The following is a 57,671-nucleotide window of genomic DNA, read 5'->3' as shown; positions in this document are numbered from 1 at the left end:
CCGATGGCGCCTACCAGACCTTCTCGCTGCACTACATGCAACAAATCCTGGCCGGCCTGCAGCGCGAAAAAGACGGCGTGCGCATCCCGGCAGTCGTGTTCACCAAGGGCGGCGGCATCTGGCTTGACCAGATGGCGGACATCGGCGCCGATGCGCTGGGGCTGGACTGGACCGTGAATCTGGGCACTGCCCGCGCGCTGGTCGGTGACCGTGTGGCGCTGCAGGGCAACCTCGACCCGGCGATCCTGTTTGCCGCGCCGGAGCAGATCGCAGCGGAAGTCGAGCGCTCGCTGACGGCCTATGGCACGCCATCGAACGGCCACGGCCACGTGTTCAATCTGGGCCATGGCATCTCGCAATTTACCCCGCCGGAATCGGTCACCGCGATGGTCGAAGCGGTGCACAGCTTCAGCCGCAAGCAGCGCGCCCAGTAATCCCGTCACGGCTTGCACTCGTTTCGCGAAAGCACGATTGCAAGCCGACACCATCACTTGTTCACAACTTCCGCAAATCCTGTAAAGCGACCTGTGGACATCTCGGCTTTTCGTGTTTTCACCTAAGCCAATGATTCATAAGTATTTTATTCTGCTGTTATGCGATCTGGCTGGTTTTCCGATGAACGTTGTTCAAGAGAATTCAGTGCGATTCGGGGCCTTGTTCACAAAGTTATCAACAGGCGCTGGCAGCGTGGGGAAAAGTACTTGGTTTACCGGGACTTAGCGTGAAACTTCATGTATTGCCTTAACTGTATGACGCAGCGCAGCGAGTTTTCCACGGAAAATTGCAGAGTTATGCACAAGCAGCCGAATGCGGTCAAGGTTGTTAACAGGTTTTTGGCCGGTTTTTCAAGTCATTGATTACAAAGACTAAAATTGTCTTGAATTGAGGAATTATCGTCCTGGACTTGATCTAACGTAAACCTTTGATGGGGTCAAGTCCCCGACTATTCACAAAGTTCTCCACAGATTTGCACAGGGCCTAGATTGTCAACCAGCAACCAAGCACCGGTCACACCGCACTGCTTCCTCGAAGTCGTGATCGATACGCCGCTCAACAGCAGTTTCGACTACCGCTGGCCCTGCCAGCCGGGTGACGAACCGCTGCCCGGCCAGCTGGCGCTGGTGTCGTTTGCGCGGCGCGAGGTGATGGCCCTGATCGTCGCGGTCAAGTCCACCAGCGATGTGCCGCCCGAAAAACTCAAGGATGCGCTGGCCGTGCGGGGCGAGCTGGCCCCGCTGTCCGGGCGCTGGCTGGCGCTGGCGCGGTTCGCCGCCGAGTACTACCAGCGCCCGCTCGGCGAAGTCGCGTTGCCCGGCCTGCCGAAGAACCTGCGGGTGCCCAAAACAGTGGCACTGGGGCGCGCGCTGAAAAAACTGGCAAAGCTCGACGCCGGGCAGGACGCGACCGCAGTGGGCATGCCCGTGCTGAACACGGCCCAGCAGGAGGCAGCCGACGCCATCGGTGGCGCCACCGGTTTCAAACCGTTCCTGTTATGGGGCGTGACTGGCAGCGGCAAGACCGAGGTCTATCTGCAAGCCTGCGCCCAGGTGCTGGCGCGCGACCCACAGGCGCAGATCCTGATCATGGTTCCCGAGATCAACCTCACGCCGCAGCTCGAAGGCAATATCCGGGCGCGCTTCCCGGGCATGATGCTCGCCACGCTGCACAGCAGCCTGTCCGAGGGCGAGCGCATGCTGCACTGGCTGGCCGCGCACCTGGGGCAAGCGCGCATCGTGCTCGGCACGCGGCTTTCGCTGCTGGCGTCGCTGCCGCACCTGCAACTGATCGTGATCGACGAAGAGCACGACCCGTCCTACAAGCAGCAGGAAGGCTTGCGCTATTCGGCGCGCGACCTGGCCGTCTGGCGCGCGCACCAGCTGGGCATTCCGATCGTGCTCGGCTCGGCCACGCCATCGCTCGAATCGTGGCACCACGCCCGCTCGGGACGTTATAAACGGCTCGACCTGCGCGAGCGCGCCGTGCAGGACGCGGTGCTGCCGCGCGTGCGCCTGATCGACATGGAGCGCGACCGCGGGCGCGATGGCCTGACCGCCGAGATGGTCGCTGCGCTGCGTCTGCGCCTGGAGCGCGGCGAGCAATCGCTGCTGTTTTTGAACCGGCGCGGCTACGCCCCCGTGATTTCGTGCGACGCCTGCGGCTGGATCAGCGATTGCACGCGCTGCACCGCCTTCATGGTGCTGCACAAGCCCGAGAACCGGCTGCGCTGCCACCACTGCAGCCTGGAACTGCGCATCCCGCGCTCGTGTCCCACCTGCGGCAACGTCGATATCCAGCCGTTGGGCCGGGGCACGCAGCGCGTCGAAGAGGGCTTGCGGGCGATGTTCCCCGAGGCGCGCATCCTGCGCATCGATGCCGACTCCACGCGCCTGAAGGGCAGCGCGCAGGCGGCGTTCGACAGCGTGCACCGGGGCGAGGTCGATATCCTGATCGGCACCCAGATGGTCGCCAAGGGCCACGACTTCAAGAAGCTCACGCTGGTGGGCATCCTGAACCCGGATACGGCCCTGTTTTCGCAGGACTACCGCGCCAGCGAGCGCCTGTTCGCGCAGCTGATGCAGGTGGCGGGGCGGGCGGGGCGCGCCGGGGCGCCGTCCGAGGTGCTGGTGCAGACGCGTTATGTGCAGCATCCGCTGTACGGCGCGGTGATGCGCCACGACTACGAGCGTTTCGCCGGCCAGTTGCTCGACGAACGGCGCGAAGCGGGTCTGCCGCCGTACATGTACCAGGCCTTGCTGCGGGCCGAAGCGCGCGAGCTGCCGATCGCGATCGCGTTTCTGGAAAGTGCGCGCGACTGCCTGGCGCACGACGGGATTTTGATCAACGACCCGATCCCGATGACGATGACGAGGGTGCACAATATGGACCGCGCCCAGCTGCTGGTGGAGTCCAGCTCGCGCCCGGCCCTGCAGGCGTTCCTGCGCGAGTGGATGGAAGCGCTGCGGGCCATGAAGGCCCGCGTGAAGTGGTCGCTCGAAGTCGATCCGCTTGATATCTGAGTCGGTTGCGCGTGAAATAGCGTATCGTTTTGCCTGTCAACAGCGAAAGAAACAGCGAAAGAGCACCATGAAACAATTGAATGTGGATGTCGCCGTCATCGGCACCGGCACCGCCGGCATGACCGCCTATCGCGCGGCAAAAGCGCAGGGCGCGCGCACCGTGGTGATCGAGGGGGCGCACTACGGCACCACCTGCGCCCGGGTCGGCTGCATGCCGAGCAAGCTCCTGATCGCCGCGGCCGACGCGGCGCACGCGCTGCACACGTCCGGTCCGTTTGGCGTGCACGCCGGTGAGGTGCGGATCGACGGCCCGGCCGTGATGGCGCGCGTGCAGCGCGAACGCGACCGCTTCGTCGGTTTCGTGCTCGAGGCCGTGGAAGCCATCCCCGCCCAGGACCGCCTGCAGGGCCACGCGCGCTTTACCGGCCCGTGCACGCTGCAGGTCGACGACCATACCGAGATCCACGCCGGGCGCGTCGTCATCGCCACCGGCTCGACGCCGCTGCGCCTGCCGCAACTCGAAAACGTCGGTCCCGGCATCGTCACCAGCGACGACGTGTTTTACTGGGACGACCTGCCGGCTTCGGTGGCCGTGATCGGCACCGGCGTGATCGGCCTCGAACTGGGCCAGGCCCTGAGCCGTCTCGGCGTACGCGTGCGTTTCTACGCGCGCGGCGGCTCCATCGCCAACATCAGTGACCCCGAAGTGCTGCGCTGCGCTGCACGCGTGCTGGGCGAGGAAGTCGACATCGCGTTCCAGAGCGAGATCGTGGGTGCGGTGCAGGATGGCGACGAGGTGGTGCTGCATGTGCGCGACGCGCTGGGCAAGGAAAGCAGCGAGCGCTTCCAGTACGTGCTGATGGCGGCCGGGCGCACGCCGAACGTGCATGACCTGGGCCTCGAACTGACCGGCCTGGAGCGGGGCGATGACGGCATCCCGACGTTTGATGCGCGCACGATGCAGTGCGGCGGCAGCCATATCTTCATTGCGGGCGACGCCAACAACGAGCGTCCGCTGCTGCACGATGCGGCCGACCACGGCAAGATCGCCGGCGACAATGCGGGTCGCTACCCCGACGTGCGCCCGGGCCTGCGCCGCACGCCGATCGCGGTGGCCTTCACCGAGCCGAATATCGCCACGCTGGGCAAGAGTTATCGGGCCCTGTCCGCGAGCGGCCAGCCCAAGTTCGCCGTGGGCAGCGTGTCGTTCGAGAACCAGGGCCGCAGCCGCGTCATGCTGCAGAACAAGGGAATGCTGCGGGTGTATGCCGAGTATGGCTCGCGCCTGTTCCTGGGCGCCGAGATGATCGCGCCGCGCGCCGAACACCTGGCCCACCTGCTGTCATGGGCGTGCCAGATGCGCATGACGGTCGACCAGATGCTGGAGATGCCGTTCTACCATCCGGTGATCGAAGAAGGCGTACGCACCGCGCTGCGCGACCTGGCCACCAATCTGTCGCAGGGCGAGAGCACCACCCACACGGGCGAGACCGAACCGGGTCTCTGAACCGTGCAGCTGATTCAGTTGATCAATCGATCAGTTGAGCAGCGTGGTGGCCAGCTTGCCCTGGCCGGCCAGCTGGCGCAGGATGCGTACGGTGTCGATGTCGGCTTCTTCGTACGCCGACTTCTTGAATTCGTCGTACATCGCATTGGCCTGATCGACGTGTTCGCCCATGCCGTCGTCGTAGCAGAAACGCACCAGCAGCATGGCGCTGGTCGGCGCCTCGATGACCATGCGCAGGGTCGAGGCGGCGATGTCGCCCTGGGCCGGCACGTCGTAATGCACTTCCTGCAGCGGGGTCAAGGTGACTTTGTCTTCGATCACCAGCGGACCGAAGGTCAGGCGGCGGCGCATGACGCCGGCGTCGCGCTCCAGAATCTCGCAGGCGTCCAGGTGCGGAATGAACAGTTTTGGCTGCTCGGCGCGCAGCACCAGGCCGTGCCACAGCTGCTCGCGGCTGAGCGTGTCCAGAAGCGGGTTCATCGGATCGTTGATTTCGACGAGATGTTCGAATTTCATGGGGCAGATTTCCAGAAAAATAGGGCGGCCGCGTCGCGCATGGCGTAGCGCGTGGCAAAGGTCGCATGGTACCCGATCCCCGGCTGACTCGCAGGAGCGTGCCGGTAAGCAAACCCTGGCAGCGGCTTGTTGCAATCCGGCGTGGCCTGCAACGCGACATCGCCCGCTGCGCCCGCCAGATTGTTACAATCGTTCTCTGTCCCACCGAAAACTTCCCCATGTCAAACGCACCAAAGTTCGGCCTTAACGGGCCGCAGAGCGAAGCCGCGCTGTATCTGGACGGCCCTTGCCTGGTGCTCGCTGGCGCCGGGTCCGGCAAGACGCGCGTGATCACGCAAAAGATCGCCTACATGATCGAGCACTGCGGCTACGATCCACGCACGATTGCTGCCCTGACCTTTACCAACAAGGCGGCGCTCGAGATGCAGGAGCGCATCGCCAAGCTGCTCAAGCAGCCGAAGCAGGCCAAGCAACTGACCGTGTCGACCTTCCACTCGCTGGGCGTGCGCATCCTGCGCCAGGAAGCGGCCGGGGTGGGGCTGAAGGACAAGTTTTCGATCATGGACAGCGACGACTGCTACACGATCGTGTCCGATCTGGCGCTGAGCACCGACAAACAGGAAATCCGCCGCATCCAGAACACGATTTCGCTGTGGAAGAACGGCCTGGTCGATCCGGAAGACGCGATCAAGGCCGCGCGCGATGAAGACGAGGCCCAGGCCGGGCGCGTCTACCGCAGCTATGTGGCCACGCTGCAGGCCTACCAGGCGGTCGACTTCGATGACCTGATCCGCTTGCCGGTGGAATTGTTCCGTAACAACGAGCCGATCCGCGACCGCTGGCAACGCCGCCTGCGCTACCTGTTGATGGACGAATACCAGGACACCAATACCTGCCAGTACGAGCTGGTCAAGCTCCTGGTGACGGGCCTGGGCAAGAAGCCGATGTTTACCGCCGTGGGCGACGATGACCAGGCGATCTACGCCTGGCGCGGCGCCTCGGTCGAGAACCTGAAAACGCTGCAGGTCGATTTCCCCGACCTGCGCGTGATCAAGCTCGAGCAGAACTACCGCTCCACCACCCGCATCCTGCAGGCGGCCAATGCCGTGATCGGCAACAACCCGAAAATCTTCGAGAAGTCGCTGTGGTCCGAGCACGGACTGGGCGAGCCGATCAAGGTGATGGGCATGCAGAACGACGACCAGGAAGCCGACCAGATCGCGATGCTGATTTCGTCCGAGCACTTTCAGCGCAAGAACAACTGGTCCGATTTCGCGATCCTGTACCGCGGCAACCACCAGGCGCGCGTGATGGAGCAGGCGCTGCGCAAGGAGCGTATCCCGTACACGATGTCGGGTGGACAGAGCTTTTTCGACAAGGCCGAGATCAAGGACATCATTGCCTACCTGCGCCTGATCGCCAACCAGGACGACGACCCGGCCTTCATCCGCGCCATCACGACGCCCAAACGCGGGGTCGGCATGGCCACGCTCGAAGTGCTGGGCGAATTTTCGAAGCAGTGGAATTGCTCGCTGTTCGAGGCAGCGCGCAAGGGCGGCATCGAAGCCAAGCTGGCCGAGCGGCAACTGGGATCGGTGCGCAACTTCTGCCATTTCATCAGCGAGCTGGAAGACCGCGCGACACGGCCCGGCCCGCTGGGCGCCGGCGACCATGCGGCCGAGGTGCTCGACGACATGATGAAGGAAATGAATTACGAGCATTACCTGTACGAAGGCTTCGACGACCGCGCGGCCCAGGCCAAGTGGCAGAACGTGCTCGAATTTACCAACTGGCTCAAGGACCGCGGCCGCGGCGGGCGCGACCGCGATGGCGAAGAAAAGAACTTGCTCGAACTGACGCAGATGGTGGCGCTGATGTCGATGCTCGAAGGTCAGGACGAAGAGCAGGACGCCGTGCGCATGTCGACGCTGCACGCCTCTAAAGGGCTGGAGTATCCGCACGTGTACCTGGTCGGCGTGGAGGAGGGCATCCTGCCGCACAAGGGCGACCCGGACGCCTCCATCGAAACGATCTCGGCCCGCATCCAGGAAGAACGGCGCCTGATGTACGTGGGCATCACGCGCGCCCAGCGCACCTTGCACGTGAGCTGGTGCAAGCGAAGAAAGCGCGCCGGCGAGCTGGTCAATTGCGACCCGTCGCGCTTCATCAAGGAAATGGCGCTGGACGTCGGTGAGGCCGCGCCGATGGAGTCGGAAATACTCACTCCGAAAGCAAGACTGGCCAGTTTGAAAGCCTTGCTGGCAACACCGAGGCCGGTTCCGGAGTAGACGGTTGCGGGGAGCCGGTATCGGGTTCCAACCTGCCATGGGCTGATCCACGGGCAAGCCTGTACTGCTGGCATAATGCCGGCTTTACCGGAGTGCGCCGTGGACCAGGAAGAACGTTTCGTCAATCTTGAAATCAAGCTCTCCCAGCAGGAAGACCTGCTCGATGAGCTGAACAAGACCATCTACCGCCAGGAGCGCCGTATCGACGAGCTCGAAGCCATGGTCGGCAAGCTGGCCGACCACCTGCGCTCCTTGCGCGACGCCGGCCAGGCACCACTCAACGAACGGCCCCCGCACTATTAAGTCACCCCATTCGCCAGGTGCTGCCCCAGGCGCTTGCCCAGGCACAGCAGGGTGAGTGTCGGCGGCAAGCCCCATGGCTGCGGGATCACCGACGCATCGCACACATAGACACCCGGCGCACGTGTGCGCAGATCGGCGTCGACTCCGGCGCCAATGCGTACGCTGCCGCCCGGGTGCGCGGCGAAATGCCAGCTCTTGAACACGTGCCGCGCGCCGGCCGCCTCCAGGATCGTGCGCGCCATTCGTTCGCCCTTCTGCAGGCGCGCGCGGTCGCCATCGCTCAGGCGCTTGTCGGCCCAGCGCGGTCCGACGCGTCCGCTGATATCGTCACGAATCTTGACCATGATGCTGAGGGTGCGCCGGTGCGCGAACAAGCGGTCCACGCGCCCGACCTGCGTCGCGAAGGCCTGGTACATCGGACGCGGCAAGGTAAGGTCGGCCAGCGCGATGCCGGCCTGGGGGTCATGCCAGCCGGCCGCCATCGGCACTTCGGCGCCGCCATCGATGTCGGCCACACTGCCCATCACGGCGACCACGGGATCGCTGAAGAACGGCGCATCGCGCGGCCCCAGGCTTGATGCATGCAGGATGCGCGGGCTGCCGATGCCGCCGCCACTCAGAATCACCAGCGGCGCGTGGATCGTCTGCAGCTGCCCGCCATGCTTTACCTCGACACCGCTGGCCCGGCCTTCCTCCAGCAGCACGCGCGTGACGCGGCTGCCTGTTTGCAGCACGGCGCCAAGCCCCACCGCCTGCTCGACGAAATCGCGGGCACTCCACTTGGCGCCGTACGGGCAGCCATAGGTGCAGCGCCAGCAGCCGCTGCGGCACAGCGCCGGCCGGATCATCTTGTCGAGTTTTTTCCAGTCGATGCCGGCCGCATGCGCCGCCGTCATGATGCGCGTGGCCATGGGGCCGACCAGCGTATCGGGCAGGGGCGCGAGCGGCAATTCCGCGCGCAGTTCGGCCAGGCTCGGGGCCAGGTCGATGCCGTACGCGGCAAAGTACGCCGCCGGTGGCGCGGCCGCAGTGGCGAAGTTGACCGCCGAGCTGCCGCCCAGCGTCGTGCCGCCCACCAGCAGCGACGCGTCGCGGTGCACAAAAGCGCCGCGCCCGGGCACGGCCGCCATCGACGCCATCTGCGTGACCGTGCCGGCGAGCGGCGCACCGCCGCCCTGTTCGAGCAGCAGGACCCGGCTGCCGGCACGCGCCAGTTCGCGCGCGACGCTGGCCCCGCCAGGGCCGGTGCCGACCACGATGGCGTCGAAGGAAGAGGAAGAAAGGGTCATGGAAAGGTGCCACAAAAGGACCCCGATGCTAGCACGGCGCGCCCCGTATGCACGTCAATACAGGGGCTGCGGATTGATACATTGCGGTACTTTTTAATTGTTACAAGCGCCATGCAAGCCTGCTATGATCTTCAGCGCACTGCTGTCGAGCCGTTGGCGACAGCGCCCTTCCTCAGTGTTAGCGAAAGACCTCATGATCCGTCCTCAACTGCTCATCGTGGCAGCCAGCGTCGCGCTGGCGTGTTCCGCCATCGCAGCACCTGCCGCACCCGCCCTCGACGCTTCCAACCCGTTCGCCAAGCCCAGCAGCCTGCCGCTGCAATACCCGGCGTTCGACAAGATCAAGGATGCGCACTACCTGCCTGCATTCGCTGCCGGCATGCGCGAAGAACTGCGCGAAGTCGAGGCCATCGCCAACGACAAGGCGGCGCCAACGTTCGACAACACGATCGTGGCGCTGGAAAAATCCGGCCAGTTGCTGGCGCGCGTGAACGCGACCTTCAGCAATCTGCACGGCGCCAACACCAACGACACGCTCGACTCGGTCGATCGCGAGATGTCGCCCAAGCTGGCGGCGCACACCGATGCGATCCACCTGAACGCGAAGCTGTTCGCGCGCGTCAAGGCGCTGCACGATAAGCGCGCGTCCTTGGGCCTGGACGCCGAATCGACGCACCTGCTCGAGCGCTATTACAAGGAATTCGTGCGCGCCGGCGCCAACCTGTCGGCGGCCAACCAGGCCAAGCTGAAGGCCTACAACGGCGAGATCGCCTCGCTGCAGTCCGACTTCCAGCAGCGCGTGCTCAAGGGCGCGAATGCCGCCGCCCTGATCGTCAACACCCGCGCCGAGCTGGCCGGGCTGTCTGACGCCGAGATCAATGCCGCTGCTCTTGAGGCCACCAAGCGAGGCCAGAAGGGCAAGTTCGCAATCCCGATCGTCAACACCTCGATCCAGCCTGGCCTGTCAGTGCTGACGCACCGCGCCACGCGCGAGCGCCTGATGAAAGCCTCGCTCGAGCGCGGCACCAAGGGCGGCGAATTCGACACCACCAAGCAGGTGCTGCGCCTGGCCAAGCTGCGCGCCGAACGCGCCGTGCTGCTGGGTTACCCGAACTTTGCGGCCTACTCGCAAGAGCTGGAAACCGCGCGCAATCCGGCCGCCGTCAACAAGCTGCTGGGCGACCTGGCCAAGCCGGCCGTCACCAACGCGAAGAAGGAAGCCGTCGAGATCCAGGCTGCAATCAACAAGGATGGCGGCAAATTCGAAGTGGCAAGCTGGGACTGGCCGCTGTACGCCGACAAGGTGCGCGCCGAGAAATTCAATTTCGACGACAGCCAGCTGCGCCCGTACTTTGAACTGAACCGCGTGCTGGTCGATGGCGTGTTCTTCGCCGCGACCAAGGAATACGGCGTCACGTTCAAGGAACGCAAGGACCTGCCAACCTACGACCCCGACGTGCGCACCTTCGACGTGTACGACGTCGACGGCAAGCTGCTGACGATCTTCATCTTCGACCCGTACGCACGCAGCAACAAGCAGGGCGGCGCCTGGATGAACGAGTACGTCTCGCAATCGCACCTGCTGGGTCAGAAACCCGTCATCGGCAACCACCTGAACATTCCGAAGCCGCCAAATGGCGAGCCGACGCTGCTGACGTACGATGAAGTGGTCACCGCGTTCCACGAGTTCGGCCACGCGCTGCATGGCATGTTCTCGGACGTGAAGTACCCGAAATTCTCGGGCACGAACGTGCCGCGCGACTTCGTCGAGTATCCGTCGCAGGTCAACGAAATGTGGGTGACCTGGCCTGAAGTGCTGGCCAACTACGCCAAGCATTACAAGACCGGCGCGCCGATGCCGAAGGACTTGCTGGACAAGGTCGTCGCATCGAAGAAGTTCGGCCAGGGCTATACCACCACGGCCTACCTGGCGGCGGCGCTGCTCGACCAGCGCTGGCACCAGATCACGCCAAACCAGGTGCCGACCGACGTGCTAAGCTTCGAAGCGAAGGCGCTGGCCGATGCGGGCGTCGCGTACGCTCCGGTGCCGCCGCGCTACCGCAGCGCGTACTTCTCGCACTCGATGGGCGGCGGCTATTCTGCCGGCTACTACGCCTACCTGTGGAGCGAGCGCCTGGACGCCGAGACGGTCAAGTGGTTCACCGAAAGCGGTGGCCTGACGCGCAAGAACGGCGACCATTTCCGCAAGACGCTGCTCTCGCGTGGCGGCACGCAAGAAGCGATGGACCTGTTCCGCAACTTCCGTGGCCGCGATCCGGTCATCGGCCCACTGCTGGAACGCCGCGGCCTGACCGCGACGCCATCGAACGACTGATGCCTGCGCGCCGCATGCGCCGTCACGAGCGGTGCCTGCGGCGCGCTGCGCCATTGAGGTACCCTTTTTCTCCCATCGCACAAGAGACTCCATGAACCGTCCAAAACTGCTGCTGATCGCAGCTGGCGTTGCCCTTGCCACCCTCGCGTTTTCCAAGTCGGCCAGCGCGGCCCTGCCAGCCTCGAATCCGTTCGCCAAGCCGAGCACCCTGCAGTACGGCTACCCGGCCTTCGACAAGATCAAGAACGAGCACTTCGCGCCGGCGTTCGACGAAGGCATGCGCGAGCAGGCCGCTGAAATCACCAAGATTGCCAACAACAAGGCGGCGCCGACGTTCGACAACACGATCGTGGCGATGGAGCGTTCGGGCCAGCTGCTGGGCCGCGTGCGCGCCGTGTTCTACACGCTGACCGGTTCGTACACCAACGACACGCTGCAGGCACTGGACAAGGACCTGGCGCCGAAATTCGCGGCCCACAGCGACGCGATCCGCCTGAACCCGGCCCTGTTCGCCCGCATCAAGACGCTGCACGACAAGCGCGCCACGCTCGGTCTGGACGCCGAATCGGCATTCCTGCTCGAACGCTACTACAAGGACTTCGTGCGCGCCGGCGCCAACCTGTCCGCGGCCGACAAGGTCAAGCTCAAGGATTACAACGGCAAGCTGGCCGCGCTGCAGACCCAGTTCAGCCAGAACGTGCTGAAGGAAGTGAACGCCTCGGCCTTCGTCGTCGACACCCGCGCCGAACTGGCCGGCCTGTCCGACAAAGCCATCGACGCTGCCGCCGCCGAAGCGACCAAGCGCGGCCTGGAAGGCAAGTTCGTCATCCCGGTCGTCAACACCACGCAGCAAGCGCCATTGGCCGTGCTGACCAACCGCGCCACGCGCGAAAAGCTGCTCACCACGTCGATGATCCGCGGCAGCCGCGGCGGCGAATTCGACAACCGCGACGTCGTGCTGCAACTGGCGAAATTGCGCGCCGAACGCGCCGAGCTGCTGGGCTATGAGAACTACGCCGCCTACTCGCTCGAAGACCAGACGGCGAAGAACACCACGTCGGTCAACAAGCTGCTGGGCGATTTGACCGCGCCAGCCGTGCGCAATGCGAAGAAAGAAGCGGCCGAGATCCAGGCCGTGATCGACGCGGAGAAGGGCGGCTTCCAGCTGGCCGCGCAGGACTGGGCGATCTACAGCGACAAGGTGCGCACCGCCAAGTACGCCTTTGACGCCAACCAGCTCAAGCCGTACTTTGAATTCGACAACGTGCTGGAAAAAGGCACGTTCTTCGCTGCGACCAAACTGTGGGGCATCACCTTCAAGCGCCGCACCGACCTGCCGACCTATGACGCCGACGTGCGCGTGTATGACGTGTTCGAAGAAAACGGCGCCCACCTGGCCATCTTCGTGGTCGACCCGTATGCGCGCCCGAACAAGCGCGGTGGCGCATGGATGAGTTCGCTGGTCGACCAGAGCTTCCTGCTCGACAAGAAGCCGGTCATCACCAACAACCTGAACCTGACCAAGCCGGCCGCAGGCGAGCCGACCCTGCTCACCTGGGACGAAGTGCGCACGACGTTCCACGAATTCGGCCACGCAACCCACGGCTGGTTCTCGAAGGTGAAATACCCGCGCTTCTCGGGCACCAGCGTGCCGCGCGACTACGTCGAGCTGCCATCGCAGGTCTACGAAATGTGGATGGCCTGGCCCGAGGTGATGGCCAGCTACGCCAAGCATTACCAGACCGGCGCCGTGATGCCGAAGGAACTGCTGGACAAGCTGCGCGCGTCGCAGAAGTTCAATGAAGGCTACCGCACCACCGAGTACTTGGCTGCTGCGGTGCTCGACCAGCGCTGGCACCAGCTGGGCTCCAAGGCCATCCCGACCGACGTGAAGACGTTCGAGCAGCAGGCACTGAAGGACGCGGGCCTGGACTTCGCACCGGTTCCGCCGCGCTACAGCAGCACGTACTTCTCGCACGCGATGGGCGGCGGTTATTCGGCCGGCTACTACAGCTACCTGTGGGCCGAGCGCCTCGACGCCGATGCCGGCGAGTGGTTCAAGGAAAACGGCGGCCTGCAGCGCAAGAACGGCGACCGCTTCCGCACCATGGTGCTGTCAAAGGGCGGCACCGTCGATGCGGTCGAGATGTACCGCGCCTTCCGTGGCCGCGATCCGGTCATCGAGCCGCTGCTCGAGCGCCGTGGCCTGAACTGATGCCGGGGCAGCCGGCCTGCGCCGGCTGCCAGCAGGTCCTTATCCTCATAGTGAAGAGCAAAAGAACATGAAACGTACCCATATCCTCCTGGCCGCCGCGGTCAGCGCCGCCGTCGCCAACTTCGCATTTGCCGCACCCGCACCAGCGACCGCCGCGCCCATGACCGCCGCGGCACCGTTCGACGCGAGCAACCCGTTCGCCAAAGAGAGCAGCCTGCAATACAACTACCCGGCCTGGGACAAGATCAAGGACGAGCACTTCGCGCCGGCCTACGCCGAAGCGATGCGCCAGCACGCGGCGGAGATCGAGAAGATCGCCAACAACAAGGCGGCGCCAACGTTCGAGAACACCATCGTGGCGATGGAGCGCTCGGGCCGCATGCTCAATCGCGTCAGCACCGCCTTCGGCACGCTGTCGGGTTCCTACACCAATGACACGCTGATCGCGCTGGGCCGCGACATCGCGCCGAAGCTGTCGCAGCACAGCGATGCGATCCGCCTGAACGGCAAGCTGTACGCCCGCATCAAGGCGCTGTACGACAAGCGCGCCAGCCTGAAGCTCGACAGCGAATCGGCCTATCTGCTGGACCGCTACAACAATGACTTCGAGCGCGCCGGCGCCAAGCTGTCGGACGCCGACAAGGAAAAGCTGAAGGCCTTCAACAGCCAGCTGGCCGCCCTGCAAACCAAGTTCGCACAAGACACGCTGAAAGAAGCCAACGCGTCGGCGCTGGTCGTCGATTCGCGCGCCGAACTGGCGGGCATGAGCGACAAGGCCATCGACGCCGCTGCCGCCGAAGCCAAGAAGCGCGGCATGGATGGCAAGTTCGTCCTGCCGGTCGTCAACACCACCCAGCAGGCATCGCTGTCGGTGCTGACCAACCGCGCCACCCGCGAAAAACTGCTGGCCGCATCGATGGCGCGCGGCAGCCGTGGCGGTGAATTCGACACCCGCAACACCGTGCTGCAGATCGCCAAGCTGCGCGCCGAACGCGCCGTGCTGCTGGGCTTCCCGAACCACGCCGCCTACAACCTGGAAGAGCAGACCGCCAAGACCACCGACGCCGTCAACAGCCTGCTGGCCGAACTGGCCACGCCTGCCGTGAACAACGCGAAGAAGGAAGCGGCCGATATCCAGAAGGTGATCGATGCGGAGAAGGGTGGTTTCAAGGCCGCTGCGTATGACTGGAGCTTCTACAGCGACAAGGTGCGCGCCGAGCGTTACTCGTTCGACGCCAGCCAGCTGCGCCCGTACTTCGAACTGAACCGCGTGCTGGTCGATGGCGTGTTCTTTGCCGCTACCAAGGAATTCGGCATCACCTTCAAGGAACGCAAGGACCTGCCGGGCTACAACGAAGACGTGCGTGTGTTCGACGTGTTCGACGTCGATGGTAAGCAACTGGCGATCTTCACGTTCGACCCGTACGCCCGCTCGAACAAGCGCGGCGGCGCCTGGGCCAACGCCTGGGTCGGCCAGAGCAAGCTGCTGGGCACGAAGCCCGTCATCGCCAACAACCTGAACATCCCGAAGCCAGCCGCCGGCGAGCCGACGCTCTTGACCTACGACGAAGTGCGCACCACGTTCCACGAATTCGGCCACGCGCTGCACGGCATGTTCTCGGACGTGCAGTACCCGCGCTTCTCGGGTTCGCGCGTGCCGCGTGACTACGTCGAGTTCCCGTCGCAGGTCAACGAGATGTGGATGGCCTGGCCGGAAGTGCTGGCCAACTATGCCAAGCATTACCAGACCGGCGAGCCGATGCCGAAAGCATTGCTCGACAAGGTGCAGGCGTCGTCGCAGTTCAACGAAGGCTTCCGTACCACCGAGTACCTGGCCGCCGCGCTGCTGGACCAGGCCTGGCACCAGCTGGCGCCGAACCAGATCCCGACTGACGTGCTGGCGTTCGAGGCGCAGGCACTGAAAAAGGCCGGGGTTGACTTCGCTCTGGTGCCGCCGCGCTATCGCAGCACGTACTTCTCGCACACGTTCTCGGGCGGCTACTCGGCCGGTTACTACGGTTACCTGTGGGCCGAGAAGCTCGACGCCGACACGGTCGAGTGGTTCAAGGCCAACGGCGGCCTGACGCGCAAGAACGGCGACCATTTCCGCAAGACGCTGCTGTCGCGTGGCGGCACGCTGGACGCGATGCAGATGTACCGTAATTTCCGCGGCAAGGATGCGGATATCAAGCCGCTGCTGGAGCGTCGTGGGTTGACGGGTAACTGATGGGCTTCTTGGTCGGTCGTTGGTGATTTGACCGGTAGCGATCACCGCGTGGACGGAGAATCCGTCCACCCTACGTAGGGTGGACGGCTCTGCCGTCCACGCGTTCATATATCTTCTGCGCCCTCGCACACCCGTGTTCTCTCCCACGCCCCCCATGCCTTACAATGAAATCGACCAATCCACGGAGACCACGATGCAACCCGAACACGATGCCGACCTGAAGGCACGCCTGAAAGCCCTGCACCGCGAACTGCAGGAAACCGGCGACACCGACGTCGAACTGGAAACGCTGCTGCGCCAGCTCGATGGCGATATCGAGAAAGTCCTCGAACGCCGCGCTGAGCAGGAGCTCGATGCGAATACCTATGGCCTGGGCTCGCGCACGCAGGAGCTGGCAGCCAGTTTTGCCGCCCGCCACCCGCGCGTCGAGCATGGCTTGCGCGAACTGGGCCAGATCCTGTCGAACATGGGCATTTGACCTGCGCTGCTGAAATAGTAGGCTAATAGCCACAAGTCATTGATTTTAAGCCATTTTTCGGGGCCTTCCATGCTCCGTAAATGGTTTTCCGGTACAATGCCGGGCAATGAACTCCCCTGCCAATCTCTTTGCGACGGTCGCCAAGCGCTCCAGCCGCGCCCCGACCGCACCCTTCCTCCCGATGTCCCGCGCCGAAATGGACGCATTGGGCTGGGATTCGTGCGACATCATCCTGATCACGGGTGACGCCTACATCGACCACCCGAGCTTCGGCATGGCGCTGGTCGGCCGGCTGCTCGAAGCGCAGGGGTACCGGGTCGGCATCATCAGCCAGCCTGACTGGACCTCGGTCGAGCCGTTCCGCGCACTGGGCAAACCCAATCTGTACTGGGGCGTTACCGCCGGCAATATGGATTCGATGGTCAACCGCTACACGGCCGACCGCAAGATCCGCTCCGACGACGCCTACACACCCGAAGGCGCGCCGAACAAGCGCCCCGACCGCGCCGTGACCGTGTATTGCCAGCGCGCCCGCGAAGCGTTCCCGGGCGTGCCGGTGATCGCCGGCAGCATCGAAGCCTCGCTGCGCCGCATCGCCCACTACGATTACTGGTCCGATAAGGTGCGCCGCTCGGTGCTGTTCGAATCGAAGGCCGACCTGCTCATCTTCGGCAACGCCGAGCGCGCGCTGGTCGACCTGACGCGCCGCATCGCCGCGGGCGAAAACATCAAGACGATCCGCGACCTGCGCGGCACGGCGTTCCTGGTGCCGCTGGGCTGGCTGCCGGACGAAGAGTGGAGCGTGCACAATTCCACCCGCGTGGACGTGCCGGGCCGCATCGACAAGCAGCCGAACCCGTACGCGATGGCGCTGGAAGACCCGACAGCCTGCGCGCTCGACAACGCCGCGCCCGAGCCCGAGGTCAAGCCGATCATGATCATGACGCGTGAGCAGCGCCAGGCCGCGGCCCGCGAAAAAGCGGCCAAGACCGTCGTGCGCCTGCCGAGCTTTGAAACGGTCAGCGTCGACCCAGTGATGTACGCGCACACGTCGCGCGTGTTCCACCTCGAATCGAACCCGGGCAATGCGCGTGCGCTGGTGCAGGCGCACGGCGACCGCGACGTCTGGCTGAACCCGCCACCGCTGCCGCTGGCGATGGACGAGATGGACAATGTCTACGACATGGCCTACGCCCGCGCGCCGCACCCGAGCTACGGCAAGGCGCACATCCCGGCCTGGGAAATGATCCGCTACTCGGTCAACATCATGCGCGGCTGCTTCGGCGGCTGCACCTTCTGCTCGATCACCGAGCACGAAGGCCGCATCATCCAGAGCCGCTCCGAGCCGTCGATCCTGCGCGAAATCGAACTGATCCGCGACACGACCAAGAACTTCGCCGGCACCATCACCGACCTCGGTGGCCCCACCGCGAATATGTACCGCCTGGCGTGCAAGGAAAAGACGATCGAGGAAAGCTGCCGCCGCCTGTCGTGCGTGTACCCGACCATCTGCAGCAACCTGGGTACCGACCACAGCAAGCTGATCTCGCTCTACCGCAAGGCGCGCGCGATCCCCGGCATCAAGAAGATCCTGATCGGTTCGGGCCTGCGCTACGACCTGGCCGTGCGCTCGCCCGAGTACGTCAAAGAGCTGGTCACCCACCACGTCGGCGGTCTGCTCAAAATCGCGCCTGAGCACACTGAAGCGGGCACCCTGTCGAAGATGATGAAGCCGGGCATCGGCGCGTATGACGAGTTCAAGCGCATGTTCGACAAGTACTCGCTCGAAGCCGGCAAGAAGCAGTACCTGATCCCGTACTTCATCGCGGCTCACCCGGGCTCGACCGACGAAGACATGCTGAACCTGGCGCTGTGGCTGAAGAAAAACAACTTCAAGCTCGACCAGGTGCAGACATTTACGCCGACGCCGATGGCGATGGCCACGACGATGTACCACTCGCGCCGCAACCCGCTGGCCAAGGTAACCGAGGATTCGGAAATCGTCGAAACGGCAAAGAGCGGCAAGACGCGCAAACTCCACAAGGCGTTCCTGCGCTATTACGACCCGGAGAACTGGCCGATCCTGCGCGAAGGCCTGTATCGCATGGGTCGTGGCGACCTGATCGGTAACAGCGACCGGCACCTGATTCCGGCGCCGGGTGGCGAGATGGCCAGCGGTTCGCTGCGCGAAGAGCGCCGCGGGCCGGGCATGGCGCCGAAAGGGCGGCCAGCCGATGGCGCACCGAAGCGCACGATGGGCGCCGGCGCACCGCGCGGCCGCACCGACCGCACGCCGGCCACCACGCCGTTCATGGCGCCGCCGTCGAAGGTCAAGCCGTCGATCTTGTCGACCATCAAGGCCAAGCCGAAGACCGTGCGCAAATAAACACGATCAAAGGGACAAAAAAAACCGGCGCCTGGGGCGCCGGTTTTTTTTGGGCAGTGCAATGTAGTCCGCTACGGTTTGGTCTTCAATTTCGCATTCGGCGTCGGCGCCCCGCGCCGTTCGCGCGCGATGTCCAGGTCCATGCTGGCCTGGCGCGTGCGCAGCGAGTTGGCATAGCGGTGCCGTGCCCGCAGGCGCGGGTGCGTGACCAGGACGCCCAGCGTCTCGCCGATCACCATCACCACGCCCAGCAGCGGCAGCACCAGCATCAGTCCCACCACGCCTGCCAGCATGCCGCCGACAAAGATCATCAGCACCGTGACCAGCGGATGGATGTGCAGGCTGCGTCCCAGCGTGGCCGGCATGAAGATGAAGTCGTCCAGCAGGCGCACCAGCACGAACACGCCAATCGCGCCGTAGGCCATCAGCGGGTTGCCCGGCGCATCGGTCGAGGCGACGATGACCACCAGCGCGCAGCCGGCGATCGAGCCGACGAACGGCACCCAGGCCAGCACCGCCGAGATCAGGCCCAGCAGCAGGGGCGAGGACACGCCGATGATCCACAGCCCCAGCGCCAGCACGATCGTGTCGAGCACCGTCAGCTTGAGCAGGCCTTCGAAGTAGCGGCGCGCCGTCTGGTCGACTTCGTGCAGCAGGTACAGCGCCGGCTCGAAGTAGGCGTTCGGCACCGCGCGCGCCAGGAACTTCTTGAAGCGCACACCGTCGCGCAGCAGGAAGAAGCTGAGGAACGGCGCCAGGAACAACGACGGCACCCAGGTCACGATGCCGACGACGATGTCGCCCAGGTGGTTCTGCGCGAAGTCGCTCGTGTAGTTGGTGAACGCGCGGTTGACGGTCGAGGTCAGGCGCATCTCGGCCAGCAGCGGGAATTTCGCTTCCAGCAAACCCATCGAATTGCGCACGAAGGCGACGCCGCCGTCGAGATACAGGCTGATCGTCGCTTCCCATGAATCTTCTTCGGGGCCGTCGCTCCAGGCCATGGCCGCCGTCAGCGCCAGCGCGGTCAGGGCAAAGAACAGCGTGCAGACCCACAGCGCGGCAGCGTTTCGGCCAAAGCCTGAACGCACCATGCGCTGCATCGGGCCCAGCAGGATGTAATACAGGACAGCGCCGAAGATGAAGGGCAGGGCCAGCCACAGCAGCTTCTGCACCACCAGCAGGAGCAGGCAGGTGCCGCCGATGATGCCGGTCCAGACGACCGGGCCGGCGCGCTCGGGGCCGTGGGCAGGGTCGAGGTGGGTGCTCACAGCGCTTCCAGCTGCGGCCGGCCGGTGCCCATCCATTCACGCAGGCGCAGGCCAATGTGGCGCGCCAATGCCAGCGAGATCTTGTAGCCGATCACGGCGTCGGTTTCCATCAGACCCAGAAAGTCGGCGCGGAAGAACACGGCCACTTCGCACGGTTCCAGGGCGCGTGCCTGGGCATTGCGGGGCGAATTGTCGAGCAGCGCCAGGTCGCCAAAAAAACCCCCCGGCTCGAGCTCGGCCACGACCTGTGTCATGCCCTCGTGCAGGCGGCTGATGCGTACCCGGCCGCTCATCAACAGGTACAGCGCCTGGCCTTCTTCGCCCTCGTCGAACATGATTTCGTCTTTTAAATAGCGGCGCTCGTGCAGCAGACCGTCGACGATCTTCAGTTCCAGCGGCGTCAACGCCGCAAACAGCGATGAGCTCTTGAGCCGATGCAGGCGCGGCGACATGCGCGGGGGTTTGAGAAAACGAAAAATCAAGGCGTGCTCCAGGGTGGTGCGGTCTGTTGTCCGTTTGATTATCCGCGATCAGATGCTGCCACGCATCAAAAAGCGTCGCGTGCGCACAGCGGTGTGGCGGCGCGTCCATAGGGTGCGTCAAGCGTGCGCTCGCCAGTCTTGAAAAACGTGTAACATAATTCCATAGAGCAACATCAATGGTGTTTTTATAAAGCCCTGCGCGCCGTGAGACGAGGTGGGGTGCAAGTGCCTTTTCGAGGACAGGCAGTGATCGATATACAGACTTTTCTTCTTGCACTCGGCATCGGCAACGTCGGCTTTGCGATTCTGATGGCGGGATACACCCACGGTGCGGCGCCCAGTGCCGGGCTGCGCCTGTGGATGTGGGCACGGCTTGGCATGGGCGTAAGCCAGCTGATCGGCTGGGCGAGTCCGGTACTGGGCTTGCCGGTGTTCCCCGGGCTGGAGGGCCTCGTCTGGATTCTCGCCATGTCACTTGAAATGGCGGCCTATTGCGTCTTCTTCGGCTTCGCCCGCTGGGGCCGGGTGCTGCTGCCGATCACGCTGCTGTCTTCTGTCATCGTGCTGGCGGGCGCAGCGCTTGGCGCCAATCACGTGCAGCTCAGCGCGCTCGTGGGCGCCGTCGTGGCGTTCTTCGCCGCTGCCATGGCATGGGCGCTGCTGCGTCGGCGCAGTGCGTCGCTGCTGCAGCGAATCATCGGCGTCAACGACGCGCTGTTCGCCACGGCCATCCTCGTCTGGGTCGTTTCGGCGGGGCTGGGCAAGGGCCCGCTCGACCACGGCACCGCCCAGCAGGTGGCGTACCTGACGGGCTACATGCTGATGATCGTCAACGGCTTCGGGTTTTTGTTGCTGTGCAAGCAGAAGGATGACAGCCGCATGGCGAAGCTGGCCACGACCGATTGCCTGACCGGACTGCCGAACCGCCACGCATTTCTGGAGCAGGCCGACGGCGCACGCCTGCTGGCCCAGCGCCAGCGCACCGGCCTGGGCCTGTTGATGATCGATATCGACCACTTCAAGCAGATCAATGACCGCTGGGGCCATGCCTCCGGCGACGAGGCGCTGGTTGTCTTCGCACGTACGGCGCGTCATCTGCTGCGCGAGCATGAAACGATCGGCCGCCTCGGTGGTGAAGAATTCGCGCTGCTGCTGCCCGGGACCGACCTCGATGAGGCGGTGCAGGCTGCCGAGCGGCTGCGCCGGGCGATCCGGGAGGCGACGGTCATCACCAGTGGCCCGACCTACCGGATGACGGTCAGCATCGGCGTGGTGGTGCTCGATCCGCACGAGGATCTGGGTGATGCCATGGCGCGTGCCGACCATGCGCTGTATGCGGCCAAGCGTGCGGGGCGGGATCGGGTAGAAATCGGGGAACTGGTGCGCAAGCGGGCGTAGGGGGAAGCGCGGCGCAAGCCGGTATGCAAACACGCAATGGAAAAAGAAAAAGGGCCCGACGAATCGGACCCTTTTTCAGTGATGCTGGCGGAGCGGACGGGGCTCGAACCCGCGACCCCCGGCGTGACAGGCCGGTATTCTAACCAACTGAACTACCACTCCGTTTTACTAAGATCAGCCTTCGATCCATCGTCGAGATGCTTGGTGGGCGCTGAGAGGCTCGAACTCCCGACCTAATCCGTGTAAGGGATCCGCTCTACCAACTGAGCTAAGCGCCCATCTCGTTGATGTCTACTGACGCTTGTCATTGCGTCGAAGAGGACCGAATTATAGAGGGTGGGTTTGAGGGTCTGCAAGGGGTTTTTCGAAAAAATATCGAAAGCGCTATTTTTTCCGGTTGCTGGCCCCGGCCGCAGCCGACGATCTGCATGTGTTGTAATCATGGCGTCATGGCGTTATTTACTTGCCCGGCTGATAACCATCACGGACAATACCGCCTTTACCAAGTCGGCAACCTTAAAACATCGCAAAGATGGGCGCCACAGATGCGCGTTGCCGAGGGCGGGGTAGTACCGCCCGCGCACCCGGCGGGGGCGTTGGAAAAGAAGAACGGAGACACCGGTTCTTTTATCATCACCAGGAAAATACTCCATGACCAAGATGTCCAAGATGCACAAGCGCGTCACCTGCTCCCATGGCGCAGCGCTGGCGTTCCTCGCCCTGCTGCCGATCGCCCAGGCGGCCGCCCAGACGGCGGCCCCGGCCGCACCGGCGCCCGAGTCCCTGCAGCTGCAATCAGTCACCGTGACCGCGCAGCGCCGTACCGAGAACATCCGCGACGTGCCGGTGTCGGTGACGGCCCTCAAGGGTGACAAGCTGGACGTCCTGGTCTCGGGCGGCGATGACATCCGCCTGCTGGCCGGCAAAGTGCCGAGCCTGAACGTGGAATCGTCGAACGGCCGTACCTTCCCGCGCTTTTATATCCGCGGCTACGGCAATACCGACTTCAACACCTTCGCCTCGCAGCCGGTCTCGCTCGTGTACGACGACATCGTGCAAGAGAACCCGATCCTCAAGGGCTTCCCGATCTTTGACCTGGCCAGCGTCGAAGTGCTGCGCGGCCCGCAGGGCACGCTGTTCGGCCGTAATACCCCGGCCGGTGTCGTCAAGTTCGAGTCCGAAAAGCCACGCCTGAACAGCACCGAAGGCTACTACAACGTGTCGGCGGCATCGCACTACACGTTCAATGCCGAAGGCGCCGTCAACGTGCCGCTGTCGAGCAACGTGGCGATGCGCGTGTCGGCCGTCGGCCAGCACCGCGACGACTACGTCGACAACTACAGCACCCCGGCCAAGACCACCAAGCGCGGTGAGCTCGACGGCTACAACGAACACGCCGAGCGCGTGCAGTTCTTGTACAGCAAAGATGGTGTAACCGGCCTCTTGGGCTTCCACCAGCGTCAGACCAATGGCAGCGCGCGTCTGTTCCGCGCCAACCTGATCAAGAAGGGCAGCAACACCTTCGCCGACGGCACCGATCTGGACCAGATCGTCACCAATGCCCAGAATGACCAGGACCTGAAAACCAACGGCATCAATCTGCGTCTGGAATGGGATCTGGGCAGCTACAAGCTGTCGTCGATCACCGGTTACGAGCACATCATCGGCTACTCGAGCCGCGGCGACATCGACGGCGGCACGCCAACCGGCCCGGGCTTCATCCCGTTCCAGGTCGAGACCAATGGCTACATCAACAATCTGGACCAGTACAGCCAGGAATTCCGCGTCGAATCGCAGAACACCGGCCCGTTCAACTGGCAGACCGGCGTCTACTTCTTCGATGAAGACGTCACCGGCGGCAGCGACAACTTCGACAGCACCACCTACGCGCGCACCTCGCGCCTGGTGTCGACCCAGAAGAACAAGGCCTGGGCCGCGTTCGCTTCGGCAACGTACAACCTGACCCCTGACTGGACCATCCGCGGCGGCGTGCGCTACACCAAGGATGAGAAAGAGTTCCGCACCATCGAAGCGACCAACGTCGTCCAGATCGGCCCGTCGTCGGTCGAAGCGGACAAGAAGAAGGTCAGCTGGGACCTGTCGGCCACTTACAAGCTCACGCCTGACGTGAACGTGTATGGCCGCGCCGCAACGGGCTTCCGCGCACCGAGTATCGCTGCTGCCTCGGCGTCGGTGCCGATCACCGTGGCCGATGCCGAGACCATCAAGTCGGTCGAGCTGGGCATCAAGGCTGACCTGTTCGAGCGCCGCGCACGTGGCTCGTTCTCGATCTATGACTACACGATCGAAGACCAGCAGCTGACCGTGGTGGGTGGCAATTCGAACGTCAACCGCCTGATCAACGCCGACAAGACCAAGGGCCGTGGCGCCGAGTTCGACTTCGAAGCAGCGATCAGCACTGCCCTGCGCATGAGCGCCGGCGCAAGCTACAACTACACGCAGATCCGTGACGGCAGCCTGTCGGTCAACCGCTGCGCGCAGTGCACGATCACCGATCCGATCAACGGCGCCGGCCGTGTCGTGATCGATGGCAATGCACTGCCACAGGCACCGCGCTGGACCTTCAACGCGACGGCCCGCTACGGCGTGCCGTTCCGTGACGGCGAGCTGTACTTCTACACCGACTGGTCGTACCGCAGCAAGGTCAACTTCTTCCTGTACGAGTCGACCGAGTTCACCGGTGCACCATTGACCGAAGGCGGCGTGCGCGTCGGCTACATCTTTGGCAACGGCAAGTATGAAGTGGCAGCCTTCGGCCGCAACGTGCTCGACCAGCGCCGTATCACCGGTGCGATCGACTTCAACAACCTGACCGGCTTCACCAACGAGCCGCGCCAGTGGGGCATGCAATTCAAGGGTAATTTCTAAGAATTGACCGGCCTCGCACGAGGCTTATGTGTCATAAATGAAAAGGGCCGCGCACTGCGCGGCCCTTTTTTGCATCTGAGAACGATGCGATAAACCTTCGTCAACAAATTTTAGGTGTAAAGTATTTGGCAGAATTTATGCTTTGCCGAATAAAACATGTTTTTGCAAAATTTAGGGATGTAACCGTTGTATGCACGCTTCACTCTGTCAGGTTTGCGTTCCGTTAAATCTTTCTTTCGCGCTACGCTGGCTGAGCCGCCTCGATGCGGCGCCGGCAAAGTCCGGACTTACAACGATACGGGCGAGCCCTTTCGCCCGACGGAAAACCTTGAACAAGGAAGAAAAATGAAGCATACGCATTCGATTCGTCCTGTCGTATTGAAGATGTGCGCTGCGGTATCCCTGGCGCTGGCCTCGAGCGCGGCCCTGGCGGCCGCGGGCGATGCGGCGTCCCCGGGACCACAGTTCATCGTGGAAACCGACCGGATCATCGTGAAGTACCGCGACGCGCAACCGGCCGTCAATGGCATCGCTGCGCGCGTGGCCAGTACCAGCAGCGAGCGCAAGGCCAAACTCGACCGCGCCGGCCAGCAGTTCGGCATGGTGGTCAAGGAAAGCCATCCGATTTCCACCGGTGCCAAGGTGTTCAAGCTCGACCGCAAGCGCAATCTTGCAGAAGTGAAGTCCCTGGCCGCCGAGATGATGGCGCGCGATCCGTCGATCGAATACGCCGAGCCGGACCGCATCATGACGCACATGGCCACGCCGACCGACCCGCGCTATACCGACCAGTGGCACTACTACGAAACGGCCGGTGGCCTGCGCCTGCCGGCCGCCTGGGATGTCTCGACCGGCGCCGGCGTGGTGGTGGCCGTGATCGACACGGGCTCGCGCCCTCATGCCGACCTGAGCGGCCAGCAACTGGCCGGTTATGACTTCATCAGCACTGCCGCCATCGGCAACGATGGTGACGGCCGCGACAGTGACGCGAGCGACCCGGGCGACGCCGTCACCGCCGGTTCCTGCGGCAGCGGCCAGCCAACCCGTGACCAGACATCGAGCTGGCACGGCACGCACGTGGCCGGCACGGTGGCGGCGCGCACCAATAACGGCGCCGGCGTCGCAGGCGTGGCTTACAACGCCAAGGTCCTGCCGGTGCGCGTGCTGGGCAAGTGCGGCGGCTACACGTCCGACATTGCCGACGCGATCACCTGGTCGTCCGGCGGCACGGTCTCGGGCGTGCCGGCCAACGCCAACAAGGCGCGCGTGCTGAACCTGTCGCTGGGCGGCGGCGGCGCATGCGATGCAACGACGCAAAACGCCATCAACGGCGCCCGCTCGCGCGGCGCGGTGGTGGTGGTCGCTGCCGGCAACGACGCCGTCAACGTCAGCAACGCCAGCCCTGCCAACTGCTCGGGCGTGATCGCGGTGGCGGCCACGGGCCGCACCGGCGGACGGGCGTCGTACTCCAACTTCGGCACGCTGGTGGATGTGGCGGCGCCCGGCGGCGATGGCGCCTCGGGCGTGCTCTCGACGCTCAACAGCGGCACCGGCGCACCGGCCGCGGACAGCTACGCTGCTTACCAGGGCACGTCGATGGCCACGCCGCACGTGGCCGGCGTGGCGGCGCTGATGCTGGCGGTCAACACCAACCTGACGCCGGACGAGATCGAGTCGAAACTGAAGTCGACGGCGCGCGCGTTCCCGGCCAGCTGCTCGGGTTGCGGCACCGGCATCGTCGATGCGGCGGCTGCCGTGGCGTCGGCCACAGGGGGCGGTGGCGGCACACCGGTCACCACGCTGGCCGAGAGCGAGTCGAACAACACGACGGCCACGGCAGACCCGGTCACGGCCAGCAACACGACCGTCACCGGCAACCTGGGCAGCACGACCGACACCGATTATTTCCGCGTCGATCTGCCAGCCGGCAAGACGCTGGCAGCCAGCCTGACCCCGACCTCGACAACGGCCGACTACGACCTGTACGTGTACAGCAGCACCGGTGCGCAACTGGGCACCAGCCAGAATGGCGCCGGCGCGACTGACAGCCTCAACTCGGCCAATACCACCAGCAGCACGGCAATCCGCTATGTTCGCGTCACTTATTACAGTGGCGGCACCGGCACGACCAACGGTCGCTATACGCTGAAACTGAACTGGTAAGCCAATGACACTGCCTCATGGAATTTAGTGGGGCAGGGCGGTTTGACCATCTGGGACACGCGCGATTCATTCGCGCGTGTTTTTTTTTGGGGCTAAAGATATCTGTTCATGATTGTTAATTAACTTAAATGGGACGTCACATATTCTGTGTTCATAAAGTTGCACCAAAGAAAAAATGTTATTGAGGAAACGAATGGTGTAAGTGTTGTAACTATGCCGACTGGGTGTGAATTTCCACACGACATGATATTTCCTTCAGGCTACTCTGGCTGAGCCGCTAGGGTGCGGCGCCGATGCCGCTGGTCAGCCATGACTCAAATGCATCGATATACCTGATGCAGAACTTGAACGGGGACAAATCATGAAACAAACGCATTCGATAAGAACTGCGGCATATACGCGGTGCGCCACACTCTGGTTGGCGCTGGCATCTCTTCCGGCGTTCGCGGCCGGCACTGGCGCGGGCGCCCAGGACCTGCAGCCCATCGTGGAAACCGACCGCGTCATCGTGAAATATCGCGATGCGCAGCCGGCCCTCAACGGCATGGCGGCGCGCGTGGCCGATACCAGCACCCAACGCAAGGCCCGGCTCGATCGGGCCGGCCAGCAGTTCGGCATGATGGTCCGGGAAAGCCATGCGCTGGCGAACGGCGCAAAGGTGTTCAGGCTCGATCGCCGGCACAATCTGGCCGAGGTGCGCTCGCTGGCGACCGAGATGATGATGCGCGATGCGTCGATCGAATACGCCGAGCCGGACCGCATCATGACGCATGCGGCCACGCCGACCGATCCCCGCTATACCGACCAGTGGCATTACTACGATACGGTTGGCGGGCTGCGCCTGCCGGCGGCCTGGGATATCTCGACTGGCACCGGCGTGGTGGTGGCCGTGATCGACACCGGCTACCGTCCACACGCCGATCTGAGCGGGCAGTTCCTGCCGGGCTACGACTTCATCAGCACCGCCGCCATCGGCAATGATGCCAACGGGCGCGACAGCGATGCGATCGACCCGGGTGACGGCATCACGGCCGGTGCCTGCGGTGGCGGCCAACCATTCTCTGACCAGCCATCCAGCTGGCACGGCACGCATGTGGCCGGCACGGTAGCGGCGCGCACCAACAACGGCGCCGGCGTGGCGGGCGTGGCCTACAACGCCAAAATCCTGCCCGTGCGCGTGCTGGGCAAGTGCGGCGGCTACACGTCCGATATCGCCGACGCGATCACTTGGGCATCGGGCGGCGTCGTGGCGGGCGTGCCGGCCAATCCCAACAAGGCGCGCGTGCTGAACCTGTCGCTGGGCGGGGGCGGCGCGTGTAGCGCGACGATGCAGAATGCCATCAACGGGGCGCGCTCGCGCGGCGCGGTCGTGGTGGCTGCAGCGGGCAATTCGGCCATGGACGTCAGCAACGCCAGCCCGGCCAACTGCGCCGGCGTGATCGCGGTGGCCGCTACAGGCCGCACTGGCGGGCGGGCACGCTATTCCAACTTCGGCGCGCTGGTCGCGGTGGCCGCGCCGGGTGGCGACGGCGCGTCGGGCGTGCTGTCCACGCTCAACAGCGGCCGAAGCGGACCGCTGGCGGATACCTACGCGGTCTATCAGGGTACGTCGATGGCCGCGCCGCACGTGGTCGGCGTGGCCGCACTGATGTTGGCGGCCAACACCAACCTGACGCCGGACGAGATCGCAGCAAGGCTGAAGTCGACGGCACGCGCGTTCCCGGCCAGTTGCGCCGGGTGCGGCGCCGGCATCGTTGATGCAGCAGCCGCGGTGGCGGGGGCCAGGAGCATTGCTGCGCCCATCGTGATTGCCGAAAGGGAAGCGAACAACACGATCGCCACGGCCAATCCGATCAACGGCAGCATCACCGGCAACATCGGTACGACGACGGATACCGATTACTTCCGGGTCGATCTGCCAGCCGGCAAGACATTGAAGGTCAGTCTGAGCGCGGTGCTGGCCACGGCCAACTACGATCTGTACGTGTATGACAGCGCAGGCAGGCAACTGGGCGGGAGCCTGAACCGGGCGGGCATGGCCGACGCCATTGGGATGACCTATTTCGGCACCGGCACGGCGGTCGTCTATCTGCAGGTACGCTATGTCAGCGGCGGCACCGGCGCGAGCAACGGTCGGTATGCGCTATTGTTGACACGGTAAGCTGCGGGGTCGCACCTTGCCGGTGCGTGCGCCGCCAGGTGGCAGCGTGATGTGCCCGATTTCACATGGCACGTTGATTGCATGCATACAGGGTTCCCTGCCAAGCAGCCATCGACCGGAGTCCATCATGAAATTGCGCACCATTACGCTCGCGACCGCCCTTGCCCTGGCCGTATTTGCGCCCGCGACCGCGGTGTTTGCCCAGACCGCCGACAAGCTCCCGCTGCAACCGCTGGCCGACAAGCCGGGGCGGGTCCTTGTCCCCGGTACCAAGCACGAGGTGTATTACGTGCCCTCGACGGTGGAGACGGTCACTTGGGGTTACTTGCCGAACGCGGCCACGAAACCGGTGCTGTCGATCCCGTCCGGCGCGACGATTGTCTTCGATACGCTGTCGCATGAAGGCCTGGTCGAGGACCAGGGCCGCAATCCGCTGGCATATTTTGGCAGCAAGGGCATACCCGCCAATATGGTTCTCAAGGATGGCATCGCCATCACGGGCTCGTCGATGGCCCACGATTTTTTCAAGGACGGGCCGCATATCGTGACCGGGCCGGTAGCGATCGATGGCGCCGAGCCGGGCGACGTGCTCAAGGTCGAGCTGCTGTCGGCCGTGCCGCGCGTGCCGTATGGCGTGATTTCCAATCGCCACGGCAAGGGAGCGTTGCCCGGCGAGTTCCCGGAAACACCGAAGCCGACAGCAGATGCCTCGGCCGCCAACCCGGGCGCCTACAACAACGTATCGGTGTTCACCCCGATCCGGCGCACCAAGGCGGGCAAGTGGGAAGCCGTGATGAAGACCGCCGACGGCACCGAAGTGACGTTCCCGACCGCCCCGTTCATGGGTGTGATGGGCGTCGCGGCGGACACGACCAAGCCAGTGCACTCGGTGCCGCCCGGCCTGTACGGCGGCAATATGGACATCAACGACCTGGGCGTCGGCTCCACCGTCTATCTGCCGGTGCTGGTCAAGGGCGGCAATTTCTACACGGGCGATCCGCACATGGCACAGGGCGATGGCGAGGTGGCACTGACCGCGCTCGAGCATTCGATGCGCCCGACCTTCCGCATCACGGTGCTGAAAAAGGGCGACCCCGGGATTCCATCGCGCTCGGGCAGCCTGGTCAGGCCGCTGGGCGAGACGGCCGATCACTGGGTGACGATCGGCCTGAACCCCGATCTGGATGAAGCGATGAAGGACGCCACGCGCGAATCGATCCGTTTCCTGACCGAGATGCTGGGCATGGACCGTCCCACCGCATTTGCCTACCTGAGCGCGGCCAGTGACTTCCAGGTCAGCCAGGTGGTCGATGGCACCAAGGGCGTGCACGGGATGATCCGCAAGGCCGACTTCAGCAAGGTGAAGAACGGCTTTACGGAGAAGGCCGCCAAGAAATAAGCAACATTTGCATGGGGGAGATTTTTAGAAGATACTGTATGCAATTACAGTAAGCGACCCCGGCAGTTTGTGACCGCATGGGGCGGCCCGCCAGCGTGAACGCCCCAGCCCGAAAAATCATCCACTGCGATTGCGACTGCTTTTATGCATCGGTCGAGATGCGCGACGATCCGTCGCTGCGCGGCCGGCCGTTGGCGGTAGGCGGGCGCGCCGACCAGCGTGGCGTGGTCGCCACCTGCAATTACGAGGCGCGCCGCTTCGGCATTCACTCGGCGATGGCCACGGCCCAGGCGATGAAGCTGTGCCCGGAGCTGGTGGTGATTCCGCCGGCCATGGAAAAGTACCGCATCGCGTCCAGCCAGATCATGGCCATCTACCAGGATTACACGGAGATTGTCGAGCCGCTGTCGCTCGACGAAGCCTATCTGGACGTGACCGATTCGCCGCATTGCAAGGGCAGCGCGACCTTGATCGCGCAAGAGATCCGGCGCCGCATCGTCGAGACGGTGGGCATCACGGCTTCGGCCGGCGTGGGCCCGAACAAGTTCGTCGCCAAGATCGCCAGCGACTGGAACAAGCCCGACGGCCTGTTCCTGGTGCGGCCCGAAGAAGTCGACGCGTTTGTTGCGGCGTTGCCGGTCAAGAAATTGCACGGCGTCGGCAAGGTCACCGCCGAGAAACTCAACCGGCTCGGCGCCCAGACCTGCGCCGACCTGCGCGGCTGGAGCCTGGACAAGCTGCAAGAGCATATGGGCAGCTTCGGCGTGCGGCTGTATGACCTGAGCCGCGGGATCGACCACCGTGAAGTAAATACCTCGCGCGAGCGCAAGTCGATCAGCACCGAAGAAACCTATACGCCGGACGTGCCCGACCTGGCCGCCTGCCTGAAGCTGCTGCCCGATTTGCACGAGCATTTGCTGGGCCGCATCAAACGCGCAAATGCTGAAAAATTCATCAACAAGCTGTTCGTGAAGATCAAGTTTTCGGACTTCCAGCAGACAACCGTCGAATGTGTGGGATATGCGCCCAACATTCCGACCTATGGACGTTTACTGGAGACCGGCTGGGCACGCGCCAGCCGGCCGGTGCGATTATTGGGCGTCGGCGTGCGCCTGAGCGACACCGAGATTGTCGAGCAGTTACGGCTGTTCGATGATTCTCTGGACGACGCGACAACCCCCTGACATTTTTGACGCTGCGGCTGCTGTGCAGCGTAGAATGTCGTTCCCTTGTATTAGTGAAACAATCGGATTAAGCCTATGTGGTTCAAGAATCTCCAGATCTACCGCCTGCCGGCCCCTTGGGCCTACACCCCTGAACAGCTGGAAAAGGCCCTCGAGCCGGGCAGCTTCGTGCCTGCCAACAGCAATGAATTGCTGCGCCAGGGCTGGGATGCGCCGCGCCCTAACGGCGGCCTGGTCCATGTCGTGAACAAGCAGATGCTGATCATGCTGGGCACCGAAAAGAAATTGCTGCCGGCATCGGTCATCAACCAGGTGGCCAAGGCCAAGGCGGCCGAGATGGAAGAAGCGCAGGGCTTCCCGCCAGGCAAAAAAGCCATGAAGGAACTGAAAGAGCGCGTGGCCGACGAACTGCTGCCGCGCGCCTTCACGCTGCGCAGCAATGTCTGGACCTGGATCGACCCGGTCAATGGCTGGCTCGTGGTCGATGCGGCCAGCCCGGCCAAGGCCGACGACGTCGTCAAGCTGCTGCTCAAGGCCGTCGACAAGATGCCGCTGGAATCGCTCCGTGTGCAGCGCTCGCCGGTGGCCGTGATGACCGGCTGGCTCGAAGCCGATGAAGCGCCGTACGGCTTCACGATCGACCAGGACACCGAACTGCGCGCCACCGGCGAGAGCCGCGCTGCAGTGCGCTACGTGAAGCACACGCTGGAACCGGACGACATCCGCCGCCACATCGCCGCCGGCAAGCAGTGCACGCGCCTGGCCATGACCTGGAACGACCGCGTCAGCTTCGTGCTGACCGAGTCGCTGGCGATCAAGGGCATCAAGCCGCTGGACGTGATCAAGGAAGGCGAAAGCGCGACCCACAACGACGACGAACGTTTCGACAACGATATCGTCCTGATGACGGGCGAGCTGTCGAAGATGCTGGCTGATATTGTCGAAGCGCTGGGCGGCGAAGCCAAGGCGTAATCAGGCGTCAGACACACGGCGCCTGAGCAAGGCGCCGGTGGAGAGAACGGCCGGGCATGGTGTCCGGCCGTTTTTCGTTTTTCGTTTCTCTTTATAATTCCTGGAACACGCCGGCGCTGCGGTTCTTGGTCACGTTATCCCAAGGGAACACCTGACCGTTCATCGCCACGTAGACGCCGGCCGGCAGCACTTGTGCGACGCCACAGGCAAAGCCCAGATTGAACAGCGCGTCGGAATTGGCGATCGCATACGGGATCATGGCGCCGGTCAGCACGATGGTCTGGTCGAGGCTCGCTGCACCCAGCACGGCGGCCGTCTCGCGCATCGTGTCGGTGCCGTGCACGATCACGATGGCCTTCTCGGATGCGGCCCGGCACGTCGCCAGCACACGCTCGCGGTCGGCGTCGCCCATCTCGAGCGAATCGAGCAGCGGCAGCACGTCGAGCGCCACCGGCACCGTCATGCGGCTGCGCTTGATGACCTCTGGTAAATGGCTTTCGGCAAAACCCAGCACGCCATTGAGTTCGTTGTAATGCTTGTCAAAAGTGCCGCCGGTGGCGATGAGTCGCAAAGTCATGTTGGTTTATCCACTCGCTGAAAAAAGGTCCTCATGATATCGCCAAACCACGGGCGATCTCCAGGCGACTGCGCTAGAATCGTCCGGATCGGATGAGTACTTCCCCCATCGTTTTCCTTTTCTCCTGTCTATTTCCATATTTGCCATGAAAGCAGTTGCCCCCGGAACCGTGATCTTCCAGCGCCATCGCGGCTATGGCGTGATCACGCATGTCAACCTGCTCACCGGATGGGTGTCGGCGCGCTTCGGCAACGAGTCGCGCGCGCAAGACCTGAACCTGTCGAACGACGAGGTGCAGCACGCCGACGGCGAGCCGATCCTGTTCCGGCGCGCTCCGCCCGACCGCATGCCGCACGCGCGCCTGATGGCCGTCGTGCGCGCGCTGCACGAGGCCGGTTACCAGAAACTGTATCTGTACTCGTGGCCCAAGCCGTCCGGCCTGCACTGGCGCTGGCACCTGTTCACGGGGCCGCGCAACTGGATGCAGCGCACCTGGCGCGAAGGCTGGTATGGCTCGGGCGCCGAGTACAACAACAATCCCGTGATGGGTTGGAACGATGTGCCGGGCGCGAGCACCGATGAGCTGATCCATGCACTGGCCAAGTTCGATCCGCAAGGATTGGCCGAGGCGCTGGGCCGCGACGAAGATCACACGGCGTGGTTCGCGCAGGCATGCGACCTGCTGCTGCCTGGCTATATGTATAGCCTGAACATGGAGCGGCCACCGGGTGGCGGCCTGATCGAAGCGCCACCGGTGCCGATCGTCCCGGTGCGCGCGGGCCTCAAACCCTATGCCGGGCCGGATATCGGTTGGCCGCCGGGCTGGGCCGGCCTCTGGACCGGCACGCATGTGCTGCCGGCGCCCAAAATCAATATCAGGGGAGAGCCGGAGCTGCGCTGAGTTTGCGCCTTTGCATCAGGCTTGGGTTCCAGCCTGCGCTGGAACGACGTGCTGCTGGTAGCGGGGAATGGATGCAATCGCGCGGTTTGGCCTGCTACCGATGAACGTCGTTCCAGCGAAGGCTGGAACCCAAGTCAGCCCGCATCCCACACCAGTCCAACGCAGTGCCACGGTTTGCTTACCGCTTGCCCAATGCTTCTGGATTGAGAATATTGGTCGGCGTACCCTGCGCGAACTGCACGATATTCTCGAACGCCGCGCTGAAATACAACTCGTAACTGTCCTGCTCGACGTAGCCGATGTGGGGTGTCGCCAGCACGGTCGGGATGCGCAGCAACGGTGAGTCCGGTCCCAGTGGCTCGTTGGTGAACACGTCCAGCGCTGCCATGCCCGGATGGCCTTTCTTCAAGGCGCTTTCCAGCGCGCCCTCGGCCACCAGTTCGGCGCGGCTGGTGTTGACGAACAGCGCGTCCGGTTTCATCCGCGCCAGATCGCTTGCCGTGACGATGCCACGGGTCGATTCAGCCAGGCGCAAATGCAGGCTCAGCACATCAGCCATCTCGAACAGCGTCTCGCGCGACGGCGCCACTTCAAAGCCATCGGCGACTGCTGCCTGCCGGCTCGCTTCGCTGCCCCACACCACCACGCGCATCCCGAACGCGCGCGCATAGCCGGCCACCAGCTTGCCGATCTTGCCGTAACTCCAGAGCCCGAGCGTGCGGCCGTGCAGCACGCGGCCCACGCCGTTGAGCACCGGATTGGTCGAGGCCGTCTGCCACAGTCCTTCTTTCAGATTGGTGGCGTACGGCACGATCTTGCGGCTGGCCGCCATGATCAACGCCCACGTCAATTCCGCCGGTGCAATCGGTGAGCCGACGCCCTCGGCAATCGCGATGCCGCGCGCGGTTGCGGCGGCGACGTCGATATGGCCGCTGACCTTGCCGGTTTGCGAAATCAGTTTCAGGTTGGGCAGCTTGGCCAGCAGGGCCGCAGGGAAGGCGGTGCGTTCGCGGATCAGGACCAGCGCATCGAACGGCGCCAGCCGGATGGCAAGCTGGCCCAGGCCGCGGGTCGAGCTTTGGAAGACCTTGACCTCGTGGCCATCGAGCAGGGGATAGCACGCGAGACGCCGTGCAGCATCTTGATAATCATCAAGAATCGCGATTTTCAGTGGTGTTGTCACAATTGTATGATCTGCCTGTAAACAAATAACACGATAGGGCAAATGCCCAAATAGCCTACTACATTAGTCGGGCATCTTTCCTACTTTTTTGTAGTGAAAGCCGTCGAAACGCTGTTTTGCGGGTGTACAATCGGCGCAGAACTTAAGCGAATGACACGTATCCAACGGTGCTCACGAGACGCACCGCAAGGCTTCAATCGAAGCTGCCGACCTGCCCGCTGTATCGTCAAGTGTTGATTCCTGCTTCTGCCGCAGAGTGCTTGCCCAACGTCGTGATCGACCGCAGGGCGCCCCGGCCGAAGACGATGCAAGGTAACGGTCCACCCGAATTCTTAATTGGCATTTGGAGGTATCCCCATGAACCAACCCGTGATGGGCGGCGTCGCCGCACTGAACGTCCCAGCTTACATCAAACATCAAAAACTCATCAATTGGGTGGCTGAGATTGCTGCGCTGACCAAGCCTGACAGCATTTACTGGTGCGACGGTTCGGAAGACGAATACGACCGCCTGTGCGCCGAGATGGTTGCTGCAGGCACGATGAAAAAGCTGAATCCGGCCAAGCGTCCGAATTCCTACCTGGCCTGGTCCGATCCGTCGGACGTGGCGCGCGTTGAAGACCGCACCTACATCTGCTCGGCCACGAAAGAAGAAGCCGGCCCGACCAACAACTGGATGGAACCGGCCGAAATGCGCCAGACGCTGCACGGCCTGTTCGACGGTTGCATGACCGGCCGCACGCTGTACGTCGTCCCGTTCTCGATGGGCCCGCTCGGTTCGCCAATCGCCCACATCGGCGTCGAACTGTCCGACTCGCCGTACGTCGCCGTCAACATGCGCATCATGACGCGCATGGGCCGCGCCGTGTACGACGTGCTGGGCCAGGATGGCGACTTCGTGCCATGCGTGCACTCGGTTGGCATGCCGCTGGTCGATGGCCAGGCCGATGTCGCATGGCCATGCAATGCCACCAAGTACATTGTCCACTATCCGGACACCCGCGAAATCTGGTCGTTCGGTTCCGGCTACGGCGGCAATGCGCTGCTGGGCAAGAAGTGCTTCGCGCTGCGCATCGCCTCGAACATGGGCTATCAAGAGGCGCAGCAGGGCGGCACCGGCTGGCTGGCCGAACACATGCTGATTCTGGGCGTCGAATCGCCACAAGGCGACAAGAAATACATCGCCGCCGCGTTCCCGTCGGCCTGCGGCAAGACCAACTTCGCAATGCTGATCCCGCCACAGGCATTCGACGGCTGGAAAGTCACGACCATCGGCGACGACATCGCCTGGATCAAGCCGGGCGCCGATGGCAAGCTGGTCGCCATCAACCCGGAAGCTGGCTACTTTGGTGTTGCCCCGGGCACCAACGACAAGACCAATCCGAACTGCATGGCTTCGCTGCGTGAAAACGTCATCTTCACCAACGTCGCGCTGACCGACGACGGCGACGTCTGGTGGGAAGGCATGACGAAAGAAGCACCGGCCCACCTGATCGACTGGCAGGGCAAGGACTGGACGCCGGCATCGGGCACCAAGGCGGCGCATCCGAACGCGCGCTTCACGGTCGCCGCAACGCAGAATCCGGTGATCGATGCAGCCTGGGACGATCCTGCCGGCGTACCGATCTCGTCGTTCATCTTCGGTGGCCGTCGTTCGACGACCGTGCCGCTGGTGACCGAAGCGCGCGACTGGGTGGAAGGCGTCTACATGGCCGCCGCGATGGGTTCCGAAACCACCGCCGCCGCTGCCGGCCAGATGGGCGTCGTGCGCCGCGATCCATTCGCGATGCTGCCATTCATCGGCTACAACATGAGCGACTACTTCCAGCACTGGCTCGATCTGGGCAAGAAGGTCGAAGCAATCGATCCGGCAGCATTGCCAAAGATCTTCTGCGTCAACTGGTTCCGCACCGATGCACAGGGCAACTTCGTGTGGCCAGGTTACGGTGATAATATGCGCGTGCTGAAGTGGATCCTGGACCGCACTGCCGGCGCCACCGGCGGCACCGAGCACCTGTTCGGCACCACGCCGAACTACGCCGACCTGAACTGGGAAGGCGTTGACTTCAGCGAGCAGCAATTTGCGCAGATCACGTCGATCGACAAGGACGCCTGGCGCGAAGAACTGAAACTGCATACCGAGCTGTTCGAGAAGCTGGCCTACCACCTGCCGCAAGAGCTGGTGGCCACGCGTGATCGGCTGGAGAAACAACTGGCTGCTTGAGCTTAAGCTCGAACTGCCTGGTGGGGGAGGCGCCGTCTTCGCGACGGTGAAAATATAAAAAAAGAACAGGGGCAGCGCCGGTGGCGCTGCCCCTGATTCATTTGTGGATTGTTGGCGCTGCCCTGATGTGGCCTGTTGGCGTAGGGTGGACGGCTCGGCCGTCCACGCGGTGATCGTCAGCAGTGCTGCAATCGCGCCGGACGATCCCGTTGCCAATCAAGATCGCTCACGGTGCCATGATCTTGTCGGATGATCTTTCGGCCAACCATCACCGCGTGGACGGGGAACCCGTCCACCCTACGACTGATGGAGGGGGTGGCGTCGTCTTCGCGACGGTGAAAACCTAAAAAACAGGGGCAGCGCCAGCTGGCGTTGCCCCTGTCTGATCGTGCTGCCTGAAGCGGCGTGTTAAGCCTTCGCCGGTGCCTTCAACAACGGCTTCAGATACTTGCCGGTGGCGCTGCCCTTGTTCTTGGCCACGTCTTCCGGCGTACCCGTTGCCACGATGACGCCGCCGCCGGCGCCGCCTTCCGGCCCCAGGTCGACTACCCAGTCGGCCGTCTTGATGACGTCCAGGTTGTGCTCGATGATCGCCAGCGTATTGCCCTGGTCGCGCAGGCGATGGATCACCTTCAGCAGCAGGTCGATGTCGGCAAAGTGCAGGCCGGTCGTCGGCTCATCCAGGATATACAGCGTGCGGCCCGTGTCGCGCTTGGACAGCTCGAGCGAGAGCTTGACGCGCTGCGCTTCGCCGCCCGACAAGGTCGTCGCACTCTGCCCCAGTTTGATGTAGCCGAGGCCCACGTCCAGCAGCGTTTGCAGCTTGCGCGCAATCACCGGCACTGGCTTGAAGAACTCGTGCGCATCCTCGACGGTCAGTTCCAGCACCTCGGTGATGTTCTTGCCCTTGTAATTGACTTCCAGCGTTTCGCGGTTGTAGCGCTTGCCGTGACAGACATCGCACGGCACGTACACGTCCGGCAGGAAGTGCATCTCGACCTTGATCACGCCATCGCCCTGGCACGCTTCGCAGCGTCCGCCCTTGACGTTGAACGAGAAGCGGCCCGCGCTGTAGCCGCGTTCCTTGGCCGTCGGCACCGTCGAGAACAGATCGCGGATCGGTGTGAACAGGCCCGTGTACGTCGCCGGATTCGAGCGCGGGGTGCGGCCGATCGGCGCCTGGTCGACCGAGATCACCTTGTCGAAGTGTTCCAGGCCGTGGATCGACGTGTGCTCGGCCGGTTCGGTCTGCGAGCCGTACAGGTGACGCGACAGCGCCGGGTACAGCGTGTCGTTGATCAGGGTCGACTTGCCCGACCCCGAGACGCCAGAGATGCAGGTCATCAAGCCCACCGGCAGCGTCAGAGTCACATCCTTCAGGTTATTGCCCTTGGCGCCCGTGATCACCAGCTGGCGCGCCGGATCGGCCTTGGTGCGCTTCTTCGGCACTTCGATCCGGCGCCGACCGTCGAGGTACTGGGCCGTGACCGAGTGCTCGTTCTTCATGATCTGCTCGAGCGTGCCTTCGGCGATGATCTGCCCGCCGTGCACGCCCGCGCCCGGCCCCATGTCGACGATGTAGTCGGCGGTGCGGATCGCGTCTTCGTCGTGCTCGACGACCAGCACGCTGTTGCCGATGTCGCGCAGGTGTTTCAGTGTCGCGATCAGGCGATCGTTGTCGCGCTGGTGCAGGCCGATCGACGGCTCGTCGAGCACGTACATGACGCCCGTCAGGCCCGAGCCGATCTGCGACGCCAGACGAATACGCTGCGCTTCGCCGCCGGACAAGGTGTCCGCGCTGCGGTCGAGCGACAGGTAATCCAGACCCACGTTGTTCAGGAACTTGAGGCGCGAAATGATCTCTTTGATCACGCGCTCGGCGATGTCCTTCTTGGCGCCGGTCAGTTCGAGCGTTTCGAAGAACTCGAGCGTATCGCGCAGCGGCTTATCGGACACTTCATAGATCGCGCGCTGCTGGGCGCCCTGACCGATTTTCACGTACCGCGCTTCGGTGCGCAGACGCGCGCCTTCGCACGACGGGCACTTCTTCTCGTTGATGAACTTCGCCAGCTCTTCCTTGACGGCCATCGAATCGGTTTCGCGATAGCGGCGCTGCAGGTTGTTGACGACGCCTTCGAACGTGTGCTCGCGAATCACGGTGCGGCCGCGCTCGTTCACATAGCTGAACGGGATCGTTGTCTTGCCCGAGCCAAACAGCACGGCATCCTGCGATGCCGCCGGCAATTTGTCGAACGGTATGTCGAGGTCGAAATCGTAGTGCGACGCCAGGTTCTGCAGCATCTGGAAATAGAACTGGTTGCGGCGGTCCCAGCCCTTCACGGCGCCGGACGCCAGCGACAGGTGCGGGAAGGCCACGACCCGTTTCGGATCGAAGAATTCGATGTGGCCCAGGCCATCGCATTCCTGACAGGCGCCCATTGGGTTATTGAACGAGAACAGGCGCGGTTCCAGCTCTTGCAATGAGTAGCCGCAGACATTACAGGCGAACTTGTTCGAGAACACCGTCATGTTCTCGGTGTCCATTTCGTATGCAACCGCGCGGCCATCGGCCAGGCGCAGTGCAGTTTCGAAACTCTCGGCCAGGCGCTGCTTGATGTCCGGATTGACCTTGATGCGGTCGATCACGACGTCGATCGTGTGCTTCTCGGTCTTCTTCAGCTTGGGCAGCTCGTCGATCTCGTAGATCTTGGCCGCAGCCACGCCACTGGCGATACGGAAACGCACGAAGCCCTGGGCTTGCATTGCCAGGAACAGATCGCCATGCTCGCCCTTGCGGCCGGCCACGACCGGCGCCAGGATCATCAGCTTGGTGCCTTCCGGCATGGCCAGCACCGAGTCGACCATCTGCGACACGGTCTGCGCGGCCAGCGGATGGTGCGGGTGCTGCGGGCAATACGGCGTGCCGACGCGCGCGTACAGCAGGCGCAGGTAATCGTGGATTTCGGTAACGGTGCCGACAGTCGAGCGCGGATTGTGCGAGGTCGCCTTCTGCTCGATCGAAATCGCCGGGGACAGGCCCTCGATCAGGTCGACATCGGGCTTTTCCATCAGTTGCAGGAACTGGCGCGCGTAGGCCGACAGCGACTCGACGTAGCGGCGCTGGCCTTCGGCATACAAGGTATCGAAAGCGAGCGACGACTTGCCGGAGCCCGACAAACCCGTGATCACGATCAGCTTGTTGCGCGGCAGGTCGAGGTTGATGTTCTTCAGATTGTGCGTGCGGGCACCACGAATGCGAATTTCTTCCATTAAGTTGGGCAGACTTTCTATTAGTTTATGTGGGCCACCGTGGCGGAGCCGCGAACGCTAAGCGACCGGGTCAGCGGGCCAATCGGGGAGAACCCGTTAGTGTAGCTGGTTTTTGTTACGGCTGTATATTTGTCCAGTGGTTCTAATGTGCGCATTGCCGGATCGGCATGCGCATCCAGGTGGCGCGATGGCCTGGACAACGACATGTCCGCCGTATGTGGGTCGCCCTCTGAACGGTTCAATGACAAAGCGTTCAGATTCGCAAAATAAATTTCCCTGCTGAGCTATGGACGAGGTCGGATTGACAACAAAATCGACGGGATGACGCTGCGTTACGGCTGATGGATTTCAACAAATTGTTGTGGCAAATCCGGGCGCCGGCCTCATAATAGTGAGCTGTACCACCACGTTCCCTGACGCCTAGAAGCATGCAGAGTCAGGGCTGATCATACCCAGCAGGAGTAATCAAATGGCATCAGTTAACAAGGTCATCATCGTCGGCAACCTCGGCCGCGACCCGGAAGTGCGCTACATGCCGAGCGGCGACGCCATCGCGAACATCGCGGTCGCCACCTCGTACAAATCCAAAGACCGCAACACCGGTGAGCAAAAAGAGCTGACCGAGTGGCACCGTATTTCGTTCTTCGGCCGCCTGGCCGAGATCGTCGCGCAATACCTGAAAAAAGGTTCGTCGGTCTACGTCGAAGGCCGCTTGCAGACCCGCAAGTACACCGACAAGGACGGCATCGAGCGCTATGCAACCGACGTCATCGCTGAAAACATGCAGATGCTGGGCGGTCGCCAGGGCATGGGCGGCGACGGCGGCGGCATGGGTGGCGGTATGGGCGGTGGCGGCATGGACGACGACTACTCGGCGCCACAGCAGCCACGCCAGCAAGCGCCACGCCAGGCGCCACCGGCACCGGCAGCACGTCCGCAGCCGAAGCCGGCCCCGAACTTCTCGGATATGGATGACGACATTCCGTTCTAGGACCCAACACAGTTATTTTGTAAACAACGCTCTGCAAGTCATTGATTTGCAGAGCGTTTTTCTTATTTGCATTATTTCTCATTTCCAAGCTATACTTTCTTATCACCTAGTAGAGAAAGTGTAAACACTAATGAACAGGTATGGGCTGCGAATAGTTGACTTGGGCGGTGGCGAAAAACTGCCACTGTTAGTGGATGAGCGTACGAGCGTCGGCGTCTTCGAGGCCACAGCTTTCAGTCTTCACTTACGTGACCGAGCGTTAAAAGCCAAAACTATCGACTCTGCTATGAGAGCAGTCCAACTACTCTACGAAGTACTGGCTGAGACGAACGTATGCCTCATCGAGAGAGCTGAGGGCAACGAGCTACTAAGATTGTCAGAGGTCATAGCTGTTGCTGACCGGTGTAAGACTAGGGCGGAAGGACATGAAAATCTGGCTGACGGCGTCATCTCGTTGGCCAACGTACGACGTAAAAAGGGAACCTTCATCCACTCCAAAGATGATGCTGTGAAGCCTAAAACCGCTGTCATCCGTCTACACTACATCATCAATTTTCTTAGCTACTTCTCCACTCAAGCTCGCCTACAACGGCTCCCTAACGATGGGGCGAAGTTCTTAGAAGCTACCGAGCTTACACTCAAGACTTTGGGTAGCAAGAAACCGGTTGTGAGCAAGACCTCGGACCGACAAGGCCTGCCCAAAGAGGCTGAAGCTCGACTGTTTGAAGTCATTCATCCGGACTTCGCAGGCAATCCTTGGAAGAGCTCGTTCATGCGATATCGCAATCATCTCATCGTAAAGCTACTCTTCGGACTTGGAGTTCGAAAAGGTGAGTTGTGCGGAATTAAGCTCGAAGACATTAACTTCAGAGAGGGAACAATCTTTATCGCCAAGAGAACAGATGATAAAGACGACAGGCGGGGACGCCCAGCAACAACTAAGACGTTGCCGCGATTGCTTTCACTAAACGACGAAATGCGTAGTTTGTTACTTCACTACACTGAAGAGGTTCGTCCGAGCCGACGACGAGCTGAATACAACCCTTACCTCCTGGTTTCTGACGAAGGCAATGAGCTAGCCTTGAACAGTATAGATTACATTTTTTCGTCTTTTCGTCAGGCTTTTCCTGAGTTTGTTCAGATTAGCTCGCATGTCCTGCGCCATACTATAAATGAACGCTTTGCAGAAATGTGTGAAGGAAAAGATGCGTCTCTCGTAAAGCTTATTCAGAACTATCTGATGGGGTGGGAAAAATCTTCGAAAACCGCCGAAATTTACACAAAAGGTTACGTTCAAGGCAAAGCGAAAGAAGTCTTGATGGCCTTGCAACAAAGGGTTTTTAAATAAAACTTATGGCTGCTATCTCTTCTCAACTAAATTTCTTTGATAGCGAGTTGCCGGTATCTGTGCGGCTTCGAAGCGGCGTTAAGTTCCAACCCGACCAAGAACATTGGAAGTTTATTGACGGAATTTATACCGTCTATATGAACTTTTCCGACCTGCCTACCCAGGTGGCGCCACTAGTTCCATACATCAAGCAAGTCTTAATAAATTTCTTAGAGATAAACGCTCCAACATATGCAGTCAACATGTACAGGAGCTTTATCCGTTTGGCCGATGTAATAGCTCTTACCGAGTTGAACGAAGTTAGGCAGGTCACAGAAACTCATGTCCTGAATTTTATTGCTGCGCATAAGCATCGTCTTGGAATAGACGGTCATCTTTCAGCTTTGATATCACGGTGGAGCGAAATTGGTATTCCCGGCCTATCTAAAGGCGCCGTAAAAATTCTGAAGAGTATTCGAAAGAAGAGCAATAAGAAAGGCCATGCTGTACTGACGCAGGACCCTGTTGAAGGTCCCTTCACAGAATTCGAAATACAACAACTTACTCAAGCTCTAAATCTGGCGTATGCGGACGGTCGAATAGAACCGAAATTCTACTACCTGACTTGGCTCGCACTCCTAACTGGGCAACGTGTCTCCCAGTATTGCGCCCTCAAGGTTCGAGACCTTACAATGAAGAGTATTTCTGATGGAAGTCTCGCATATGAGATTTCGATTCCCAAAGCTAAACAGCGGGGGGCAATCCTAAGAGACGAATTTTTGGTGCGGCCTTTGTTGCGCCAATTCGGTGAAGAGTTTTTCGCTTATGCTCAAGAAGTCCAAGCGGAATATCCGGAACTTGGTCCGGACGCTCCAATGTTTCTAACAAATGTAGATTCTAATGTCCTTCAACTGGATGAGGCTTACCAGGAGCACTGGTCACCCAGTACGCTATCAGCGCATTTTACAAAAGCACTGTCCGAGATTGCACCAATAAGTCCTAGGACCTCTGAGCCCATGCATATGGTAATTGGACGATTCCGCGACACATTAGGGACTCGCGCGGCGCAAGAAGGGTTTGGAGAGTTGGTTATTGCTGAAATTTTGGGTCACGTGGACACGCAGAATGTTAAGTGCTATGTCGCAGTTATTCCAGAAATTGCTGAGAGATTAGATAAGTATTTGGCTAAAGATTTGGCGCCAATCGCGAATGCGTTCGTTGGCACTATTCTGATAATGCGTTCCGGGGCAACCCGCTTCGGGGATTCAAGCAGTGAAATTATCGATTACAAAAACAGTGGGCAGGGTGTTGGCAACTGCGGTACTACCTATAATTGCAAATTCAATGCGCCTGTAGCTTGCTACACTTGTCCTAAATTTGAAGCCTGGATTGATGCTCCTCATGCTGAGCTATATCAGCAATTAGAAGGAGAGCGTAATGAAATTTTGGAAGTGAGCGGTCAAAGGCTAGCAGCCATTAATGACCTAACTATGATTGCAATTAAAAATGTCGTGGACGAGTGTGCGCGTATAAAGGAAGAGTTGAAAGGGATAGCTGGTGGGTGACATCCTTCTATTTCAGTCTAAAGCCGAATTGTCGGCCGAATACAACGTAGCCAGATTTGAGCAATTTTGTCGCACTAATCTTATTTTATTTGGTGCAGACCTGCCTTTCGATACCGACTCTTGGGATATCACTTCCGAATACCCGGTTAAAGGCAGCAAGAAGAAAAGTCGTGCAATCTTTTCGAGTTATGAAGCCGCCCGCATTCGAAGAGATATGCCGACTATTTCTCCTGGCTATAAAGGTTTCGCAAAGTCGTATTTCAGGTATTCATTAACTCTAAGAAGTAGCACTCAGTGGTCTAACCGCCTTGCGGCTTTGCGTGTTCTGGACCATGCATTATGCGCCGAAGGACTTGACGGTCAGGTATATAAGGCGACACACGATATATTTTCCAAAGCCTGCCTTGTGATATCAAAAGGCTATCAGGCTGAAACTGCCGTGAAAATTGCAGGGCAGCTTGCAGAAATCAGCAAGTTTCTTGTCGAGAATGACTTGTGTCAGATGAAGACAGCATGGGTTAATCCGCTAAAGAAGCCGAATGATTTAGGAATTCGCATTGGTGCCGAAGCTGATAAAGCTCGTGAGAAAAAGCTTCCCTCAAAGGAAGCAATTGAGGCTTTGGCGTACATTTTTCAGACGCCGGAATCGGCAGCTGAAGTATTCGTCACCTCGACTTTAGCACTCATGTATTGCTTCCCGCAACGAATTAACGAGGTGGTTCGGTTGCCGTACAATTGTGAGGTCGAAGAGGACGACGAGCAGAAGCCGCATTACGGCCTTAGAGAACCGGGTTCAAAGGGTTTTGATGACTCTGTCCGATGGATTGTGCCGACTATGGAGCCAGTTGCTCGTGCGGCAATCAAAAACCTAAAAGACGCGTCTAGCGAAGCACGAAAAGTAGCGCTTTGGTATGAAAAAAATCCGGACAAGGTTTATTTGGTGCCGGAGTTTGAATATCTTCGAGAGAAGACATATGTTACTCAAGATGAAGTAGGCGCAATCTTATATGGTAAGCTAAAGCCAATGAAAAGTTGGTGTAACGCCGAAAAAGTAGGAATTGTGATACCAAAGCATTATTCTTTCGTAGACGTGGAAAGGGTCGTGTTGGGTAAGTTACCAAAAGATATTTTTCAAACCTCCCCTGCGCTTAAGTATAGTGAGAGTCTTTTTATTGTGCGTCGTTTTGAGCTAGATGCAACGTTAAACGCTTATGCTTGTATTGTAGACAGAATATCACATGGCGAGATTACTGCTCGGCTAGGCAGTAGTGGTAGCGCAACCTCAATTTTCGAGAAACGAGGTTTCAACGAAGTTGATGGTACAGTCATTGATATGCGCTCGCATCAGGCGCGACACTATCTTAATACATTAGCTCAGGCTAACGGAGCTTCTCAGCTGGACATCGCAATGTGGTCAGGGCGTGCCGACCCATCGCAGAACTCAGTCTATGACCATGTAACGCCTGGCGAAATTTTAACTAAAACTAAGGCAATTGCTGTCGCAGCAGGGTCTCAGTTGTTCTCAGGCGTTACTGAAATTCCGAAGGTGCGCGTTGTCGCCCACCGTGATGATGCAACCGGAAAATTGATAACTGGTACCGCTCACGCGACGTTATATGGGATGTGTCGTCATGATTATGCGTCATCTCCCTGCCAAATTCATCGCGACTGCCTGAATTGTCACGAGCATGTCTGTGTGAAAGGGAATACAGTCAAGCTAGAGAATATTCGCCGCTTGCGTAATGAGACTGAAGTCCTGTTGACCAAGGCTGAGGCAGCAGAACAGCAGTCTAAACATGGGGCATCTAGGTGGGTTGTGCACCAAAGAAAGACCTTAATCCATTGTGAACAACTTTTATCTATTTTGGAAAACCCTGCTATCTCCGATGGGGCATTGGTTGCGCTGACTGAAATACGTTCTGCCTCACGTTTTGAACAGGTCGGATTTTTGAGGCAAGAAAAGCTAGAACAGCCAAAAAGAAATAAATTGTTGGAGAAAATGAAAAATGCCAAAAACTAGAGCGAGGGCAATTGATGCCGATATCATCGAAGTCGTTCAAGATGTGCTGGCTAATTGGAATGGAAAACTAACCTGGGATTTACTCATTGCTAAAATAAAGCGTGGAATTGGTATCGAATACACGCGCCAGGCGCTCGCCAGCCACGAGAAAATTAGTCGCGAGTTCACCCTGCGAAAGCGTTCACTTCAACTCGAGGCTGGACGGCCTGCTCCAGCTGACAGCCGAGTCGAGGCGTTTCAAAAAACCATTGACCGACTTAAGGCGGAAAATGAACAGCTTTCCCTTGAGTGCAATAACTATCGTGCTTTGTTTGTAATATGGACCCATAATGCTAGAAAGCACGGTTTAACCGAAAGAACGCTTAACGCGCAGTTGTCTCCTACTATGCGGGTTAGTACTGATGACAAGAAGCCAATCTATGCAGCCGGACGGCAGAAGAAGAACTAATTATGGCAAACGGGCAGCAGCTGGCCGAACAGAATTTTCAAACCTTCTGCAGTTGGGTTGAGAGCAAAACTAGCGATGATTTTCGCCAAATGGTGGTGCGTGGTGGGCTGTCCCGGCGCGAGATTGCTGCACAATGCGGATTCTCTACAAGCGCACTCAACCAAAATCCTCGAATCAAAACTGCCCTTTTCGCTAAAGAAGAAAGTCTTCGCGAGGTTGGAATACTGCCATCAAAGGTTAGTAAAGTAGATGATGGACTCGCTCTGCAACTGTTGCCGGCATCCGGCACTGTAAGCCGTTCTGTCGACGCCGAGCGGCTAAAGCGTTTGGAGCAGGAGAATGCTTCTTTGAAGGCTGAGAACCAGGAGCTCAAGCGCCAGTTGGAGAAGTTTGTTGTGCTTCGCGAGGTGCTATCGACAACAGGACGTCTTCCGCGATGAGCCTGCCATATTTGCTGCGAGTTCAATCAATCCGCAGCCAAAACCCGTTCGGTAAGGGTGGGTGCATCTTCACAGGAACAGAGATTACCGAGCACGGTGATGTCATAGATGCGAAAAGCTACGTTGTCGTCAAAGCATCTGGGGCGCAGCTCGGAGAAACACGCATTCAGCTAGGGCAGTGGTGGACAGTTACAGGCGAGGCTCAGTCGTTCTCGCGAACAAACAGCGGCTACGTCATTAACGAAATTCAGATAACAGCCAATGACATCGCGCTTGTCCGTCTTTCTGGGGAGCACATCGTCACGTTCATTGCTGAGTGTGATGACTTCCAAGGCATTGGCTTGGTTAAAGCCCGGAAGCTATGGGAGACGTTCGGCGAACGGTTATACGAAATTTTGGATTTGGCCGATGCCACGACACTCTCGACAGTTCTTACGGCGGAGTCCGCCCAATGCGCCATAAAGGCGTGGACTGAACAAGGCAATGCGCGCACTTTGCAATGGCTTCAAACAAGCGGCATCGATGTGCGCACCGGCCGGAAGTTGTTAGCATTTTTCGGTAATGAGGCCCGTGAGAAGTTAGAGGAGGACCCATACCGGCTGCTTTCGTTCTCAGCAAGTTGGAAGCATGTCGACTCGTTCGCACAATCGCGTCTTGGTATTCTGCCTGATGACCCTCGGCGCCTCCAGGCGGCAGTTGAGGAAGCCCTTTACAGGGTATTCGACGCCGGCGATACGGTCGCAGCTATTCCTACCCTTTTGAAGCGCGTAGAGAACGTTCTGGGCAGTTTAACTTCGCGCCCAGTCATCATGGCGGCATTAGAGGCCGGACTCACTAACGGCAGCTATGTTATCGGCGACCATGGCAATACTCATTTGACTGGTGCGATGGTGATGGAACGGACCGTCGCACGTAGTATTGTCGCTCGATTCCTGGCACCGGTCTCGCTCCTAAACCGTCAAAAGGTAGAGCGCATCATCTACCAACACGAACAGGCGGAAGGATTCGAGCTGAACACTGAACAGCGACAGGCTGTGCATTGCGCAGCGGAGCAATCCATAGCCTTAGTACTTGGCGGCGCCGGTGTAGGCAAAACCACTGTCCTGAAAGCTCTGTACCGAGTGTTTGATGCTGCTGAAGTGGCCATCTACCAGATGGCTCTTTCTGGCCGGGCAGCAAAGCGAATGAGCGAGGCAACTGGGCGACCCTCTTGGACCCTTGCGCGGTTCTTCCATGGCAGCGAGACGTTGCCCATGGAAGGCCCAACGGTCGTGGTTGTAGATGAAGCTTCCATGGTTGACATCATCACGATGCACAGGCTTTGTGAGCTTTTGCCAAGCCATGTGCGGCTACTCCTTGTTGGGGACACTTCGCAACTAATGCCCGTGGGGCCTGGTCTAGTACTGCACGCATTAGCCAAAATTTCAGAGCTTCCTACTACGGAGCTTACTCAAGTAAAGCGCTACGGAGGGGTTATTGCTGAAGCTGCGGCCGACATACGAGCCGGGAAGTGGCCTAGTTTACCTAGCGATGCATTGGCTCCGATTTCGCTCTTGCCCTGCCGCGTTGCTGTCATACCTGAAACTGTCGTAGACCTCTACGCAGCGGATACGGAAAACACACAGATTGTCTCGGCCCGCCGCAGTAATGCTGATGGCACGAAATCGTTAAACGAGGTTTGCCAAGCTCGATTCACAAAGGGAATGCCTGCGCTTCTAATATACAACGAAGAGTTTGCCTGCGACATGTGGACGGGCTTTCATTTGGGCGACCCCATCTTATGCACAAAGAACTTGTGGAATTGGGGTCTTCAAAATGGCTCTTTAGGGAAGCTAGTCGAAATCGAGGAGGTGCCTCGTCTACTATCGGGGCCTGAAGGGAGCGAACTTGGGCATGCCATAGCATGGATTGAATGGGACGATGGAGAGCGCCGGCCAGTTCTGGCAGAGATGCTAGACGTCTTCGAACTCGGCTATGCACTGACGGTGCACAAATCCCAGGGTTCGCAATGGAAGCGCGTAATTGTCGTACTCACTGGAAGCCGTATGCTTGACCGAACGTTGGTGTACACAGCGATTACCCGGGCGCAGAGCCAGGTCCTCATCGTGGGTGACGAAGTGGCAGCACGTAGCGCAGTAGAGTCCTTACCGAGGTCAGAGCGTCGGACGGTGGGTTTGCACCAGTTCATGATGGAGGAACTAGCAGCAAATGCGCTGACCACTGTGTTACAGGCTTAGGATTGGTATGCGCGTGAGTTCTTTTTGCGCGTCCAGGCTAGGCTCAGCTAGAGGGCACCTTCAACCCAAGCCGGACTCTGTCTAAAGAACGCTGGGTATGGGCCGCGTAGGGCCCGTGTAGACCCACACGTTTGCCTGCCGCTGCCCAAATCTGCGGCCAATATGTTCAGAAACCAGCGACAGTGTCGCGCATACTGGAGACAAGCTCAATTCCTGATTGGTCGCGCGATATTTCTGGACGCACTTTCAGAGTTGTCGACCATAAACTTTTGATTTGGTAGCAATCCAGACCATACCCTCGACTAAAAAATCCGCAAGAACGTATAAATAAGCTCGCTAAACTGGTTTTCAACGAAGCCAGGAGCAAAAATGCGAACTTCAATCAACCGCCGTCCCGTGTCATGTCAACTCAACCTTGCTGACGGGGTTGCCGACATTGAATCGTTCCGAACTGGAGCAAGGGAGGCTAGCTGGATAGAAGCAGAAATCACTATCGTAGTTATACAAGCCGTGTATAAAAGCCAACATTTCGACAGCGTTGGAGAGGTGCTTTCCCAGTACTGCACAGATGAGAGCTTGAGTTGCAGCGCTCATGGAAGATGAACAAAGTTTGCTTACTTAGGCAATCTGGAGGCACCCTACTTGACAAACGCCAGTGAGCCGTTACCTGCACGATGATGTAAGCGAGCCAGACTCATGAATTGAATTTTCTATTTCGTGAGCTGACGGTGCAACATTAGCGAGCCTGCGTTGCGCATTTTTAGGATACCTAGCTCATGACGCTGAGCTAGGTTCTGCTCAATTAAGCCAGTGCTCTGACGTAGCAGCGCATCCAATTCTTGTATATCAAGATACCTCGACTATCCACCAAGCAGCTGGTACACCTCGCACTGAAGAGCGTTCGCTAAACGCCTCAAACTTTCGATAGAAACGTTTTTCTGCTGCCGCTCAATTTGGCTGACGAAGGTGCGATTCACGCCAGCGACGGTCGCGAGGCCTTCCTGTGACAGGCCTCTCAGTGCCCTGTACTCTTTAAGAGACTCTGAAAGTGTCGCGCGTACTTCCGCTTCGGTTTTAGGAGTGAACATATAGGCGTGAGGTTCTCTCAACAGTACGCGGATGTCCACGCCCTATGAGGTCACAGCTTTTGAGGTCACATACTTTACGGTCACTTGATTTGAGTCTATACTCAGGGCTGTGCCGTCAGCAGGCGCTTCCAACTTGGTCGTCATCATCAGTATTACCAATAGCTGATGTTTGTTTAGCACCTGCTTCAGGTCTTCTTAGCTTTCCGCCCTTAGGGACAGATGTATGTCATCGTCGCTTTATTTGTCGTCGTACGTTCTGTATAGGTCGGCTCTGACTGCCTTCCTGGATACCCCTGAAAGCGAGCGTTCAGAGCTTTCTGAGCAAGACGTTATGCGGGCCTACACTCAAGCCACGGCTGAGTTGACGAAGAGGGACGAAAACGAGTTCATTGAGTTCGCGCAGCGCGTGCTTCTTCTTCCAAGAAAAGCTCGCACCGCTGCAGCTGAGCGTGCGCATCATCAGTGGAAGCTTGACCGCGCGATTGTCACTGCTGGGGGCCGGCTCGTCGACAATGGCACTTTTATCCGTGACGACGAATTCCTCAAGAGGACCGGGATGAGTAAAGCAGCTCTGGTTGAGAAGCTGGCTAGTCGTGAAATTTTCGAGATGCCTCAAGAGGTTCATTACCTCGGCGGGGACTCATACATCCCTGCCTTCTTTGCCGACCATAGATTTGATACCAAGGCCCTGTACGCGGTTTCGGGCTCTCTCGGCGCGTGTAATGGTGTGCAAAAGTTCAGGTTTTTTACGACCGCGGCCGAGTCGCTCGGCAATCGAACCCCTCTTGAGCTCATTGAGCTGCACGAGTTGGAGCCGCTTCCAAGTGCGGTGAAGACGTTCCGCTTCAGTCTTCGGAAGCGGTAGCGCGCTTGTACCTTGATATCAGAATGCAGCGCCGCTCGCTCATTAGTAGCTACGGGCTAACAGCAAACCGTCGTAGGTGAAGTTATTGGCAAACCCTGACTACTCGATACCCGACGATTTCCCCCGGCCGCAGATACATAGCTCAGTAGCGGGTTACCAAGCTAAGCTGCCTCTTGTTGCTTCCGGCGGTCGCTTCTATCTCCCTGGCTGTACGCCGCAGGAGTTGTACCGCCGATGGGATATTTGCGAAGACCTGGCCCAGCAATTCGTTGTCAAATCGAGGGAATGTAAGTTGGGTAAGAGGTCGCATATGTCGGAAGAGGCCATCCTTGACCAGTACTGCGTTCGCGCAATGACGACTGGTTGGGGCTCGGACGATGAGATGAGATGGGTTATCCGCCGAGCCGCAGCTATTTTGAGCTGGCCGGCGCCTGCTTCGGCAGCCCAGGACAGCTAATAATCGTACTTCGTCACGTCGAGGAAGACAACAAGTCGGACCTTGTGTGGAGCTAGCTTGTAAGCACAATTGTCTAAGCGAATTCTACTTGTCACCAACGTATTAATACAGGTGACGGTTGTCAAATGACAACCGGAAGACCGCTCAGCTAGGCTGGCTAGACATCAATTCTGATGGGGCCTATCTCGTGTGTAGTCAATTCTTATGCCTCGCAACTATGGCCGAGGTGGCGACAGATGGTCTCACCGCGCGCTTGGCCGCAAGCTTCCCTGAATCTGAATCTGAATCTGAATCTGAATCTGCGTATGCGCATGAGGTAGGCTCCGTTCATGAGGGCCGCTGGCTTCGACGCGCAGTAGCGCGCGGTGATAACGAAAGGATTCGTCGGTCACTACAGTCAAGACGAAAAGCTCCCTACATCTGCGTGCTCTTGTCCAGGCAATCGGGCCTCGCCAACGCCAAACATCATCGGCTTAGGTCTGCAAGGCCGACTGCAATGCTAAGCGTTCTGCAGCATTCCTGCGCTCGTGCTTCCGGCGCTCGCCTAGAACAAGCACTTGACCTTACCATTGCTGGAAGGTCCATCCTTCTTCTAGTTAAAGACCGGAGAACCAAAGTGAATGCAGTTATCAAACCTACCGCCGAAGCGTTGGCCTTCACCTTCCCAGTAGGCGGCATGACATGTGCCTCATGCGTTGGCCGTGTTGAGAAAGCCCTAGCAGCCGTTGCTGGTGTAGAGCGCGTTGCTGTCAACTTAGCCACAGAAAAGGCGACCGTTCATGTCGCTTCAGGTATCAGCCCTAATACCCTCTACGCCGCTGTCGAAAAGGCTGGATATGAGGTGCATAGTGAAACGTTCTCGCTCTCGGTTTCCGGAATGACGTGCGCATCGTGTATCGGGCGCGTTGAGAAGGCACTTAAGAACATGCCTGGCGTGACCGATGCGTCAGTGAATCTTGCGACCGAGAAAGCACTTGTCACCGCTGTTGGCGTGACGCTCAAGCAGTTGATTGGAATTGTTGAAAAGGCCGGCTATCACGCTGTCGCAGCAACTGACGCCTCTGCTCAACAGGACACTCCACGGGGCAGTATTCCGGCGTGGTGGCCGGTCGCGGCTGCAGCGCTACTAAGTCTACCGCTCGTGTTGCCGATGCTGCTTATACCGTTTGGCTTCGACCTGGCACTACCTGGCTGGCTGCAGATGGCGTTGGCAACGCCTGTCCAGTTTTGGCTGGGCGCCCGATTCTATAAGGCTGGCTGGAAAGCCCTCCTAGCGCGTACAGGGAATATGGACCTCTTGGTCGCTCTTGGGACCACCTCGGCTTACGGGCTCTCGGTGTATCTGCTCCTCACACAAGGCGACCATGAGGGGATGTCGCACCTCTACTTCGAGACCGCCGCCGTCGTGATTACCTTGGTTCTTCTCGGCAAATGGTTAGAGACACGAGCGAAACATCAAACTGTTGCCGCACTGCGTGCCCTGGAGTCGTTACGTGCCACAGTCGCCTTTGTACGACGAGGTGGCCATGATGCCGAGATTCCAGTTGGGCAGGTCCTCGTCGGTGACCTAGTCATTGTCCGGCCAGGTGACCGTGTACCGGTCGATGGCAAGGTCATTGAAGGTTCAAGTCACCTTGATGAGTCGCTGCTGACCGGCGAGAGCTTGCCAGTCTCGAAAAACATTGGTGACTTGGTCACCGGCGGTGCAGTGAATGCCGAGGGTATGCTTGTCCTGCAGGCCACCGCGGTTGGCGGTGACACTATGCTGTCCAACATCATCAAGCTCGTGGAGGACGCGCAAGCGGTCAAGGCACCAATTCAGCGTCTAGTCGACAAGGTCAGTGCCGTGTTTGTACCGGTTGTTCTCCTGATTTCAGTTGCGACCTTTTTCGGATGGGGCTTGCTGAGCGGCGACTGGCAGCAAGCACTTCTTAACGCTGTCGCCGTTCAGGTCATCGCCTGTCCATGTGCGCTTGGTCTTGCAACTCCGACGTCAATTATGGCCGGCACCGGCGTCGCTGCGCGCTACGGAATTCTCATCAAAGATGCTGAGGCACTCGAGACTGCACACGCTGTGAATGTCGTGGCGTTCGACAAAACAGGCACCCTTACTGAAGGCAAGCCAGCTCTTGTGGCTGTCGAAGGCATCGGACGAACCAAAGATGACGTGTTAGCTCTCGCGCGAGCGGTCCAGCAATACAGTGACCATCCTCTTGCTAAAGCAGTCGAGGTAAAGGCGCAGAAAGAGGGAGCTGCAAAGTTCTCAGCTACCAATGCACAAGCGTTAGCAGGACGTGGAGTGCGGGCTGACGTCGAAGGCACGACCGTATTTTTGGGGAATCGAAAGCTCTTACAGGAAATTGGCATAGTTGCTGTGGACCTAAGCGCATCAGCGACGCAGCATGAGAGCGCCGGTCGAACCGTTTCGTGGCTAGCTGTGCAGCAGGATGGAATTGTAGAGCTGGCTGGGCTACTGGCGTTCGGCGATACCTTGAAGCCATCGGCCAAACTGGCCGTGGAGCGGCTTCGTAGTATTGGTGTCGACTCCGTCATGCTCACAGGCGATAACGCGGGAAGCGCCAAGAACGTTGCTAACGCCGTTGGTATAACGGATTTTCGCGCAGAGGTACTTCCCGCTGACAAGGCAGATGTCGTGGCCGCGCTCAAGACCGCTGGCAAGGTGGTTGCAATGGTTGGAGACGGCATTAATGATGCGCCGGCTCTAGCATCTGCGGACGTTGGAATCGCTATGTCGACCGGCACGGACGTAGCGATGCATACCGCAGGCATAACGCTTATGCGCGGCGACCCGACGTTGGTTGCAGATGCCATCGACATCTCGAAGAAGACCTACCGAAAAATTCAGCAGAACCTAGGCTGGGCCTTTGTGTACAACGTCGTCGGCATACCACTGGCTGCATTGGGTTACCTCAACCCTATCATTGCAGGAGCTGCAATGGCATTCTCGAGCGTGTGCGTAGTAATGAACGCACTGCTTCTCCGCCGGTGGAAGCCGGCAGTTGCTAACGGAGGGAAATAATGAACATTGGACAAGCTGCCGACGCTTCCGGGGTGACCGCTAAGATGATTCGGTACTACGAAAGCATAGACCTGATTACAGCTGCGAATCGCACTGACTCAGGCTACCGTCAATACACTACGCGTGACGTGCAAACTTTGCGCTTCATTAAACGCTCTCGTGACCTGGGCTTTTCCATTGAGCGTATTAAGACTTTGCTCAGCCTATGGCAGGACCGGAGCCGACATAGTGCTGACGTGAAGGAGCTAGCACAGCAATACATCGCCGAGCTCGACGAGGACATTGCGAAACTACAGTCCATTCGAGACCAGTTGCGCCATGTAGCGAACAACTGCCATGGTGATAAACATCCAGAATGCCCAATTCTCGAGGAGTTGGCGAAGCCGCATGCCTGTACTTAAGGATAATGCTCGCTCGTGAAAGAAGTAGTTTTACCGAGTGCTTCGCCGAGATGGGATGTCCGCGCTGCGGGTCCAATGGGCCTAAACGAGCTGTTTAACTCATGAGATGCCAGGCAGAGCGGGTTGACCGCTCTGCCGTTTAGTGACAGGAGCCAGAGGCTTCTGTTGCCGGAGAGCCAGTCATCTTTAGGACATTCAATTCATACATAACAGCTCCTTTGTAAGGTAAGACTCCAAGATAGTTGTCACCACGATGGGAAGGTCAAGGCCAAATTTCGAGATTGATGTCTGTAGAGAAACGCAATCAAATGAGCGGCGGGAAGGCTAAAACTGGGTTGTATACCGCTTTGTCGAAGGAGAGGGCTCAAAACCCCGCGGTCGACGATGGACAAGAGCGCCAAGCGGGATACCATGGGCGCACACTGGGCAGCAGCTAGAAGTGAGGTAGGAGCGAGCAAATTCGCTTGAAGTCTGGCTGGAGTACTGGCGCATTTGCGCGAACCAGTATGCCCGGGCGATTTCACGCCGCCGGGCAAAGATGCGAGCTTGCTTTCGTTAGCAAGCAGGGGGCATCTTTGCCCGGGATGTAACTTCTATAAAAAGTAAACAGGCTAGTACCGAGGCTTGTTCCATGTCTACAATGGTTACTTGCTACGATAGTGCCCGCGAACGTATGTTCCATCACGGCGGGTGTACCCACTAACGTGGGTCGTCTTGGGTCTCAGAGTTGCTGAGCTAACGTCACCGTAGCAGGACCCATTTTCAGCGCAGGCAGACCCGCTCGGGGCCTGCACCGTGGCTGATTCAACCGCGCCGGAGACAAGGGCAGCAGTCGGTGTCTTGGGCTTGGTAGCCTGGGTGTGAGGTCTCTCGTACAGAATCTGTTGGCCGCCTGTTCCATAGGAGTCAGTAGCGCGTGCGTGTAATGCGTTTTCACCTTGCCGTGGCGCGGCTAGTGCATCAGAAGCCCTGGCTGTACGAACACAGCTGCTGTTCCCATTCTGGCAGTTATACGCATTTCGGCGATTTGCAGATTGTTCAACAGTAGTGCGCTGGGGGTCAGTGAGAAGGCTTGTATCGCATGCAGAGTATCCGTTGTTGCAGCTTCGGAGGTTCCGAGCAAGAGTTGATGCCTCCGCTTGCTTGCGCTGCGCTACTGTCAAGATAGATGTATCGCACGCCGAATAACCCCTGTCGCAGTTGGTGAAATTTCGGTTCAGGGCCGAGCCCGTAACTTTGTCCCGTTGTTGCTGGCTCAGCAGTGTCAGGTCGCACGATGTATATCCGCTATCGCAGCTGCGGAAGTTTCGCTTTCGATGCGACTCGCTGACCTGAGCTTGCTGTGCCAGCGTTAATAGAGACTGGTCGCAGCCGCTGTAGCCGCTATCACACTGACGAAAGTTCCTCGCCAAGGTTGACCCGTGAACTTGTGCTCGCTGAGATTCTGTCAAAAGCGTCGGTTCGCAACTCGCGTACCCGCTGTCGCAAGCCCGGAAATTTCGCTTTAGTGTGGCTTGGTGCACTTGCTCGACCTGTGGCGCGCTCAGGAGGGATGCGTCACAGTTCGAATAGCCAGCTTCGCAGAAGCGATAGTTTTGGCTGAGTTTTGCATCTTGAGCACCCGCGTGTGCGGATACAAGAAGCAGCAGTGAGAGCACAAGGCGGAAGAGGTTCATCAGTGGGGGGAGTGGGGAAAAGTTGTAATTAAGTGCAAGGGCATAACATGATGTTGCTCAACACTATCACTTCCTTTGCGCTTATGACAACTATTGGTTAGCCTGTAGCAGAATGTATGCATTTTTTCAGGGAGTCTACGATTTTTCTTGACCTTCCCCTTGTGGGAACCTGTATCGTTCGATTCAGGTCGTCTTGACGACATAAACGTCCGTGCTACACTCTTAACCAATGAATCGCACCCTGAAAACCTATCTGTTGTGGCTGCTGATTGCCGTGATGCCCTTCCAGGCATTTGCGGCAAATATGTTGCGCGCGTGCAGTTCTGGTCATCAGGGTATGACCATGGTCGCAGCCACCTTGATGGACCACGGTGACGCATCGGCAAGTTCACACGATGCCGTGATGGACCAGCAGTCAGGTGATGAGGAAGATTGCCCAGAAATGGCGTCCTCAGACGACCAAAGTAACGACACGTCCAAATCGC

The 57,671-nt window shown here is 60.1% G+C and carries 38 protein-coding genes and 2 tRNA genes (1 of these 40 running past the window's edge); 30 read left to right on the top strand and 10 right to left on the bottom strand.

Translation table 11 applies throughout. The annotated features are described in order from the left end of the window. From hemE to NX775_RS15305, 3 genes are all read left to right on the top strand, one after another. A protein-coding gene (hemE, locus tag NX775_RS15315; protein WP_258836808.1) for a uroporphyrinogen decarboxylase crosses the window boundary here: on the top strand, positions 1 to 434 show its final stretch. It extends 649 nt beyond the left edge of the window; only the last 434 of its 1,083 coding nucleotides appear in the window; its start codon lies off the left edge, out of view; the stop codon is at positions 432 to 434. A gap of 549 nt (positions 435 to 983) precedes the next feature. Then, entirely contained in the window at positions 984 to 3,017 is a 2,034-nt protein-coding gene (locus tag NX775_RS15310) for a primosomal protein N' (RefSeq protein WP_258836807.1), read from the top strand. A 67-nt stretch (positions 3,018 to 3,084) separates the two neighbouring features. Then, a complete protein-coding gene (locus NX775_RS15305; RefSeq protein WP_258836806.1) occupies positions 3,085 to 4,524 on the top strand; it encodes a dihydrolipoyl dehydrogenase in 1,440 nt (479 codons plus the stop codon). 30 nt (positions 4,525 to 4,554) lie between these two features. Here NX775_RS15305 and NX775_RS15300 read toward each other — a convergent pair whose 3' ends face one another. After that, the gene (locus NX775_RS15300; protein ID WP_258836805.1) at positions 4,555 to 5,040 is read right to left on the bottom strand and encodes an SRPBCC family protein; all 486 of its coding nucleotides are present in this window, start codon (positions 5,038 to 5,040) and stop codon (positions 4,555 to 4,557) included. A gap of 218 nt (positions 5,041 to 5,258) precedes the next feature. Between NX775_RS15300 and NX775_RS15295 the strand changes: the two genes are divergently transcribed. Beyond that, entirely contained in the window at positions 5,259 to 7,328 is a 2,070-nt protein-coding gene (locus NX775_RS15295; RefSeq protein ID WP_258836804.1) for a UvrD-helicase domain-containing protein, read from the top strand. A 99-nt stretch (positions 7,329 to 7,427) separates the two neighbouring features. Then, positions 7,428 to 7,631 (top strand): SlyX family protein, encoded by a 204-nt coding sequence (locus NX775_RS15290; protein WP_183555154.1) that lies wholly within the window; start codon positions 7,428 to 7,430, stop codon positions 7,629 to 7,631. Here the strand turns inward: NX775_RS15290 and NX775_RS15285 are convergent. Beyond that, on the bottom strand, positions 7,628 to 8,920 hold the full coding sequence (locus tag NX775_RS15285; protein ID WP_258836803.1) for a GMC family oxidoreductase N-terminal domain-containing protein: 1,293 nt from the start codon (positions 8,918 to 8,920) through the stop codon (positions 7,628 to 7,630). The genes NX775_RS15290 and NX775_RS15285 overlap by 4 nt on opposite strands. 193 nt (positions 8,921 to 9,113) lie before the next feature. Between NX775_RS15285 and NX775_RS15280 the strand changes: the two genes are divergently transcribed. The 5 genes from NX775_RS15280 (at position 9,114) to NX775_RS15260 (ending at position 18,561) form a co-directional block, all read left to right on the top strand. Beyond that, a complete protein-coding gene (locus NX775_RS15280; protein WP_258836802.1) occupies positions 9,114 to 11,255 on the top strand; it encodes a M3 family metallopeptidase in 2,142 nt (713 codons plus the stop codon). 91 nt (positions 11,256 to 11,346) lie between these two features. Beyond that, on the top strand, positions 11,347 to 13,470 hold the full coding sequence (locus tag NX775_RS15275; protein ID WP_258836801.1) for a M3 family metallopeptidase: 2,124 nt from the start codon (positions 11,347 to 11,349) through the stop codon (positions 13,468 to 13,470). Between the two features lie 67 nt (positions 13,471 to 13,537). After that, a complete protein-coding gene (locus tag NX775_RS15270; RefSeq protein WP_258836800.1) occupies positions 13,538 to 15,697 on the top strand; it encodes a M3 family metallopeptidase in 2,160 nt (719 codons plus the stop codon). Positions 15,698 to 15,890: 193 nt separating this feature from the next. Further along, positions 15,891 to 16,175: a DUF4404 family protein gene (locus tag NX775_RS15265; RefSeq protein ID WP_183555162.1), complete on the top strand. Its 285-nt coding sequence runs from the start codon at positions 15,891 to 15,893 to the stop codon at positions 16,173 to 16,175. A gap of 106 nt (positions 16,176 to 16,281) precedes the next feature. Next, positions 16,282 to 18,561 (top strand): YgiQ family radical SAM protein, encoded by a 2,280-nt coding sequence (locus NX775_RS15260; RefSeq protein WP_258836799.1) that lies wholly within the window; start codon positions 16,282 to 16,284, stop codon positions 18,559 to 18,561. 71 nt (positions 18,562 to 18,632) lie between these two features. Here NX775_RS15260 and NX775_RS15255 read toward each other — a convergent pair whose 3' ends face one another. Together NX775_RS15255 and NX775_RS15250 are read right to left on the bottom strand one after the other, a co-directional pair. Beyond that, entirely contained in the window at positions 18,633 to 19,829 is a 1,197-nt protein-coding gene (locus NX775_RS15255; protein WP_258836798.1) for an AI-2E family transporter, read from the bottom strand. Next, positions 19,826 to 20,311 (bottom strand): cyclic nucleotide-binding domain-containing protein, encoded by a 486-nt coding sequence (locus NX775_RS15250; protein WP_221290483.1) that lies wholly within the window; start codon positions 20,309 to 20,311, stop codon positions 19,826 to 19,828. Before NX775_RS15250 ends, NX775_RS15255 begins: the two co-directional genes overlap by 4 nt. A 246-nt stretch (positions 20,312 to 20,557) precedes the next feature. Between NX775_RS15250 and NX775_RS15245 the strand changes: the two genes are divergently transcribed. Beyond that, positions 20,558 to 21,709, top strand: coding sequence for a GGDEF domain-containing protein (locus NX775_RS15245; RefSeq protein ID WP_258836797.1), 1,152 nt, complete (start codon positions 20,558 to 20,560; stop codon positions 21,707 to 21,709). Positions 21,710 to 21,794: 85 nt separating this feature from the next. Here the strand turns inward: NX775_RS15245 and NX775_RS15240 are convergent. Together NX775_RS15240 and NX775_RS15235 are read right to left on the bottom strand one after the other, a co-directional pair. Next, positions 21,795 to 21,871, bottom strand: a tRNA-Asp gene (locus NX775_RS15240). A 40-nt stretch (positions 21,872 to 21,911) separates the two neighbouring features. Beyond that, positions 21,912 to 21,987, bottom strand: a tRNA-Val gene (locus NX775_RS15235). Positions 21,988 to 22,360: 373 nt separating this feature from the next. Here NX775_RS15235 and NX775_RS15230 point away from each other — a divergent pair. From NX775_RS15230 to NX775_RS15205, 6 genes are all read left to right on the top strand, one after another. Continuing rightward, positions 22,361 to 24,598: a TonB-dependent receptor gene (locus tag NX775_RS15230; protein ID WP_258836796.1), complete on the top strand. Its 2,238-nt coding sequence runs from the start codon at positions 22,361 to 22,363 to the stop codon at positions 24,596 to 24,598. A 345-nt stretch (positions 24,599 to 24,943) separates the two neighbouring features. Next, the gene (locus NX775_RS15225) at positions 24,944 to 26,761 is read left to right on the top strand and encodes a S8 family peptidase (protein WP_258836795.1); all 1,818 of its coding nucleotides are present in this window, start codon (positions 24,944 to 24,946) and stop codon (positions 26,759 to 26,761) included. Positions 26,762 to 27,248: 487 nt separating this feature from the next. Then, complete coding sequence (locus tag NX775_RS15220; protein ID WP_258836794.1) at positions 27,249 to 28,922, top strand: S8 family peptidase; 1,674 nt, start codon at positions 27,249 to 27,251, stop codon at positions 28,920 to 28,922. Positions 28,923 to 29,049: 127 nt separating this feature from the next. Then, positions 29,050 to 30,321: an acetamidase/formamidase family protein gene (locus tag NX775_RS15215; RefSeq protein WP_258836793.1), complete on the top strand. Its 1,272-nt coding sequence runs from the start codon at positions 29,050 to 29,052 to the stop codon at positions 30,319 to 30,321. Positions 30,322 to 30,398: 77 nt separating this feature from the next. After that, positions 30,399 to 31,505 (top strand): DNA polymerase IV, encoded by a 1,107-nt coding sequence (gene dinB, locus NX775_RS15210; protein WP_307732265.1) that lies wholly within the window; start codon positions 30,399 to 30,401, stop codon positions 31,503 to 31,505. A gap of 75 nt (positions 31,506 to 31,580) precedes the next feature. Then, positions 31,581 to 32,477, top strand: a complete 897-nt coding sequence (locus NX775_RS15205; RefSeq protein ID WP_183555176.1) for a recombination-associated protein RdgC — start codon at positions 31,581 to 31,583, stop codon at positions 32,475 to 32,477. A 91-nt stretch (positions 32,478 to 32,568) separates the two neighbouring features. Here the strand turns inward: NX775_RS15205 and NX775_RS15200 are convergent, their stop codons facing one another. Continuing rightward, the gene (locus NX775_RS15200) at positions 32,569 to 33,054 is read right to left on the bottom strand and encodes an asparaginase domain-containing protein (RefSeq protein ID WP_258836791.1); all 486 of its coding nucleotides are present in this window, start codon (positions 33,052 to 33,054) and stop codon (positions 32,569 to 32,571) included. Between the two features lie 145 nt (positions 33,055 to 33,199). On the opposite strand from NX775_RS15200, the gene NX775_RS15195 reads away from it, so the two are divergent. After that, positions 33,200 to 33,955 (top strand): L-asparaginase, encoded by a 756-nt coding sequence (locus NX775_RS15195; RefSeq protein WP_258836790.1) that lies wholly within the window; start codon positions 33,200 to 33,202, stop codon positions 33,953 to 33,955. A gap of 178 nt (positions 33,956 to 34,133) precedes the next feature. On the opposite strand, the gene NX775_RS15190 is transcribed toward NX775_RS15195, so the two are convergent. After that, a complete protein-coding gene (locus NX775_RS15190) occupies positions 34,134 to 35,126 on the bottom strand; it encodes a D-2-hydroxyacid dehydrogenase family protein (RefSeq protein WP_258837396.1) in 993 nt (330 codons plus the stop codon). 369 nt (positions 35,127 to 35,495) lie between these two features. On the opposite strand from NX775_RS15190, the gene NX775_RS15185 reads away from it, so the two are divergent. After that, entirely contained in the window at positions 35,496 to 37,361 is a 1,866-nt protein-coding gene (locus NX775_RS15185; protein ID WP_258836789.1) for a phosphoenolpyruvate carboxykinase (GTP), read from the top strand. 408 nt (positions 37,362 to 37,769) lie between these two features. Here the strand turns inward: NX775_RS15185 and uvrA are convergent, their stop codons facing one another. Beyond that, the gene (gene uvrA, locus NX775_RS15180; RefSeq protein ID WP_258836788.1) at positions 37,770 to 40,631 is read right to left on the bottom strand and encodes an excinuclease ABC subunit UvrA; all 2,862 of its coding nucleotides are present in this window, start codon (positions 40,629 to 40,631) and stop codon (positions 37,770 to 37,772) included. Between the two features lie 469 nt (positions 40,632 to 41,100). Between uvrA and ssb the strand changes: the two genes are divergently transcribed. The 7 genes from ssb to NX775_RS15145 all read left to right on the top strand — a co-directional run bounded on the left by ssb (position 41,101) and on the right by NX775_RS15145 (position 49,659). Then, positions 41,101 to 41,622 (top strand): single-stranded DNA-binding protein, encoded by a 522-nt coding sequence (gene ssb / locus NX775_RS15175; protein ID WP_258836787.1) that lies wholly within the window; start codon positions 41,101 to 41,103, stop codon positions 41,620 to 41,622. A 160-nt stretch (positions 41,623 to 41,782) separates the two neighbouring features. Further along, on the top strand, positions 41,783 to 42,970 hold the full coding sequence (locus NX775_RS15170) for a tyrosine-type recombinase/integrase (RefSeq protein ID WP_258836786.1): 1,188 nt from the start codon (positions 41,783 to 41,785) through the stop codon (positions 42,968 to 42,970). 5 nt (positions 42,971 to 42,975) lie between these two features. Next, positions 42,976 to 44,514, top strand: coding sequence for a site-specific integrase (locus NX775_RS15165; RefSeq protein WP_258836785.1), 1,539 nt, complete (start codon positions 42,976 to 42,978; stop codon positions 44,512 to 44,514). Then, entirely contained in the window at positions 44,507 to 46,534 is a 2,028-nt protein-coding gene (locus tag NX775_RS15160) for an integrase (RefSeq protein ID WP_258836784.1), read from the top strand. The genes NX775_RS15165 and NX775_RS15160 overlap by 8 nt, the downstream gene beginning before the upstream one ends. After that, on the top strand, positions 46,521 to 46,982 hold the full coding sequence (locus tag NX775_RS15155) for a hypothetical protein (protein ID WP_258836783.1): 462 nt from the start codon (positions 46,521 to 46,523) through the stop codon (positions 46,980 to 46,982). The genes NX775_RS15160 and NX775_RS15155 overlap by 14 nt, the downstream gene beginning before the upstream one ends. A gap of 2 nt (positions 46,983 to 46,984) precedes the next feature. Further along, the gene (locus NX775_RS15150) at positions 46,985 to 47,422 is read left to right on the top strand and encodes a VPA1267 family protein (RefSeq protein WP_258836782.1); all 438 of its coding nucleotides are present in this window, start codon (positions 46,985 to 46,987) and stop codon (positions 47,420 to 47,422) included. Next, positions 47,419 to 49,659, top strand: coding sequence for an ATP-dependent DNA helicase (locus tag NX775_RS15145; RefSeq protein ID WP_258836781.1), 2,241 nt, complete (start codon positions 47,419 to 47,421; stop codon positions 49,657 to 49,659). Before NX775_RS15150 ends, NX775_RS15145 begins: the two co-directional genes overlap by 4 nt. Before the next feature lie 860 nt (positions 49,660 to 50,519). Here NX775_RS15145 and NX775_RS15140 read toward each other — a convergent pair. After that, positions 50,520 to 50,747 (bottom strand): helix-turn-helix domain-containing protein, encoded by a 228-nt coding sequence (locus tag NX775_RS15140; protein ID WP_258837395.1) that lies wholly within the window; start codon positions 50,745 to 50,747, stop codon positions 50,520 to 50,522. Between the two features lie 223 nt (positions 50,748 to 50,970). Between NX775_RS15140 and NX775_RS15135 the strand changes: the two genes are divergently transcribed. From NX775_RS15135 to NX775_RS15120, 4 genes are all read left to right on the top strand, one after another. Next, positions 50,971 to 51,612 (top strand): hypothetical protein, encoded by a 642-nt coding sequence (locus NX775_RS15135; RefSeq protein ID WP_258836780.1) that lies wholly within the window; start codon positions 50,971 to 50,973, stop codon positions 51,610 to 51,612. Between the two features lie 1,073 nt (positions 51,613 to 52,685). After that, on the top strand, positions 52,686 to 55,109 hold the full coding sequence (locus tag NX775_RS15130; RefSeq protein ID WP_258836779.1) for a heavy metal translocating P-type ATPase: 2,424 nt from the start codon (positions 52,686 to 52,688) through the stop codon (positions 55,107 to 55,109). Beyond that, positions 55,109 to 55,510, top strand: coding sequence for a Cu(I)-responsive transcriptional regulator (cueR, locus tag NX775_RS15125; protein WP_258836778.1), 402 nt, complete (start codon positions 55,109 to 55,111; stop codon positions 55,508 to 55,510). The genes NX775_RS15130 and cueR overlap by 1 nt, the downstream gene beginning before the upstream one ends. Positions 55,511 to 57,415: 1,905 nt before the next feature. Continuing rightward, on the top strand, positions 57,416 to 57,671 hold a 256-nt coding region (locus NX775_RS15120), incomplete at its 3' end, for a hypothetical protein (RefSeq protein WP_258836777.1).

This window comes from Massilia aurea (genome assembly GCF_024753205.1).
Classification (GTDB): Bacteria; Pseudomonadota; Gammaproteobacteria; order Burkholderiales; family Burkholderiaceae_D; genus Telluria; species Telluria aurea.
This window is presented reverse-complemented; position numbering and strand designations above follow the sequence as displayed.

Excerpts from the sequence above, each read along its gene's own strand:
- NX775_RS15300 (WP_258836805.1), bottom strand. The coding sequence starts at position 5,040 with ATGAAATTCGAACATCTCGTCGAAATCAACGATCCGATGAACCCGCTT.
- NX775_RS15295 (WP_258836804.1), top strand. The coding sequence starts at position 5,259 with ATGTCAAACGCACCAAAGTTCGGCCTTAACGGGCCGCAGAGCGAAGCC.
- NX775_RS15260 (WP_258836799.1), top strand. The coding sequence starts at position 16,282 with ATGAACTCCCCTGCCAATCTCTTTGCGACGGTCGCCAAGCGCTCCAGC.
- NX775_RS15195 (WP_258836790.1), top strand. The coding sequence starts at position 33,200 with ATGAAAGCAGTTGCCCCCGGAACCGTGATCTTCCAGCGCCATCGCGGC.
- NX775_RS15305 (WP_258836806.1), top strand. The coding sequence starts at position 3,085 with ATGAAACAATTGAATGTGGATGTCGCCGTCATCGGCACCGGCACCGCC.
- uvrA (WP_258836788.1), bottom strand. The coding sequence starts at position 40,631 with ATGGAAGAAATTCGCATTCGTGGTGCCCGCACGCACAATCTGAAGAAC.
- NX775_RS15135 (WP_258836780.1), top strand. The coding sequence starts at position 50,971 with ATGTCATCGTCGCTTTATTTGTCGTCGTACGTTCTGTATAGGTCGGCT.
- NX775_RS15285 (WP_258836803.1), bottom strand. The coding sequence starts at position 8,920 with ATGACCCTTTCTTCCTCTTCCTTCGACGCCATCGTGGTCGGCACCGGC.
- NX775_RS15205 (WP_183555176.1), top strand. The coding sequence starts at position 31,581 with ATGTGGTTCAAGAATCTCCAGATCTACCGCCTGCCGGCCCCTTGGGCC.
- NX775_RS15185 (WP_258836789.1), top strand. The coding sequence starts at position 35,496 with ATGAACCAACCCGTGATGGGCGGCGTCGCCGCACTGAACGTCCCAGCT.
- NX775_RS15165 (WP_258836785.1), top strand. The coding sequence starts at position 42,976 with ATGGCTGCTATCTCTTCTCAACTAAATTTCTTTGATAGCGAGTTGCCG.
- cueR (WP_258836778.1), top strand. The coding sequence starts at position 55,109 with ATGAACATTGGACAAGCTGCCGACGCTTCCGGGGTGACCGCTAAGATG.
- NX775_RS15215 (WP_258836793.1), top strand. The coding sequence starts at position 29,050 with ATGAAATTGCGCACCATTACGCTCGCGACCGCCCTTGCCCTGGCCGTA.
- NX775_RS15275 (WP_258836801.1), top strand. The coding sequence starts at position 11,347 with ATGAACCGTCCAAAACTGCTGCTGATCGCAGCTGGCGTTGCCCTTGCC.
- NX775_RS15155 (WP_258836783.1), top strand. The coding sequence starts at position 46,521 with ATGCCAAAAACTAGAGCGAGGGCAATTGATGCCGATATCATCGAAGTC.
- NX775_RS15265 (WP_183555162.1), top strand. The coding sequence starts at position 15,891 with ATGCAACCCGAACACGATGCCGACCTGAAGGCACGCCTGAAAGCCCTG.
- dinB (WP_307732265.1), top strand. The coding sequence starts at position 30,399 with ATGGGGCGGCCCGCCAGCGTGAACGCCCCAGCCCGAAAAATCATCCAC.
- NX775_RS15200 (WP_258836791.1), bottom strand. The coding sequence starts at position 33,054 with ATGACTTTGCGACTCATCGCCACCGGCGGCACTTTTGACAAGCATTAC.
- NX775_RS15280 (WP_258836802.1), top strand. The coding sequence starts at position 9,114 with ATGATCCGTCCTCAACTGCTCATCGTGGCAGCCAGCGTCGCGCTGGCG.
- NX775_RS15270 (WP_258836800.1), top strand. The coding sequence starts at position 13,538 with ATGAAACGTACCCATATCCTCCTGGCCGCCGCGGTCAGCGCCGCCGTC.
- NX775_RS15140 (WP_258837395.1), bottom strand. The coding sequence starts at position 50,747 with ATGTTCACTCCTAAAACCGAAGCGGAAGTACGCGCGACACTTTCAGAG.
- NX775_RS15150 (WP_258836782.1), top strand. The coding sequence starts at position 46,985 with ATGGCAAACGGGCAGCAGCTGGCCGAACAGAATTTTCAAACCTTCTGC.
- NX775_RS15225 (WP_258836795.1), top strand. The coding sequence starts at position 24,944 with ATGAAGCATACGCATTCGATTCGTCCTGTCGTATTGAAGATGTGCGCT.
- ssb (WP_258836787.1), top strand. The coding sequence starts at position 41,101 with ATGGCATCAGTTAACAAGGTCATCATCGTCGGCAACCTCGGCCGCGAC.
- NX775_RS15230 (WP_258836796.1), top strand. The coding sequence starts at position 22,361 with ATGACCAAGATGTCCAAGATGCACAAGCGCGTCACCTGCTCCCATGGC.
- NX775_RS15145 (WP_258836781.1), top strand. The coding sequence starts at position 47,419 with ATGAGCCTGCCATATTTGCTGCGAGTTCAATCAATCCGCAGCCAAAAC.